At 69.9% G+C, this 56605-nt stretch carries 52 protein-coding genes (1 of these 52 only partly in view); 21 read left to right on the top strand and 31 right to left on the bottom strand.

What is annotated here, in order from left to right:
* Positions 1–16: 16 nt before the first annotated feature.
* The gene (locus Strain318_RS13100; RefSeq protein WP_367886146.1) at positions 17–871 is read left to right on the top strand and encodes a hydroxymethylglutaryl-CoA lyase; all 855 of its coding nucleotides are present in this window, start codon (positions 17–19) and stop codon (positions 869–871) included.
* Positions 872–978: 107 nt separating this feature from the next.
* Entirely contained in the window at positions 979–1719 is a 741-nt protein-coding gene (locus Strain318_RS13095; protein WP_367886145.1) for an SDR family NAD(P)-dependent oxidoreductase, read from the top strand.
* A 73-nt stretch (positions 1720–1792) separates the two neighbouring features.
* Here the strand turns inward: Strain318_RS13095 and Strain318_RS13090 are convergent, their stop codons facing one another.
* Both Strain318_RS13090 and Strain318_RS13085 read right to left on the bottom strand, forming a co-directional pair.
* Positions 1793–2416, bottom strand: coding sequence for an NAD(P)-dependent oxidoreductase (locus Strain318_RS13090; RefSeq protein ID WP_367886144.1), 624 nt, complete (start codon positions 2414–2416; stop codon positions 1793–1795).
* A 6-nt stretch (positions 2417–2422) separates the two neighbouring features.
* The gene (locus Strain318_RS13085; protein WP_367886143.1) at positions 2423–5371 is read right to left on the bottom strand and encodes a serine/threonine-protein kinase; all 2949 of its coding nucleotides are present in this window, start codon (positions 5369–5371) and stop codon (positions 2423–2425) included.
* A 124-nt stretch (positions 5372–5495) separates the two neighbouring features.
* Here Strain318_RS13085 and Strain318_RS13080 point away from each other — a divergent pair, with 124 nt between their 5' ends.
* A complete protein-coding gene (locus Strain318_RS13080; protein ID WP_367886142.1) occupies positions 5496–5987 on the top strand; it encodes a DUF456 family protein in 492 nt (163 codons plus the stop codon).
* Between the two features lie 46 nt (positions 5988–6033).
* Here Strain318_RS13080 and Strain318_RS13075 read toward each other — a convergent pair whose 3' ends face one another.
* The 15 genes from Strain318_RS13075 to Strain318_RS13005 all read right to left on the bottom strand — a co-directional run bounded on the left by Strain318_RS13075 (position 6034) and on the right by Strain318_RS13005 (position 27155).
* Positions 6034–9735: a DNA polymerase III subunit alpha gene (locus Strain318_RS13075; protein WP_367886141.1), complete on the bottom strand. Its 3702-nt coding sequence runs from the start codon at positions 9733–9735 to the stop codon at positions 6034–6036.
* Positions 9732–10688 (bottom strand): DinB/UmuC family translesion DNA polymerase, encoded by a 957-nt coding sequence (locus tag Strain318_RS13070; RefSeq protein WP_367887922.1) that lies wholly within the window; start codon positions 10686–10688, stop codon positions 9732–9734. Before Strain318_RS13070 ends, Strain318_RS13075 begins: the two co-directional genes overlap by 4 nt.
* A 502-nt stretch (positions 10689–11190) precedes the next feature.
* Entirely contained in the window at positions 11191–11985 is a 795-nt protein-coding gene (locus tag Strain318_RS13065; RefSeq protein WP_367886140.1) for a P-loop NTPase family protein, read from the bottom strand.
* Between the two features lie 183 nt (positions 11986–12168).
* Positions 12169–12771 carry a GNAT family N-acetyltransferase gene (locus Strain318_RS13060; RefSeq protein WP_367886139.1) on the bottom strand — a complete coding sequence of 201 codons (603 nt, stop codon included), beginning with the start codon at positions 12769–12771 and terminating at the stop codon, positions 12169–12171.
* A gap of 1 nt (position 12772) precedes the next feature.
* On the bottom strand, positions 12773–14734 hold the full coding sequence (locus Strain318_RS13055; protein ID WP_367886138.1) for a protein kinase domain-containing protein: 1962 nt from the start codon (positions 14732–14734) through the stop codon (positions 12773–12775).
* Entirely contained in the window at positions 14731–15102 is a 372-nt protein-coding gene (locus Strain318_RS13050) for a response regulator (protein WP_367886137.1), read from the bottom strand. Before Strain318_RS13050 ends, Strain318_RS13055 begins: the two co-directional genes overlap by 4 nt.
* A gap of 11 nt (positions 15103–15113) precedes the next feature.
* A complete protein-coding gene (locus Strain318_RS13045; protein ID WP_367886136.1) occupies positions 15114–18152 on the bottom strand; it encodes a response regulator in 3039 nt (1012 codons plus the stop codon).
* Between the two features lie 75 nt (positions 18153–18227).
* Positions 18228–19355: a ketoacyl-ACP synthase III gene (locus Strain318_RS13040; RefSeq protein ID WP_367886135.1), complete on the bottom strand. Its 1128-nt coding sequence runs from the start codon at positions 19353–19355 to the stop codon at positions 18228–18230.
* 21 nt (positions 19356–19376) lie between these two features.
* The gene (locus tag Strain318_RS13035; protein ID WP_367886134.1) at positions 19377–19775 is read right to left on the bottom strand and encodes a RidA family protein; all 399 of its coding nucleotides are present in this window, start codon (positions 19773–19775) and stop codon (positions 19377–19379) included.
* Between the two features lie 28 nt (positions 19776–19803).
* Entirely contained in the window at positions 19804–21465 is a 1662-nt protein-coding gene (locus Strain318_RS13030; RefSeq protein ID WP_367886133.1) for an AMP-binding protein, read from the bottom strand.
* A gap of 23 nt (positions 21466–21488) precedes the next feature.
* Positions 21489–22679, bottom strand: a complete 1191-nt coding sequence (locus Strain318_RS13025; protein WP_367886132.1) for an acyl-CoA dehydrogenase family protein — start codon at positions 22677–22679, stop codon at positions 21489–21491.
* Between the two features lies 1 nt (position 22680).
* A complete protein-coding gene (locus tag Strain318_RS13020; RefSeq protein WP_367886131.1) occupies positions 22681–23529 on the bottom strand; it encodes an enoyl-CoA hydratase family protein in 849 nt (282 codons plus the stop codon).
* Positions 23516–24025, bottom strand: coding sequence for a MarR family winged helix-turn-helix transcriptional regulator (locus Strain318_RS13015; RefSeq protein ID WP_367886130.1), 510 nt, complete (start codon positions 24023–24025; stop codon positions 23516–23518). The genes Strain318_RS13020 and Strain318_RS13015 overlap by 14 nt, the downstream gene beginning before the upstream one ends.
* Positions 24022–24786 carry an SDR family NAD(P)-dependent oxidoreductase gene (locus tag Strain318_RS13010; RefSeq protein ID WP_367886129.1) on the bottom strand — a complete coding sequence of 255 codons (765 nt, stop codon included), beginning with the start codon at positions 24784–24786 and terminating at the stop codon, positions 24022–24024. Before Strain318_RS13010 ends, Strain318_RS13015 begins: the two co-directional genes overlap by 4 nt.
* Positions 24783–27155: a bifunctional salicylyl-CoA 5-hydroxylase/oxidoreductase gene (locus tag Strain318_RS13005; protein WP_367886128.1), complete on the bottom strand. Its 2373-nt coding sequence runs from the start codon at positions 27153–27155 to the stop codon at positions 24783–24785. Before Strain318_RS13005 ends, Strain318_RS13010 begins: the two co-directional genes overlap by 4 nt.
* A gap of 100 nt (positions 27156–27255) precedes the next feature.
* Here Strain318_RS13005 and Strain318_RS13000 point away from each other — a divergent pair, with 100 nt between their 5' ends.
* On the top strand, positions 27256–27843 hold the full coding sequence (locus Strain318_RS13000) for an HNH endonuclease (protein ID WP_367886127.1): 588 nt from the start codon (positions 27256–27258) through the stop codon (positions 27841–27843).
* A 3-nt stretch (positions 27844–27846) separates the two neighbouring features.
* Positions 27847–28233: a RidA family protein gene (locus tag Strain318_RS12995; RefSeq protein WP_367886126.1), complete on the top strand. Its 387-nt coding sequence runs from the start codon at positions 27847–27849 to the stop codon at positions 28231–28233.
* Between the two features lie 23 nt (positions 28234–28256).
* Here the strand turns inward: Strain318_RS12995 and Strain318_RS12990 are convergent, their stop codons facing one another.
* Positions 28257–30134, bottom strand: a complete 1878-nt coding sequence (locus Strain318_RS12990; protein WP_367886125.1) for an amidohydrolase family protein — start codon at positions 30132–30134, stop codon at positions 28257–28259.
* Between the two features lie 77 nt (positions 30135–30211).
* On the opposite strand from Strain318_RS12990, the gene Strain318_RS12985 reads away from it, so the two are divergent.
* Positions 30212–31360 (top strand): PQQ-dependent sugar dehydrogenase, encoded by a 1149-nt coding sequence (locus Strain318_RS12985; RefSeq protein ID WP_367886124.1) that lies wholly within the window; start codon positions 30212–30214, stop codon positions 31358–31360.
* A gap of 16 nt (positions 31361–31376) precedes the next feature.
* Here the strand turns inward: Strain318_RS12985 and Strain318_RS12980 are convergent, their stop codons facing one another.
* Positions 31377–32606 carry a magnesium transporter gene (locus tag Strain318_RS12980; RefSeq protein WP_367886123.1) on the bottom strand — a complete coding sequence of 410 codons (1230 nt, stop codon included), beginning with the start codon at positions 32604–32606 and terminating at the stop codon, positions 31377–31379.
* Between the two features lie 173 nt (positions 32607–32779).
* On the opposite strand from Strain318_RS12980, the gene Strain318_RS12975 reads away from it, so the two are divergent.
* Complete coding sequence (locus tag Strain318_RS12975; RefSeq protein ID WP_367886122.1) at positions 32780–34639, top strand: M14 family metallopeptidase; 1860 nt, start codon at positions 32780–32782, stop codon at positions 34637–34639.
* Between the two features lie 3 nt (positions 34640–34642).
* Here the strand turns inward: Strain318_RS12975 and Strain318_RS12970 are convergent, their stop codons facing one another.
* Entirely contained in the window at positions 34643–35470 is an 828-nt protein-coding gene (locus Strain318_RS12970; protein WP_367886121.1) for an alpha/beta hydrolase, read from the bottom strand.
* A 54-nt stretch (positions 35471–35524) separates the two neighbouring features.
* On the opposite strand from Strain318_RS12970, the gene Strain318_RS12965 reads away from it, so the two are divergent.
* Together Strain318_RS12965 and Strain318_RS12960 are read left to right on the top strand one after the other, a co-directional pair.
* Positions 35525–36235, top strand: coding sequence for an esterase/lipase family protein (locus tag Strain318_RS12965; protein ID WP_367886120.1), 711 nt, complete (start codon positions 35525–35527; stop codon positions 36233–36235).
* Entirely contained in the window at positions 36232–36690 is a 459-nt protein-coding gene (locus tag Strain318_RS12960; protein ID WP_367886119.1) for a thiol-disulfide oxidoreductase DCC family protein, read from the top strand. The genes Strain318_RS12965 and Strain318_RS12960 overlap by 4 nt, the downstream gene beginning before the upstream one ends.
* Positions 36691–36716: 26 nt before the next feature.
* Here Strain318_RS12960 and Strain318_RS12955 read toward each other — a convergent pair whose 3' ends face one another.
* From Strain318_RS12955 to Strain318_RS12940, 4 genes are read right to left on the bottom strand one after another with little or no spacing between them, the layout of a single operon-like run.
* Positions 36717–37313 carry a nucleotidyltransferase family protein gene (locus tag Strain318_RS12955; protein ID WP_367886118.1) on the bottom strand — a complete coding sequence of 199 codons (597 nt, stop codon included), beginning with the start codon at positions 37311–37313 and terminating at the stop codon, positions 36717–36719.
* Complete coding sequence (locus Strain318_RS12950) at positions 37310–38356, bottom strand: XdhC family protein (protein ID WP_367886117.1); 1047 nt, start codon at positions 38354–38356, stop codon at positions 37310–37312. Before Strain318_RS12950 ends, Strain318_RS12955 begins: the two co-directional genes overlap by 4 nt.
* Position 38357: 1 nt before the next feature.
* Positions 38358–40562 (bottom strand): xanthine dehydrogenase family protein molybdopterin-binding subunit, encoded by a 2205-nt coding sequence (locus Strain318_RS12945; protein ID WP_367886116.1) that lies wholly within the window; start codon positions 40560–40562, stop codon positions 38358–38360.
* A complete protein-coding gene (locus tag Strain318_RS12940) occupies positions 40559–41068 on the bottom strand; it encodes a (2Fe-2S)-binding protein (protein WP_367886115.1) in 510 nt (169 codons plus the stop codon). The genes Strain318_RS12945 and Strain318_RS12940 overlap by 4 nt, the downstream gene beginning before the upstream one ends.
* A 111-nt stretch (positions 41069–41179) precedes the next feature.
* Between Strain318_RS12940 and Strain318_RS12935 the strand changes: the two genes are divergently transcribed.
* From Strain318_RS12935 to Strain318_RS12910, 6 genes are all read left to right on the top strand, one after another.
* Positions 41180–42637, top strand: coding sequence for a phospholipase D-like domain-containing protein (locus Strain318_RS12935; RefSeq protein WP_367886114.1), 1458 nt, complete (start codon positions 41180–41182; stop codon positions 42635–42637).
* A gap of 105 nt (positions 42638–42742) precedes the next feature.
* Positions 42743–44371, top strand: a complete 1629-nt coding sequence (locus tag Strain318_RS12930; RefSeq protein ID WP_367886113.1) for a sodium:solute symporter family protein — start codon at positions 42743–42745, stop codon at positions 44369–44371.
* A 26-nt stretch (positions 44372–44397) separates the two neighbouring features.
* Positions 44398–44781 (top strand): hypothetical protein, encoded by a 384-nt coding sequence (locus tag Strain318_RS12925; RefSeq protein WP_367886112.1) that lies wholly within the window; start codon positions 44398–44400, stop codon positions 44779–44781.
* Positions 44782–44787: 6 nt separating this feature from the next.
* A complete protein-coding gene (locus Strain318_RS12920) occupies positions 44788–46035 on the top strand; it encodes a mechanosensitive ion channel family protein (RefSeq protein ID WP_367886111.1) in 1248 nt (415 codons plus the stop codon).
* A 107-nt stretch (positions 46036–46142) separates the two neighbouring features.
* A complete protein-coding gene (gene rocF / locus Strain318_RS12915; protein WP_367886110.1) occupies positions 46143–47054 on the top strand; it encodes an arginase in 912 nt (303 codons plus the stop codon).
* A 7-nt stretch (positions 47055–47061) separates the two neighbouring features.
* The gene (locus tag Strain318_RS12910) at positions 47062–48153 is read left to right on the top strand and encodes a putative NPN-dependent ornithine cyclodeaminase (protein ID WP_367887959.1); all 1092 of its coding nucleotides are present in this window, start codon (positions 47062–47064) and stop codon (positions 48151–48153) included.
* Here Strain318_RS12910 and Strain318_RS12905 read toward each other — a convergent pair.
* Entirely contained in the window at positions 48143–48661 is a 519-nt protein-coding gene (locus Strain318_RS12905) for a QcrA and Rieske domain-containing protein (RefSeq protein WP_367886108.1), read from the bottom strand. The two genes, Strain318_RS12910 and Strain318_RS12905, sit on opposite strands and share 11 nt — an antisense overlap.
* Before the next feature lie 115 nt (positions 48662–48776).
* Here Strain318_RS12905 and Strain318_RS12900 point away from each other — a divergent pair, with 115 nt between their 5' ends.
* From Strain318_RS12900 to Strain318_RS12885, 4 genes are all read left to right on the top strand, one after another.
* Positions 48777–49994, top strand: a complete 1218-nt coding sequence (locus tag Strain318_RS12900; protein ID WP_367886107.1) for a TCR/Tet family MFS transporter — start codon at positions 48777–48779, stop codon at positions 49992–49994.
* Positions 49995–50031: 37 nt separating this feature from the next.
* The gene (locus tag Strain318_RS12895; RefSeq protein WP_367886106.1) at positions 50032–50820 is read left to right on the top strand and encodes a hypothetical protein; all 789 of its coding nucleotides are present in this window, start codon (positions 50032–50034) and stop codon (positions 50818–50820) included.
* A gap of 93 nt (positions 50821–50913) precedes the next feature.
* Complete coding sequence (locus Strain318_RS12890) at positions 50914–51123, top strand: hypothetical protein (RefSeq protein ID WP_367886105.1); 210 nt, start codon at positions 50914–50916, stop codon at positions 51121–51123.
* Between the two features lie 4 nt (positions 51124–51127).
* On the top strand, positions 51128–51532 hold the full coding sequence (locus Strain318_RS12885; protein ID WP_367886104.1) for a surface-adhesin E family protein: 405 nt from the start codon (positions 51128–51130) through the stop codon (positions 51530–51532).
* A gap of 10 nt (positions 51533–51542) precedes the next feature.
* Here Strain318_RS12885 and Strain318_RS12880 read toward each other — a convergent pair whose 3' ends face one another.
* Entirely contained in the window at positions 51543–51995 is a 453-nt protein-coding gene (locus Strain318_RS12880; protein ID WP_367886103.1) for a hypothetical protein, read from the bottom strand.
* A gap of 101 nt (positions 51996–52096) precedes the next feature.
* Between Strain318_RS12880 and Strain318_RS12875 the strand changes: the two genes are divergently transcribed.
* On the top strand, positions 52097–52393 hold the full coding sequence (locus Strain318_RS12875; protein ID WP_367886102.1) for a 4a-hydroxytetrahydrobiopterin dehydratase: 297 nt from the start codon (positions 52097–52099) through the stop codon (positions 52391–52393).
* A gap of 34 nt (positions 52394–52427) precedes the next feature.
* Here the strand turns inward: Strain318_RS12875 and Strain318_RS12870 are convergent, their stop codons facing one another.
* From Strain318_RS12870 to Strain318_RS12850, 5 genes are all read right to left on the bottom strand, one after another.
* A complete protein-coding gene (locus Strain318_RS12870) occupies positions 52428–53300 on the bottom strand; it encodes a DUF4097 family beta strand repeat-containing protein (RefSeq protein ID WP_367886101.1) in 873 nt (290 codons plus the stop codon).
* Positions 53301–53374: 74 nt separating this feature from the next.
* Positions 53375–54148, bottom strand: a complete 774-nt coding sequence (locus Strain318_RS12865; RefSeq protein WP_367887958.1) for a DUF4097 family beta strand repeat-containing protein — start codon at positions 54146–54148, stop codon at positions 53375–53377.
* A gap of 14 nt (positions 54149–54162) precedes the next feature.
* Positions 54163–55065, bottom strand: coding sequence for a DUF4097 family beta strand repeat-containing protein (locus Strain318_RS12860; RefSeq protein ID WP_367886099.1), 903 nt, complete (start codon positions 55063–55065; stop codon positions 54163–54165).
* A gap of 2 nt (positions 55066–55067) precedes the next feature.
* A complete protein-coding gene (locus Strain318_RS12855) occupies positions 55068–55709 on the bottom strand; it encodes a hypothetical protein (protein WP_367886098.1) in 642 nt (213 codons plus the stop codon).
* Positions 55706–56278, bottom strand: a complete 573-nt coding sequence (locus Strain318_RS12850) for an RNA polymerase sigma factor (protein WP_367886097.1) — start codon at positions 56276–56278, stop codon at positions 55706–55708. The genes Strain318_RS12855 and Strain318_RS12850 overlap by 4 nt, the downstream gene beginning before the upstream one ends.
* A 134-nt stretch (positions 56279–56412) precedes the next feature.
* Between Strain318_RS12850 and Strain318_RS12845 the strand changes: the two genes are divergently transcribed.
* On the top strand, positions 56413–56605 hold the beginning of the coding sequence (locus Strain318_RS12845) for a hypothetical protein (RefSeq protein ID WP_367886096.1). It continues 335 nt past the right edge of the window; only the first 193 of its 528 coding nucleotides appear in the window; it begins with the start codon at positions 56413–56415; its stop codon lies off the right edge, out of view.

The following is a 56605-nucleotide window of genomic DNA, read 5'->3' as shown; positions in this document are numbered from 1 at the left end:
TTCATTATGCTTCGGGATGCCCTCCCGTGTCACCATCGTCGAGGTTTCGCCCCGCGACGGGCTGCAGAACGAGAAGGCCGTGCTGCCCGTCGCGGCCAAGGTCGCGCTGGTAGATGCGCTCAGCGCCGCCGGCGTGCCGGTCATCGAAGTGACGAGCTTCGTGAGCCCCAAGGCGATTCCGCAGCTGGCGGACGCCGAGCAGGTGATGGCGGCGATCACGCGCCGTCCGGGCGCGCGGTACACGGTGTTGGTGCCGAACGAGCGCGGATACGACCGCGCGCTAACCACACGCCCCGATGGCATCGTGGTGTTCGGCGCGGCCAGCGAAACGTTCTCGCAGAAGAACATCAACTGCTCGGTCGCCGAATCGATCGAGCGGTTCCGGCCGGTGGTCGCGCGGGCGAAGGCCAACGGCCTGCAGGTGCGGGGCACCGTGTCCTGCGCCCTCGGCTGTCCGTACGAAGGCGACATTGCCCCGGCCGCGGTGCGCGACGTGGCGGCGCGGCTACTCGATCTCGGCGTGGATGAGCTGTCCATCGCCGACACCATCGGCGTGGGCACGCCCGAGCGTACGCGTGCGGTGTTCGAGGCGGTGCTGGCGCTGACGGACGCCACGCGCGTGAATGCGCACTTCCACGACACCTACGGCCGGGCGCTCGTGAACCTCGAGGCCTGCCTCGCGCTTGGCGTGCGCAGCATCGATGCGAGTGCCGCAGGCCTGGGGGGATGTCCGTTCGCGCCAGGCGCGACGGGGAACGTCGCGACCGAGGCGGTGCTCGCGATGCTTGCCGCCAGCGGCTACGAGACGGGCGTGGATCTCGCGGCGGTGCAGGCCGCGGGCGCGGCCGTTCGCCGTTTGCTTGCACCCTGACGGGTGTGGGCTGATAGGGAGAGTCCTCACACTGCTTGGTGAACACGCCCGACTTTCCCGGGGCGTGCCGTGCGCGATCTTGCCGATGCCTTCCAAACGGAGCGCAGATGGCACGGTTCACGGGAAAGGTCGCGGCAGTGACGGGAGCGGGCAGCGGCATCGGCGCGGCGGCGGCCCTGCGGTTCGCGGCGGAGGGCGCGGCGGTGCTGGTGTCCGACATCAACCTGGCGAGCGCGACACAGGTCGCGGCGGAAATCTCCAAATCCGGGGGCCGCGCGGTCGCGCTGCGCACCGACGTCGCGAGTGAGTCCGACGTTGCGGCGCTCGTGGATCGCGCGGTCGCCGAGTTCGGGCGGCTCGACGTCATGGTGAACAACGCCGGTATCGGCGGGCTCGAGACCTCCGTCGATACCATCGAGGATGCGGCGTGGCGCAAGCTGATGTCGATCAATCTCGACGGGGTGTTCTACGGCGTGAAGCATGCCGCCCGCGTGATGAAGGTCGCGAAGGTCCGCGGCTCGATCGTGAACGTGAGTTCGATCCTCGGACTCGTCGCCTTCGAGCACGCGGTGGCCTACACCGCGGCCAAGCATGGCGTGGTCGGCCTGACCAAGGCCGCGGCGCTCGAACTCGCGCCGCTTGGCATCCGCGTGAACACGGTGAATCCCGCGTTCATCAAGACACCGTTGATCGCCGGGTTGGAGGAGGCGGTGCTGCCCCTGCATCCCGCCGCACGGTTGGGCACTCCGGAGGAAGTCGCAGCACTGATCTGCTTCTTGGGAGCGGACGAGGCGTCGTTTGTGACCGGCGCGAGCTACCTGGTGGACGGCGGGTACGTCGCCAAGTAGTCCTGGTGGGGTGCGGGCCGGGGGACTCGGCCCCGCCGCTCGTCCGGCGTCGGCGTCGGCTGCTTAGGGCAACCTAGTAGCCGGCGCCGACGCGTTTCTGCAGGTGCTTGCGCTCGCGCAGCGCCATCAAGAGGAAGTCGGCCACGTCCTCGACGCTGATCTTGCGGCCGCCGTCCGGCAGGAACTCCTCGAGCGTGCGATAGACGCCCGTGCGTTCGCCGGGCACGATGTCACCGGTGGCGACCATGGTCCAGTCGAGACCCGAGTCGCGCATCGCAAGCCAGGCTTCCTTGTGCTTGGCGCTGACCTTCTTGAAGACGTCGGGGAAGCTCGGTTGGTCGTGGCGGAGGCCACCGTTGACCGAGTTGAGGATGCCGCCGCCGGCGACGCCGAGGACGCGGCGCACCCCGAGTTTTTGCATGGCCGCGACGATGTTGCGCATGCCCTGGGACTGTGCGTCACCGGGGTCGTTCACTCCCGCGCCACCAAGGCCGGAGACGACCGCGTCGGCTCCGGTGATGGTGCGCTCGACGTCGGCGGGGTTCAGGACATCACCGGCGATGACGTCGAGACCGGGACGTGGGGCGAGCTTGGCCGGGTCGCGCACAAGGGCGCGCACGGTGTGGCCCTCGGCGAGGGCGTATTCAATGAAGCGACCACCGACGCGGCCGGTGCCGCCGAAGACTGCGATGTGCATAGTCGACTAGCGCGCAGCCTGCGCGTTGAGTTCCGCGAGGCGGGCGCGGAAGCGTTCGACTTCGGGTTGGAGCGCTGGCTCAGCGACGCCGCGCATGTCGACGAACTCCTGAAGCGCGGCCCGCTCGACGTCGGCTTGACCGAGCGCGCGTGCGGAGCGCGCGACGATGCGCAGGCGTTCAGCGTGATACATGCTGTAGCCACTCTGGCCATCGCGGCGATTCGCGGCGCGGATCGCCAGCTGCGACTCGCCCAGTCGTTCCCATAGCGACGCAAGCACCATGTTGCCCGTTGTCCGGACGCCGCGACGTTCGAGGTTCGGGGTGTCGAGCAGCAGACTGTCGAGCGTCTCCACGGCCGCGCGCGCCGTCGGGCTGCGGCGCGCCACGGCCAGCTGGGCGCCGATGGCGGCATCGAGTGTGCGATGGGTGTTGGCGAGCCACGGTTGGGTCGCCGCGGCTCCCGCGCTGCGAATCGCCCGCTGACGGCGCTCGACGTCGGCGGTGTCGCCTGCGGCGAGCGCACGCTGCGCCAACGCGAACTGCGCCGCCGCGACGAGGGGATCGGGGTCGGTGGTCGCCCCGCGGCGCGTCCAGGCATCGAGCGCGCGCGCGCTGCTGCGCGCCATCGCCGTATCCGCTTGCCAGATCACGGCAGCCAACACCGTCTCGACGTGTCCCCACGTATCGCCGTCCGCGATCGGGTACGCACTGGCGCCGCTCGGACGTCCCGAGTTCCAGTAGATCTCGCGGACGGCGCGGGCGTTCAGCGAACTGAGCTGTCCCCTCACGGTGCGCTCCAACACGTGGAGCGCAGAGTCCGTGATGTCCATCCGCGCACCCCGGCCGGCGAACGCGACATGCGAGAACATCGCCGCGTACACCACATCCTCCGGCGTCCGGCTGCGTGCCAAGCGCTCGATCGCGCGCATCTGGTCGTCGAGGCTGCCGAGGTCCACCTGCAGCGTGAAGTCGTTGACCATGAAGAAATCACCCGTCGAATCCTGGCGCGCCTGCCTGGCGTGCGCGCGCCGGGCGTTGACGCTGTCGCCAAGCACGAGATAAATGTGCGCCTGGTGCTCAAGCGCAGGCGTGAAGCTTGAATCGATGCGTTCCGCCTCGGCGAAGCCACGCAAGGCCCGCTGGTAGACATTCGGTTCGTCCACGGACTCGCCGATGTGAATCAGGTAGTCCGCGTACGCATACCACACTTCGGCAGAGTTGCTGCGCTCCGCCAACGCCGCGAGGGAGCGGATGCGCTCGCGGATATGCATGGGCCGTGGATAGGTCTCGCCGACCTCGGCGAGCAGGAGCAGCGAGTCCGCACCGCTCAAGCGGGCGCGGTGAGTCCACGCACGCCGGCCCCAGGGTCCCGGAATTGGGTTGGCAAGGCTCCAGCCGTTGGTCAGTCCGATACGGAGTGCGGCGATTGCGAAGGTCGTATCTGCGTTGTAAGCCGCCAGGAACGATTCGCCGGCCTCACTGTATCGGCCGCGGCGATAGAACTGTTCACCGACGAGGTACGGCGCGATGGCGTCCGGGTTCGCGGAGAGTACCGACTGGAGGCGGTCCCGCGTTGCGCCGTCGCTGATCGACAGCAGTGTCGTGACGAGCCGCGTGGCGAGTGCGAATGCACTGTCGGCGCTGCCATCGACGCGTGCGCGCGCCAGCTCGCGCCCGTCGCGCGTGCGGATGAGCCGTGCGTTCACGGTCAGGCGTTCGCGCGTGCCCACCACGTCACCGAGGATCAGGCGACCGGCGCCCGCCGCGATCGCGGCACGCGACGCCTCGGCGTCCTCGAGATCCGCTTCCGCGTCACCGCCGATGCGCTGCCACCGGTCAAGCATCACGCGCATGCCCGCCGCGGAGATCTCGGGCAGCGTCTGCAGCTGCGGTACGATGATGTCGCCGAGGCCTTCGCGGAGGTAGCGCGCCTCTGGTGCCAAGCCTCCGACGCGGAACGGGGCGACGGCGATGGTCGACTCACTCGCGGCGGCATTGCCGCGCGTGACGAACCACCAACTCCCGGCGACTACGATCGCTGCGGCCACCGCGCCAGCGAGGAGTCGCACCGGTGCCGACCGTCCGCGCGTGGCCTGGGTCTCGCCCGAGGGGAGGTCGAGGATGGCGAGCAGTTCCGCCGCCGACTGCGGGCGCTGGGTCGGCTCCTTGGCGAGACAGCGCATGACAAGCGCCGCGAGCGCCGCCGGTACCGTGGGAGCCTGCGTGCTGAGCGCGGGGGGCATCGTGCCCATCTGCGCCTTCATGAGGGCCGTGCCCGAGAGCTCGGCGAAGGGTCGCTGGCCGGCGAGCAGCTCGTACGCGACCACGCCCCACGCGTAGATGTCGGTGCGATGGTCGAGCGACGGATCCGCCGCGACCTGCTCGGGCGACATGTAGGCCGGCGTCCCGACGGATACACCGATCGCAGTCATCGTCGCGGAGGCGTCGGGCCCCTGCGTGGCGACGGAGAGCGCCTTGGCGACACCGAAATCCGACACAAGCGCGGCGCCGGCCGACAGCAGGATGTTCTCCGGCTTGATGTCGCGGTGCACGACGTTGCGCGCGTGCGCGGCGTGCAGCGCGCGCGCCACGTCGCGCAGGATGCCGATGGCCTCGCTCAGCGGGACGCGGCCACGTGCGATGCGCTCGCGCAGCGTGGCGCCATCGATGAGCGGCATCGTGAAGTACGGCATGCCCTCGGCGTCGCCGGCCGTGAGCACGGGGACGATGTTGGCGTGCTGTAGCTGCGCCGCGGTCAGGATCTCCCGGTGGAAGCGCTGGGCGGCGCTGGCGCTCCAGCCTTCGTCCGGCAGGGTCTTGATGACGACCTGACGCCCGAGGGCGCGCTCGGTCGCGACGAAGACGCGGGCCATGCCACCGCCGCCGAGCTCACGTTCGATGCTATGGGTCGCGCGGAGCGCGCGGTCGAGCCGTGCTCGGATCGAGTCAGTCACGTGGGGACAGTGCGAGAAGACGGGCGACGACCGGGAGAAGATGCGCCCGAGGCGCAGTTCCGTCCAGCTGGGGCGCTCGCCGGGACGCGGGAAACCCGAGGGGCGACCTCGCAGTAGTGGGAACATGCTGCTCCTGACTCTTGCGCTGGTCGCGCTCGCCGGGTTCTTCCTCACCGCCATCGGGCTGCCGGGCACGTGGATCTTCCTCGCCGTCGCCGGCGCGTCTGCGCTGCTCGACCCGTCGAGTTCTGTTGCCTGGTGGTCCATCGTCGCCGGCGCCGTGCTCGGGCTGATCGCCGAGGGCATCGAGTGGGTGACGGCGTCGCGCTATGCGCGCAAGTACGGCGGAAGCCAGCGTGCGGCATGGGGTGCGCTGCTCGGCGGCATCGCCGGGGCCATCGTCGGGTTTCCGGTGCCGTTGTTCGGTCCGCTGTTGGGGGCGCTTCTCGGCACGTTCTTCGGTGCGCTCGTCGCGGAACTCAGCGTGACCGGCATCGGCGGCGGTGCGGAACGCGTGGCATGGGGGGCGACCATTGGCCGCATCGTGGCGACCGTCGCAAAGCTGGGGATCGGCATCGTGATTGCCGTGCTGGTGCTCGCGGCGGCGTGGTCCTGAGTCGCGTGAGATGCCGCCGGACGCCGATCGCGCGGCGGTGTGACGCTCAGCGATAGTTGTGCCCCTTCACCGCCTTCTCGCCCACGTTGGCGTTGAGTGCGATGAACTCCCTGGCGCGGATGTTGTAGACGCCCGATTCCACCTGCAGCGTGCCCCGCACGAGCAGCAGCGGTGTGCGTGAGATGAGCATGGCCTGCTCCTCGAAGCGCTGCGGCGTGATGACCACGTTGATGGTGCCGGTTTCGTCCTCGAGGGTGAGGAACACGAAACCCTTGGCGGTGCCGGGGCGCTGGCGGCAGATGACCAGCCCCGCGTGCGCGACAGGCTCGCCGTCCTGCATCTGCAGGATCTCGCGCGCGGACTTCACGCCGTTGGGTGCGACCAATGGCCGCACGTGGCGCATGGGATGGCCGTTGAGCGAGAGCCCGGTGAGGCGATAGTCGGCTTCGGTGAGTTCGGGCGCGGAGAAACCCGGGAGCACTGCGGGGACGGTGGACTCGGGGAAGAGCGCGAGCGGGCCCGGGCCCTCGCGTTGCGCTTCGAGGACGCGCCATAAGGCTACGCGGCGACGGCGGGCGGGGGGTTCGTCTTGCACGTAGGCATCGAAGGCGCCGGACTCGGCGAGGGCGCGCAGCGACCGCTTGTCGAGGTTCGTGCGCGTGACGAAGTCCGTGATAGAACTGAAGTGGTGAGTTGGAAGTTGGGAGTTGGGAGAGTGCGTTGCCGAGGCATCTGCGGTCGCGGAGCCCTTCGCGCCTTCGTGGTGAAGCAGTGCGGCCTCGATCTTCTGCTTGGCAATCGAGCCGAGTCCGAGCACGGAACGGATGCCGAGGCGTACGGCGGGGGCGGCCTTGGGCCCGGCGCCCGGTTCCAGCGTGTGGTTCCATTGGGAGCGCGTGATATCCACGGGCCGCACTTGCACTCCGTGGCGCTTGGCGTCTTCGATGAGCGTGCCGGGGGCGTAGAAGCCCATCGGCTGCGCGTTGAGCATGGCGCAGAGGAACTCGGGCGCGTAGTAGTGGCGCAGGTACGCGCTGGCGTAGACGATGAGCGCGAAGCTTGCGGCGTGGCTCTCGGGGAATCCGTAGTCGGCGAAGGCGTTGATCTGGTTGTAGATCCGCGTCGCGATGTCCTCGGGGATGCCGTTCGCGCGCATGCCGTCGATCATCTTCTGGCAGATGTCGGCCATGCGCTCGCGACTGCGCTTGTGGCCCATCGCCTTGCGCAGGAGGTCGGCCTCGCCGGGCGTGAAGCCGGCGGCGGCGATCGCCACCTGCATGCCCTGCTCTTGGAACAGCGGCACGCCGAGCGTGCGCTTGAGGATGGGTTCGAGCGAGGGATGCGGGTAGGTGACCTCTTCGAGGCCCGCCTTACGCCGCAGGTAGGGATGCACCATCGCGCCTTGGATGGGGCCGGGGCGGATGAGCGCGACTTCCACGACGAGATCGTAGAAGCAGCGCGGCTTGAGCCGCGGCAGCGTGTTCATCTGTGCGCGGCTCTCGACCTGGAACACGCCGACCGTATCCGCCTTGCAGAGGTCGTCGTAGACGGCTTGGTCGGCGCAGTCGAGTTGGCCCAAGTCCAACGTGACGCCGCGCGTGCGGCGGATGTAGGCGAGGCAATCTTGTACCACGGTCAACATGCCCAGCCCCAGCAAGTCGATCTTCACGAGGCCGACGGGGTCGAGGTCGTCCTTCTCCCACTGGATGACGGTGCGGTCTTCCATGGACGCGGGCTCGATGGGGACGACGGTGCGCAGCGGCTCCTCGGTGAGGACGAAGCCGCCGACGTGGATGCCTCGGTGCCTCGGGGCGGCGTCGAGCTGCTCGACGATGTCGGCGAGCTTTTGCACCCTTGGGTCGGTTGGGTCGAGCTTCGCTCTTTGTAGCAACGACATCTCGGGGTCGGGTCGGCCGCGAGGTCCGTCCTCGCGAGGCTCTCGGACCGCTGCGCGGTCCTGCGGCCGCCTCGCTGTGGCGGACCTCGCGGCCTCCCCTTCTTCTGCCCCCGCTACTCGCACGCTCTCCGGCGCGCCGGTGCGCACGGCGCGCAGCTTGCGATGCTCCTCGCGCGAGGCCTTGATCAGGTTGCTCGCGTGGGTGCCGACCACGAGGTCGCTCGAGACGGCGTCCACGAGCGTCGCGGGGCGTGTCGCCAAGGCGCGCTTGCTGTAGTTCGCCGGTCCCATCGCGTCGGCACGCTCGGGCGCGAACGGATTGGACTCCTGTGCGGCCTTGGCGGTCTCCTCGTCGAGCGCGTGGCCGGGCGTGCCAAGCCGCAGCGCGGCAGCGGTGTTCTTGGCGCTGAAGCGATCGCTGAAGCTCGCGAGCACGCCGGCCTGCTCGGGCGAGAACCCCAACACGCGCGCCGCGTCGCGCACGGCGCTGCGGCCCCGCCACGTGATATGCTCGCAGACCATCGCCGCGTGTTCGCGGCCGTAGCGCTGGTACACATACTGCAGCACGCGCTCGCGCTCGCGGTGCGCGAAATCGATATCGATATCCGGCGCCTCGGCCCGCTCCTCGCTCAAAAAACGCTCGAACAACAACTCAAGCTTGATGGGATCCACCGCCGTGATGCCGAGGCAATAACACACGGCGCTGTTCGCCGCCGAGCCGCGGCCCTGGCAGAGGATGCCTTCGCGGCGCGCGAAACGCACGATGTCCCACACGATGAGGAAGTAGCCGCTCAAGCCGAGCTTGGCGATGAGCGTGAGCTCATGCGCGAGCTGCTTGTCGTGCCGCGCGGTGCGCCGCCAGCCCCAGCGTTCCTGCGCGCCGTCTTCCACGAGGCGTGCGAGGTACTCGTCTTCGCTGACGCCGGGCGGCAGCGGGAAGTGCGGCAGCTTTGGCTTGAGCGCATCCAGGCGGAACTCGCAGCGCTCGGCGATCGCGAGTGTCTGCGCGAGGCCTTCCTCACGCCCGCTCCAGCGCTTGGCGAGCTGGGCGTAGCCCTTGAGGTGCCACTCGCCGTTGGGGCGGAGGCGCGTGCCCATTTCATCGAGCGTGGCGCCGTGGCGCAGCGCGCTCAAGACGTCGTGGCCCAAGCGGCCCTGCGGCAGCGCGTAGTGCACGTCGTTGGTGACGACCCACGGCAGCCCCAGCGCGCGCGCGAGCGGAATGAGTTCGGCGACGAGGGCGCGCTCCTCGGGCAGCGCGTGGTCCCAGCATTCGATGGCGAAGCGGCCAGGAAACAGTTCGGCCAGCTGCCCGGCGGCCTGCACGGCGCTGCGCGGCGGCGCTCCCGCGCTCGCACCACGCTCGAGCGCCAGCAGTTGCGGCAGCCAGCCGCGCGGGCACCCGCTCAGCGCGTACAGCCCCGCCGTGTGCCCCGCGAGTTGGTCGAGCGTCACGCGCGGTTCGCCGCGCGGATGGTCCAGCCGCGCGCGCGTGATCAGCGTGCAGAGGTTGCCCCAGCCCTCGCGCGTTTCGCAGAGCAGCACGAGATGCGTGCGCAGCCGCGGCACGCCGTCCTCGCCGACGACACGATGCGGGATCGCCGCGCTGCCGCGCTCGTATCCCGGCGGCAGCGGCACGTCCACCGTGAGCTCGGCGCCGTGCAGGCCGGCGAGCTGCGCTTCCTTGGCCGCCGTCGCGAAGCGCACCGCGCCGCCCACGTCATCGTGATCGGTGAGCGCGAGTGCGCCAAGCCCGAGCGCCAGCGCCCGTTCGACCAAGCGCTCGGGATCCGAGGCGCCGTCGAGCAGCGAGAACGTCGAGTGGCAATGCAGCTCGGCGTAGCCGCTCAATCGTACCAGCCTTGCAGGTGCCAGCCGCCGCTGTCGCGGTAGATGAGCAGGTCCTGCCCGAGTTCGTCGCACTCGCAGCGCCAGTAGTCGCGCGCGAACGGTTTTGCGTGCCACCACTCGCCGCTCAGGCGCTCGGGGCCCACGGCGCGGGAGAGTGCGAGACGACGGCCCTTCCAGAACACTTGCAAGGGCACGCCGTGCTTGTCGGTGACGACCGCGATGTGTTCGGGTGATTCGAGCAACCGCGCCGCCGGCGACGGCTTCACGGACGTGGCCTGCAGCGCGTCGAGCGGAACGGCGCGCGCCGCTTGCTCCACTTCGGCCCATCCTCCCGCGCGCTCCGGGGCATACGAGTCGCGCGCGACGGGACGCACGACTGCGCCGGCGCCGAGCGTCGTGCGCAGTCGGGCGAGCGCGGCTTCGGCCGCCGAGGGATCGCGCCACGCGGCGGCAAGCAGGTCGCCCTGCTCGGCGCTCGACGGCGCGGTTTCACTGACGCGCAGCTCGAGCGCGGCAACGGGCGCCTCGAGCGTCCAGGTGTCGAGTGCGGCACGGCAGCGCTCGAAGAGCGGCACGACGCGGGCGATGGGCCGTGCCGGCCGCACCTCGCGCGTGACGCGCCGGCCGTCGTCGAGGGTGAGCGTGATGCTGAGTGATGCGGCGGCGAGTCCGTCGGCGGCTAGCGTGCGCACCAAGCGGTCGAGCGAGGCGCGCACGAGGAAGAGCACCGGCTCGACCGTGGGCGCGCTGCTCGCGAGTTCGTGGACGATCACCCGCGGATCGTCCGTGCGCGCGAGCGTGGCGCGGCGCGCGTCGTCGGCGCAGGCGAGTCGCCAGGCGCTCAGGCCGTCGCTGCCCCAGCGGCGTTCCACTTCCAATGGGTCGAGCGCCGCGAACGATCCGGCCGTGCGCAGGCCCAAGGCCGTGAGCGCCTCGCGGAGCTCGCCCTCCATGGGAATGAGCGCGATCGGCACGCGCGCGAGGTAGTCGCGGTCGCCGCCTGGCGCGACGTGCAGCGGCTCGCTCGCGGCACGCGTGCTCCATGTGGCGGCGTAGGCGGTGACGCAACTGTCGGCGATGGCGACGCGCGCGCGCGGATGCCAGACGCGCGCCAAGGCGAGCAGTTGCGTGGCCAGCGCGCGTTCGCCGCCGATGGCCTCGAAGCCTTCGGCGCCGATCCACCAGGTGCCGGGTTCGTCGCGCAGCGGGCTGACCTGCGGCGAGGCCGCGAGGAACGCGGCACTCGCGCGGGCGACTTCACGCGCGATCGCCGCCTGGTCCCACGCCAGCACCTCGAGCGCGGCGCACTTGGACTTGCCCTGGGCGACGGTCATGCCCGTGCGCACGCCGCTGCGCGCGGCGGCGACGGTCACGGTGCGCAGCCGCGCGCGGTCGGAGAGGGCGATCGGCAGGGCATCCCAGTGCGCAGCGGCTGCCGTGGCGTCGCGCGCAGGCTCAGCGTTCGGGATAGCTGGGCTGCGCGGCACGGCGTCCGCGGACGCTGCCGATGCGCGTGGCGCCGTTCCGCGCGCGAGCCACGCCGCGCCGATCGGGAACCTCGGGATGCGCACACAGGCGATGCGCGATGTCCCGCGCGAGATCTCGGGCGATGGCGCGGGCATGGCCCACCTCCAGATGCAAAGGGACGAGTTGATGCGGGCCACCCTTCTCGATGAGCGCGGCGACCTGCGGGCCGCCGCGCGTGTCGCGCGCAGGGCGGCGCTTGAGGACGAGGCGCAGCGCGCCGCCGATCTCCGAGGCCTTGGGGCCATCGCCGAGCAGGAGCAGCGCGGCATCGGCGTCGCGGGTGAGTTGCGAGAGGCGCACGGCGATGCTGCGCGAGAGCACGGGCGCGCCGTCGAGCACGACGAGCGCGAAGGCCCCGGTGCGCAGCAGGAGATCGGCGCACCAGGCGGCGCGCGCGGGATCGCCGGGCCGCACGACCCACAGGGCATCGCGGCCGGCGGCGTCCACATCTATGAAGTCGCGCGGATCCAGCGTGCGGGTGGCGTCGATCCAGGCGACGGCGTGACCGCCGAGCAGCGTGCTGGCGGCGATGCTGCGGGCGAGCGTGGTCTTGCCGAGTCCGGCGGGGGCGAGCAGTTCGGTGATGCGGCCGCGGGGGAGACCGCCGCCGGGGAGTGCGAGGTCCAGCCCTTTCACGCCCGTGGGGAGCCCAGGGGTGCTGCTGGGCGTGCCTGCGACGACGGCGGCGAGCTGTTCACGGAGGAGCTTGAGGGCGGCGGACATACCGAATAAACACCGAAGTCAGTGGGTAGGTAATTACCGAATAAACACCGAAATCCGCAAGAGAGTGGGAGAGGGGAGAGGGGGTATGGGCGGGGGGTGGGAGAGGGGAATGGGGGAGACGGGGGGCAGACGTCTCACGTCTGGGAGACGGGAGACGAAGCTGCGCCGTTGCTCCCCGCCCCTTCAGCGCTCTTCCAACCGCCTGTCCAACCGCCCCGCTAACCGTTCCCGAAGCGCGGGCCACTCCGCGCGCAGCACGCTGTACATCACCGTGTCGCGCGGGCTGCCGTCCTTCCGCGCCTGGAAGTGCCGGAGCACGCCATCGCGACGCGCGCCAAGCCGTTCGATGGCCGCCTGCGAGCGCGTGTTCTCGGCGTCGGTGCGCAGTGCGACCACGCCGCAGTCGAGTGTGTCGAAGGCGTGCGTCATCAGCAACAGCTTGCACGCCGTATTCACGTGCGTGCGCTGGAATCGCGCGGCATACCAAGTGTAGCCGATCTCGACGCGGCTGATCGCGGCGACGATGTCGTGGTAGCGCGTGCTGCCGATGATCGAATCGCTGGCGAGGTCACGCACGACCCACGGGAGCATATTGCCGTCGGCCTGGCCGCGCAGGGCATGGGCGATGTAGGCGTCACAGCCGTCGGGGGTGGGGACGGTCGTGAAATGCAGCGTCCACAGCGCGCCGTCCTGCACGGCCGCCGCGAGCGCGGCCGCGTGCGTGGGCTGCATGGGTTCGAGGCGGACGCCGTGTCCCTCGAGCGTCACCGGCTGGAGGACGCGCACCTCAGCCGAGCTCGCTCAACAGTTCCACCAGTTCCGTTGCGCTCGACGGCCGGTCGTTGGGTGACTTCGCGAGAAGCCGCATCACGAGCGCGGCCAATGCAGGCGGCACGTCCGGCACCTGCGCGGCGATCGGGGCGGGCGCGGTCGTGAGCACCTTGGCGATCAGCGACACGACGTTCTGCCCGACGAACGGCGGCGTACCGGCGAGGCACTCGTAGAGGACGACGCCGAGGGCGTAGAGGTCGGCGCGTGCGTCGACGGCCTCCTCCACGAGCTGCTCGGGTGCCATGTACATCGGCGTGCCCACGATGAGGCCGGCGTTCGTGCGCGTGGAGGCCGCGGCGATGCGCGCGATGCCGAAGTCCATCACCTTGAGCATGCCGTCGGCGTCGAGGAGCGCATTCTCCGGCTTCACGTCCCGGTGGATCACACCCGCCTCGTGCGCCACCGCCAGCGCCTCGGCGAACTGCCGCGCGATCGCCAGCGTGCTCGCGGCGGCGAGCTGCCCACGGGTCTCGAGCAACTCGCGCAGCGTGAGTCCGGTGACGCACTCCATGGTGACGAACGAAATCCCGTCGGCCTCGCCAAGGTCGTGCGTGCGCACCACGTGCCGGTGCGAGATGCGCCGCGCGAGCCGGATCTCGCTCTTGAGCTGCTCCGCAAGCACGGGATCCGTGGCCAGCAAGTCGCGGCGGATCGTCTTGATCGCCACGTCCTCGCTGAGCTCGCGGTCGTGGGCGCGATAGACGACGCCCATGCCGCCGCGGCCGATGACGCTGCGGATCTCGTAGCGATTCGCGAGCAGCGCCCCGGGCCGGAGCGCATCGGTGTCGCCGTCGCTCAACGCCGTGACCGCGCGGTGTTCGCTGGTGGCGATGCTGACGTCGGCGCGGAGCTGCGAGAGTTGCGCGTGCAGCTTGGCCTCGCGCGCCTTCACGCCGGCCGCCATCGTGTCGAAGACGCGCGCGAGCCGCCCCAGCTCGTCGTCGCGCTCGGTGATCCCGTCGAGCGCGCCGGGTTGATACGTCCCGCGCTCGACGTCCCCTGCGGCGTCGGTCACGCGCAGCACCTGGCGCAGGTAGTCCGCCTCGCGGTCGTGATACCGCTTCTTCTCCAGTGAGGCGCCGATGCGCGCGCGCAGCAACACTTGGTCGAACGGCTTCGCCAGGTAGTCCTCGGCGCCGTGCTCGATGCAGCGCACCACGGCGGCGATGTCGTCGAGCGCGGAGATCATGATCACCGGCAGGTTGCGCGTCGCCTCGGCGGACTTGAGGCGCTCGAGCACGGTGAAGCCGTCGAGGTCCGGCATGCGCACGTCGAGCAGCACGAGGTCGAACTCCTGCGCCGCGACCATCGCGAGCGCCTCGAGGCCACCCGCCGCCTGCGAGACGGTATAGCCCTCGCGGGTGAGGCGCCGCGCGAGTACGGCGCGATTCTCGTCGACATCGTCCACGACGAGGATGCGGCCGCGGGAAGCGGCGATCGTCGCCGTGCCGCCGAGCGGCGTCGGATGCGCGACGCTCGGGGCCTCCCCGATCGGAGCGTTCGCCACATTGCCGGTGGCGGAGGCCGCCTGCCCGCTGGCCGGCCGCGCGCTCGGCGGGTCGCACAAATGCCGCGCCGCCTCGGCGATCTTCGCGATGTCGGCGCGGAACTGCGCGTCGGCATTCGCCTCGTCGAGCGCGGCCGTCTGCGAGAGGATGCGCGATTGCGGCGCGCGCAGCGTGGTGAGCAGGGCCTGGAGGGCGGACTCGTCCGAGGCGCCGGACGGTGGCAGCGCGTGATTGATGGCCGCGAGGACTTCGCGCGCGGCCTCCCGGATCGCATCGAGCGCCGCACCGGTCGGCGTATCGCGCGGCGCGTCTTCGGCGAGCAGCTCCGCATAGCCCAGGATGTGGTTGACCGGGGTGCGCAGCTCGTGACGCAGCTCGGCGGTCGTCGCGGGGTCGAGCGGTGTGCTCACGCGGGACGGTCGAGCAGGGCGGTCATCTTGCCGAGCAGGCGCTCGAGATCGACGGGCTTGGTATCGTAGTCGTCGCAGCCCGCCTCGAGGGCCTTCTCGCGATCGCCCGACATCGCGTGCGCAGTGAGGGCGATGATGGGCACGCGCGGGCCGCTGCTGCCGGCGCGAATGCGGCGCGTGGCTTCCCAGCCATCGACTTCGGGTAAGGACATATCCATGAGGATCAGGTCCCAACCGCCCTCGAGCGCCTTCGCGACGCCTTCGAGGCCGTCGACTGCGATGGCGACCTCGTGCCCTCGGCGCGCCAGCCGCCGCGAGAGCATGTCGCGGTTCATTTCGTTGTCTTCGACGAGCAGGATGCGGGGCATAGGAGACCGGGTCAGGCGTCGGGCGCGCGACGCATCAGGAGGCGGATGTCGCGAACGAGGTCGAGGGGCGAGTACTCGCCCTTGGTGAGGACCTCGCTCACGTGGCCATTGAGGCGCTGCCGCTCCTCGAGCGTCAGGTCCTTGGCGGTGACGACGACGACGGGAATCTGGCGCCACTGCGGCTCGCGCCGCAGCGCGGTGATGAACTCGATGCCATCCATCTCCGGCATCATGAGGTCGAGGAGAATCAGCGCGGGCGTCACCGTCGCGAGGGTGTCGAGCGCACGGCGGCCGTTCTCGGCTTCGACCACCGTCCAGCCTTCGCGTTCGAGGCCGCTGCGGAACGACGCCCGCACGGCCACATCGTCCTCGACGACGAGCACGGTGCCGCCGGGTTCATGGCGGTGCCGCCGCACGATGCGGCGCAGCTGCGCGCGGTCGATGGGTTTCGTGAGGTACTCGGTGGCGCCGAGGGCGAGTGCCATCTGCTGCTCGTGCAGCACGGAGAGCATGATGACCGGGATCTCTGCGAGCTCCGCATCGGCGCGGATACGCTGCAACACCTCCCAACCGTCCATGCCCGGCATGAGGATGTCGAGCGCGATCGCGTCGGGTCGTTCACGCCGCGCGAGCTCGAGACCCGACGGGCCGTCGGTGGCCTCGAGCACGCGCACGCCTTCGCCGGCAAGGGCCGTGCGCACGAGGCGTCGCGCGTCGGCGTCATCGTCGATGATGAGCACGGTACCCGCGCTGCCGTCGCCTTGGACGGACTCGCTGTCGTCGATCGCCGTCAGCATCTGCGACGCTCGGCGGGCCGGTTCGACGCGCAGGGGAATCCGCATGGTGAAGGTCGAGCCGCGGCCCGGTTCACTCGAGACCGAGACGCTGCCGCCCATCATCTCGGCGAAGCGACGCGTGAGCGCCAAGCCGAGGCCGGTGCCGCCGTAGCGCCGCGACGTGGACGACTCCGCCTGCGTGAACGCCTCGAAGAGCCGCGAGACCTGGTCGGGCGTCATGCCGATGCCGGAGTCCGACACGGCGAAGGTCATCGCCTCCGCACCCGCGCGGCCCTCGCGTCCCACGCGCACCGTGATCGACCCCTGTTCCGTGAACTTGCAGGCGTTGGAGAGCAGGTTGAGCAGCATCTGCCGCACCTTCACGAGGTCCGCGTGCATGCGGCCCAGCGACTCGTCGCGGATGACCTCCAGCGTATTCGCGTTCTTCGCGACCAGCGGCTGGATCGTCGTCACCACCTCGGCGAGCATCTCGTCCACGTCGAAGGTCTCGAGCACGAGGTCCATCTTGCCCGCCTCGATCTTCGACAGGTCGAGCACGTCGTTGATGAGCGAGAGCAGGTGCTTGCCTGCGGTATGGATCTTGGTGAGGTCGGCGACGAAGGACTCGAGTCCGGCGTCCTGCGCCTCCTCCTGCAGCATCTCGCTGTAGCCGATGATCGCGTTGAGCGGCGTGCGCAGCTCGTGGCTCATGTTCGCGAGGAACTGGCTCTTGGCGCGGTTCGCGCCCTCCGCGTCACGCCGCGCCTCCGAGAGCTCGCTGATGTCGTGGTACATGCCCATCAGCGCCACGCGCGACTCGTCCGCGATCACGGGCACGCCGAGGATCTCGACCTCGACGAAGGTGCCGTCCTTGCGACGCCGGCGTCCGATGCCCTTCACGGGGCGGTCCACGGCGTCGCGGCTGTACTGCGCGGCCTCGCCGAGCGTCACTTGGTCGGTGATGAGCTCGTCGAGGTTGCGGCCGCGCGCCTCGGCCTCCGTGTAGCCGAAGAGCTCCTCAAAGGCCGGGTTGCACGACGCCACGTTGTAGTCGGTGTCGAGCTGCACGATGGCGACGGGACTGTTGTTGAGCAGCGACCGGAAGAACTCGCGCTGGCGTGCCGCTTCCTCATAGAGGCGCGCGCCTTCGATGGCGATGGCCGCCTGTGGCGTGAAGAGGTTGAGCAGCCGCAGGTCGTCGGTGCCGAAGGTGCGCGTCGGGTTCGCGTCCACGATGGCGATCGCGCCCACCAGGCGGTTGCCGATCAGGAGCGGCGCCGCCATCACGCTGCGCACGGGCACATCGGAGTACTTCGAGGACTTGCCGAGCCAGGCGTGGTAGTCGGGAATGATCAGCGGCTTCTGCGACTGCGCGACGAGGCCCATCGCGCCCTCGCCGAAGCGGAGGCGGATGCCCGTGGTGTCCTTGCCGACCTGGTGGCTTGCCGCGACCTCGAGTTCTTGGCGTGCATCGTCGAAGATGGCGAGCTCGCCGCCGGAGACCTTGAGCAGCGCGACGGCGCGCTCGAGCGTGGCCTGCAGCGTGCGCGGCAGCTCGCGCTGCGTGAGCAGGTCGGCCATGGAGCCCAGCACGGCCTCGTGCTCGTCGGCGCGCTGGCGCTGCGCCACGAGCAACCGTGCGCGGGCGATCGCGATGCTGGCCTGCGTGGCCGCCGCCTGCAGGATCTCGAAGTCGCTGGCGCCGAAGGCCCGCGGCTCCGTGCTCTCGACCGCGAGCACGCCGATCACCGTACCGTCGATCATCAGCGGCACGTCGACTTCCGATCCGCTGTTCAGCGTCGGCTCATAGTGCGACTCGCGCCGCACCTCAGGTGTGTAATGCAGGCGCTTCTCGAGCACCGCCCGCTCGGTGATGCCGTGGCCCTTCGCGAGCCGGAAGCCCGGCGGCGCGGCGGTCCATCCGACGCTGGCAACCATCACGCGGTCGCCGGTGGCGTCATCGATGAGGAAGATGCCGAGGAACGAGTAGCCGAGGGCCTCGTCGCGGAGGCCGTTGACGACGGCTTCGCAGATGTCCTGTTCGGACGTTGCGGCGGCGATCGCGGAGCTGAGCCGGAGCAACGCCGATTGGCGCAGGGCCATGGCCGTGCCGAGCCCCATGTCGCGCGCGCTGCGAACCGGACGCGCGGCGGAACGGCCCTGCTTGGAAGGGGCCTTCTTCTTCGATGCGGCTTTCTGCTTCGGCCGCTTCGGAGCGTTCTTGACCGTCTGCTTCCTGACCGTCTTCTTCTTGATCGGCGCCTTTCGGGCCATGAGCCTCTCGGCTGGGGACGACGGCGGAGAACATACCGCGCCGCCGTCCTGTCCGCACGGGGCCTCGGCGGCCGACTAGGCTTTCGGCGGCAGCGCGAAGGCCGGTGCCATCAAACCCGCCTTGCTCCGCCCGTGGGGATCCTGGCTGGCCCGCACGGCATTCACGAGCTCCAGCGCCGTCCCGGTCAGCGGCGGCAGCTCCATCGGGCTCGTGCCGAGCGGCGTCACGCGCTTGCCCCACTTCACCAACAGTGCGCAGTACGTGAGTCCGCCGCCGAATGCCGGCATGAGCAGCCAGCTGCCGGGCCGCACGCGCCCCTCTTCCAGCGCCTCGACCAACGCGACCGGCACCGTCGCCGCGCTCATGTTGCCGTACTTCTGCACCGTGAGCATCACCTTCTCCATCGGCACGCCGGCGTACTTGGCCACCGACTCGATGATGCGCAGGTTCGCCTGGTGCGGTACGACGAGGCCGATGTCATCCGCCGAGAGCTTCCGCGCCTCCATCACGCGCTTGCACGCCTCGCTCATGCCATGCACGGCGCGCTTGAAGATTACCTGGCCATCGAAGTCCCACAGCGTGTCGCCGTAGGTGATGCCGAGCCCGGAGTACCCGCAGCCGAAGCCACGCACCCGCAGCGAATCGCGCGCCTCGGCGTCGCAGCCGAGGACGGCCTCGAGCATGCCGGTCTCCTGGTCGCTGGCCTGCAGGACGACGGCGGCGGCGCCGTCGCCGAAGAGCACGGCCACGTTGCGGTTGCTCCAATCCATGTAGCGCGAGATGAGCTCGACGCCGATGACGACGGCGTTCCTGACGATGCCGGTGCGGATCATGCTCGTCGCGGTCGCGAGTCCGTAGCAGAAGCTCGTGCACGCGGTGTTGAGGTCGATGCTCGCGGCCTCGGTCGCACCGAGGGCGAGTTGCACGCCGGAGGCGGAGTTGGGGCAGAGCTCTTCGTTGCTCACGCCGCCGTAGATGATCAGCTCCACGTCCGCGGCGTCGAGGCCGGCGCAGGCCAGGGCGCGCGACGCGGCAATGGTGCTCATCTCAACCGCGCTGACGTGCGAGATGCGGCGCTCCTTCATGCCGGTGCGCGACGTGATCCACTCGTCGTTGGTGTCGAGGAAAGTCGAGAGGTCGTCGTTGGTGAGCGTGGCCGGCGGCATGCACTTGCCCCAGCCCGTGATCTCGGCGTATCGCATGGGAGGTTCCGTGGGGGGAGACTACTCGGGCACGACGGCGGTGGCTTCGATCTCCACCACGGCGTCGGCTTCCATCAGGGATGATACCTCGACCGCGGTCATCGCCGGGAAATGCTTGCCCATCACGTCGCGGTAGGCCGCGCCCAGCGCGGCGCCGGCGGCGAGATACGCCGCCCGGTCGGTGACGTACCAGGTGAGGCGGACGATGTGCTCCGGCTTCGCGCCGTCCTCGGCGAGGATCGCGACGATGTTCTGCAATGCCTGCTTGGCCTGCGTGACGAGATCGCGCCCGACAAAACGCTGCTCTGCGTCCCAGCCGATCTGGCCGGCGAGAAAGATCGTCCGGCCGCGCGCGACGATGCCGTTGGCATAGCCTCTCGGCCGGGCCCAGCCGTCGGGCTGCAAGGTCCTGTGGCTCACGCGGCCTCCCGCGGCGAGATGTCGTTGGTCACTTGGGCTCCTTGAGGCGGAAGCGCTGTAGCTTCCCGGTATCGGTCTTGGGCAGCGCCGCGACGAACTCGACGAGGCGCGGATACTTGTACGGCGCGATGGTCGCCTTCACGAAGTCCTGGATTTGCTTGGCGAGCGCGCTCGAGGCCTCATGGTCGGGCTTGAGGACCACGAAGGCCTTCACGGCTTGACCGCGTTCTTCATCGGGCACGCCGACGACGGCGCACTCCGCGACGCTCTCATGCTGCAGCACGGCGGCCTCCACCTCCGGTGCGCCGATGTTGTAACCGGCGGAGAGGATGAGGTCGTCCGTGCGCGCCTTGAAGAACACGTAGCCGTCGGCGTCCATCAGGGCAGCATCGCCGGTGAGGTTCCATCCACCCTTCACGTAGTCGCGCTGGCGCGGGTCGTTCAGGTAACGGCAGCCGGTGGGCCCGCGCACCGCGAGCCGCCCGACTTCACCGGTCGGCAGCGGATGCAGCGCGTCGTCGAGGATCGCGACCTCGTAGCCCGGCACGGCCTTGCCGATGGCTCCCGTCCGCACGTCCTTCCCCGCCGCAGCGATGAAGATGTGGATCATCTCCGTGGCACCGATGCCGTCGAGCATCTCGATGCCAGTGGTCTCGCGCCAGAGCATGCGCGTCGCGTCCGGCAGCGCCTCGCCCGCCGACACCGAGGCCCGTAGCGACGGGAGGCGCCAACGCTGCGGCTCCTTCTTGAGTGCGAGCGACATCGCGCGGTAGAACGTCGGTGCGGTGAAGCTCACGGTCGCCTTGGTCTGTGCGATGGCATCGAGCAGCGACTCCGGCGTGGCCTTCTCGACCAGCACGGCCGCACCGCGCGCCGCCAACGGGAAGCACAGCAGGCCGCCGAGCCCGAAGGTGAAGGCCAAAGGCGGCGTGCCGATGCAGCGGTCCGTATGCGTGGCCTTGAGCACCTGCTTGGAGAATCCGTCGCACATGGCCATCACGTCGCGATGGAAGTGCATGCAGCCCTTCGGCACGCCGGTGGTACCCGACGTGAAGGCGATGAGGCACACATCGTCGCGGCTGGTGCGCACGGCATCGAAGGCCCCACGCGGCACGGCCATCAGCGCCTCAAGCCCTTCGGCATCGTTCGTACCCCAGACGCGGATGTCGCGCAGCGTCGTCGGTGACTCCGCTGCGAGGCGCAGTTCGTCCGCCAGTCGCACGTCGCAGAGCGCGGCCTGGCATTGCGCCCGCTCGGCGATGACCCGCAACTCCTTGGTGCGCAGCAACGGCATCGTCGTCACGGCCACGAGGCCGGCCTTCACCGTGGCCAGCCAAGCGACGGCCATCCAGCGGCCGTTGAAGCCGCGCAGCAGCACGCGGTTGCCGGGTTCGAGCCCCATGTCGCGCACGAGCACATGCGCCAGCGCATCGACCTGCGCCGCGAGCTCCGCGTAGGTGGTGTGCTGCCAGCCGCCATTGCCATCGGGCGTGATGAGCGCCGGGCGATCCGCGTGTCCGTCGGTGAGCGCGCGATCGAGGAGCTCGACCGCGGCGTTCAGCGTCGCCGGATAGTCGTATGGTGGGTCCAACCGGATGACCGGCCACTCCTCCGCCGGCGGCAACTGCCGACGGGGCCAGTGATCCACGTGGGCACTCGGTCCGAGGTCCTTCGGCGCAGCCGTGGGCATCGCAGAGGTCCTTGTGTCGCGGGTTAGGCGTTGCGGGGGTCGCGCGTGGCAGACTCGGCCGCCTTGAGCAGCTCGCGTCCGATGATCAGGCGCTGCACTTCGGTCGCGCCTTCATAGATGCGGAGCGCGCGGATGTCGCGGTACAGGCGCTCGACGATGTGTCCGCTCCGCACGCCGAGCCCGCCATGCAGCTGGACGGCACGATCGATGATTGTCTGGGCGTGTTCCGTCGCCGTGAGCTTCGCCATCGCCGCCACCGCCGTCGTGCGCGCGGGGGTGCGATCGCGCTGCCACGCGGCGCGGTAGGTGAGCAGGCAGGCCGCGTCGAGGTCCGCGGCCATGTCGCCGACGATGGCCTGCGCCAAGGGCTGCGCGGCCAGCGTGCTGCCGAACATCGCGCGTGCATTCGCCCGGGCGATCGTCTCGCGCAGCGCACGGCGCGCGAAGCCGACCGCCGCCGCCGCGACCGACACGCGGAAGATGTCCAGCGTCCGCATCGCGAGCTTGAAGCCATCGCCCACCGCCCCGATGCGATGCGTGTCCGGCACTTCGCATGCGGTGAACTGCAGCGTGGCCAGCGGATGCGGCGACACGGTCTCGATGCGCTCAGCGATCGTCAGGCCCTTCGTCTCCGCCGGCACGAGGAACGCCGTGATGCCCTTCGCGCCCGAGCTCGCGGCATCGCTGCGGGCGAACACGCAGTAGAAATCGGCGATGCCGCCGTTGGAGATCCAGGTCTTGCGGCCATCAAGTCGCCATCCGCCCTTCGTCGGCGTGGCCGTGGTCGCGATGGCGGCCACGTCGGAGCCGGCGTCCGGCTCGCTCAGCGCGAACGCGGCGATCGCGGTCCCGCGCGCCACCTTGGGCAGCCAGGTCTGCTTCATCGCCTCGCTGCCAGCGAGCGTGATCGCGCCCGAGCCCAGTCCCTGCATCGCGAAGGCGAAATCAGCCAGCGCGTCGTGCTCGGCCAGATGTTCGCGCAGCACGCACAGCGCGCGCGAGTCCAACTCGGCGAGCGCGCCGCCCTGCGCGGCCGGCACGCAATAGCGCAGGAAACCGGCGGCGCCGAGCGCCTTCACCCAGCTGCGGCAGGCGGCGTCGGCGTCGGCGTGGTCGATGGACTGGGTCGATACCCACTGCGCGACCTCGCGCGCGAGCGAGCGATGTGCGTCATCGAAGAACGGCCAATCGAGATGCGAGGTCGAAGTGCTCACGTCAGTTGCCCTCGAAGACGGGCGTGCGTTTGGCGGCGAAGGCCTCGAAGGCGCGGCGGAAGTCCTGCGTACCCATGCAGATGGCCTGCGCCTGCGCTTCCATCTCGAGCGCCTGCTCCAGCGAGACGCTCCACTCCTGCAGCAGCATCTTCTTGGTCATCGCATGCGCGAACGCCGGACCGTTGGCCAGCGCCGCGGCGCGCGCCTGCGCATCCGCCAGCAACGCGTCCGGTTCGACGATGGCATTGTAGAACCCCCAGCGCTCGGCTTCGGCGGCGTCCATCGAGCGACCGGTGTAGAGCAGCTCCGCCGCGCGACCCTGCCCGATGATGCGCGGGAGCATCGCGCAGGCGCCCATGTCGCAGCCCGCAAGCCCGACACGCGTGAACAGAAACGCCGTCCTCGCGCGTGGCGTCGCGAGCCGCAGGTCGCTCGCCATCGCGAGGATGGCACCGGCCCCGGCGGCCACGCCGTCCACGGCGGCGATGATCGGTTGCGGCGCGCGAAGCATCGCGAGCACGAGATCGCCAGTCATGCGCGTGAAGGCCAGGAGTTCCGGCTCCGCCATGCGCGTCAGCGGCTCGATGATCTCGAACACGTCGCCGCCGGAGCAGAAGTTGCCGCCGGCGCCGGTCAGCACCACGGCACGCACATCGCTCGCGAAGGGCAGCTCGCGGAAGAGATCGCGCAGTTCGGCGTAGGAATCGAACGTGAGCGGGTTCTTCCGCTCCGGCCGATTCAGCGTGATGGTGGCCACGCGTCCATCGGCGCTCACGGACCAGCCGAAGTGCGTGAAGCGCCGCGCGGCGAAGGGACGGCGCATCGCCGTCATCGGGTCAGGAGCGGTCATCGGACGTCCTTGGGGAAGTGCGGAAGCGGGCCTTGAGGCTGCCCAGCGCGCCGTGCAGCGCGCGGCGCTCGGTCGGGGAGAGCTCGGTGAACAGGTCGGCGATCAACGCTTCGTGTGCCCGCGCCATCGTCTCGAAGTGCCGGCGACCGGTTGCCGTGAGGCGCACGACCGTCGCGCGCCGGTCGGCCGCATCCGGACGGCGCTTCACGAAGCCCTCGCGTTCCAGAGCGGCGACCAGCCAGGTGACATTGCCGTTCGTGACGAGGATGCGCTCGGAGAGCTCGCCCATGCGCAGGCCGTCGGGCGCGCGGTGCAGCTGCGCGAGCAGGTCGAAGCGTGGCAGCGACGACCCGAACTCGCGCTTGAGGGCGCTGTCGACCACGCGCTCGACGAGCGTCGTTGTGGTGAACAGGCGCAGCCACAGGCGCAACGCCTCGTGCTCGTCGGGCCCGAGCGCCGACTCGGCGTCCGCGTGGCGCAGCGCTGCGCCCGTCACCGGTCGAGCCCCATGAGCACGAAGGTCTCGCCGCTTGCGGCTGCGCCGGCGCCCACACAGAAGTGCAAGACCGCGTCCGCCACTTCCTGTGCTTCGACGATGCGCGGCTGCCCGGCGTCCTTGAGGATCGCGGCCAGCGCCTCGGCCTCGCTGAGGCCCGTCTTAGCCGAGATCTTCGCGAGCGAGCCGCTCACGAGGTCGGTCGCCACATAACCGGGGCAGACGGCGTTCACCGTGATGCCCTTGCCGCGGTACTCGGCAGCCAGAGCGCGCGTGAGTCCGACCAGCGCATGCTTGGCGGCCACATAGTGCGCCACGTAGGGCGCGCCGTGCAGGCCGGCAATCGACGCGACGTTCACGATCGTCCCGTGTCCGCGCTCGAGCATCGCCGGGAGCACCGCCTGCGCCGTGTGCACCGCGCCCATCACGTGCACGGCGTACATCTGCGTGAACACCTCAGGCGGCGTCTTGAGGAACGGGATCGTCTCGACCGTGCCGGCGTTGTTGACGAGGATGTCGACAGGGCCGAGTGCCGCGGCGGCGCTTTCGCAGCCGGCGCGCACGGCGGCGCGATCGCTGACGTCTGCGGTGACGATGTGCGTTTGCGTGGCGACCTCCGCCGCGACGCGCTCGGCGGCGGCGCGGTCGCGCACCATGAGCGTGACCTGCGCGCCCTGCGCGGCGAGCGTGCGCACGATGGCCGCGCCGATGCCGCGGTTGGCGCCCGTGACGAGCGCGTGCTTGCCGGCAAGACTGCTCACGTGAGTTCTCCCTTGGGTGGGGCGGCGGCAGCGGCCCCGGCGGCCGCGCGCTCGCGTTCCATCAGGCGATCGAGTTGCTGCTTGGCGGCGCGGTACTGCGGCGGCCAGAACGGTCCGGCGCCCGGGTAGCCGAACTTCGCCGACTCCGTCAGCGTCCACCCCGGATTCACGAGGTGGGGCCGGCCGACGGCCACGAGATCCGCCCGGCCCGACGCGATGATGCCGTTCGCCTGGTCCGCATCGGTGATGGCGCCGACGGCGATGGTCGCGATGCCGGCTTCCTGGCGCACGCGGTCGGCGAAGGGCGTCTGCCACATGCGGCCGAAGACGGGTCGCTCCTCCTTCACCACTTGGCCTGCGCTGACGTCGATCACGTCGGCGCCCGCGTCCTTGAACAGCGCGGCAATCGTCACGGCATCGTCGCCGGTGTTGCCGCCGGGCATCCAGTCGTGGGCCGAGATGCGCACCGACATCGGACGGTCCGCCGGCCACGTGGCACGCATCGCGCGGAATACCTCGAGCGGAAAGCGCGCGCGGTTCTCCAGTGACCCGCCATACGCGTCGCTGCGGCGGTTGGTCAGCGGCGAGAGGAACGCCGAGAGTAGGTAGCCGTGCGCGCAGTGCAGTTCGAGCCAGTCGAAGCCGGCGTCCGCCGCGAAGCGCGTCGACTGCACGAACTCGTCGCGCACGCGGTCCATGTCGGCGCGGGTCATCTCGCGCGCCCGCTGCGAGATGCCCTTCAGGTACTCGGTCTCGCTGGGCGCGATGAGCGGCCAGTTGCCATCGGGCAACGGCTGGTCGATGCCCTCCCACATCTTCTTCGTGGAGCCCTTCGCGCCCGCGTGGCCGAGCTGCAGGCCGATCTTCGCGCCCGAGTTTTCGTGGACGAAGCGCACGATGCGCGCCCAGCCGTCGCGCTGCGCGGCGTTCCAGAGCCCCGGGCACCACGGCGTGATTCGCGCGTCCGGCGCGACGCAGGTCATCTCGGCCATCACGAGTCCCGCGCCGCCCGTGGCGCGGGCGCCGAGGTGCACGAGGTGCCAGTCGCCGACGCTGCCGTCCGTGTTGGCGCTGTACTGCGCCATCGGCGAGACCACGACGCGGTTCCGCAGCGTGACGCCGCGCACCGTGTACGGCGTGAGCAGCGGTGGCGGAGCGGGGCTGTCGGCCTTCAATGCCATGCCGACGCGCTCGGCGAACCAGCGCTCGAAGCTCGCCACGTACGCGGCGTCGCGCACGCGGAGGTTCTCGTGCGAGATGCGCTGCGACCGCGTCAGCAGCGAGTACGCGAACTGTTCGGGCGCGAGCCGCGCGTAGCGCTCCACGGACTCGAACCACTCGGTGGAGTTTCGCGCGGCGTTCTGCAGCTTGAGCACCTCGACCGAGCGCTCGGCCTGGTAGCGCGCGAAAGCCTGCTCGCGGTCCGGCTCGGCGGCGAGGATCGCGTCGAGGGCGATGGCATCCTCGAGCGCCAGCTTGCTGCCCGAGCCGATCGAGAAGTGTGCGGTGTGCGCGGCATCGCCGAGCAGCACGACGGGCACGCGGCGTGCGCCGTCGGCGATCCAATGCAGCCAGGAGCCGCAGGTGATGCGCGGGAAGCGGATCCACTGCGCGGAGCCGCGGAGATGGGCGGCGTTGCTGAGCAGCGGTGCGCCCTGGAGCTGGTCGGCGAAGAGGCGTTCGCAGAAGGCGATGGACTCCTCGCCGGACATCGCGCCCAGTCCGGCACGGTCCCAGTTCTCCTGCGGCGTCTCGACGATGAACGTGCTCATGCCCTCGTCGAACTGGTACGCGTGTGCCTGGAACCAGCCCTGCGGTGTCTCGACGAAGGCGAAGGTGAAGGCGTCGAACTGGCGCGGCGTGCCGAGCCAGACGTAGCGGCAGTGGCGCAGGTCGGTGTCGGGCTGGAAGCTCGCGGCGTAGCGCTCGCGGATGCGGCTGTTGATGCCGTCGGCGGCGATGATGAGATCGGGATGCTCGGCGGCGACGAGCGCGTCGAGGTCGGCGGGCAGCTCGTGCTCGAACGCGAGCGTCACGCCGAGTTCGCGGCAGCGCGTGTGGAGGATCGCGAGCAGTTCCTTGCGGCCGATGCCGGAGAAGCCGTGTCCGCCGGACCGGATCGTGCGCCCGCCGAAATGGATGGCGATGTCGTCCCAGCGGTGCAGGGCGTCGGCGATGCGGCGGCCGCTCTCGGGGTCGGCGGCGCGGAGGTTGTCGACCGTCTGGTCGGAGAGCACGACGCCCCAGCCGAAGGTGTCGCCCGGGCGGTTGCGCTCATGGACCGTGACGGACGCCTCCGGGTGCCGGCGCTTGAGCAGCAGCGCCGCATAGAGCCCACCGGGACCGCCACCGACGACCACCACGCGCACGCGCCTGCTCCGGATTGGGGACGGGGAGAGTGTGCGGCCAATTGTTTTAAATGTCAAGTAAATCCCGGCGTCCGGACGCTAGGCGCGGCCACTACCTTATATGGATGCATCACACGATGACTCCGTCGACCCGATGACCGGCTCGACCAAGAAGAAGGCCGCCGGGACGCGGCGCGGGGGCCGCCGCCGGGGCGGCAAGGGCGGCCCGAAGGCCAGCGCCCCGAAGCAACCGACCCTGACATCCGTGCCGACGGGGCGCGCCGCGTACGTCGACACCCGCAAATGGCTGCTCAAGCAGCACGGCCCCGTCTGCGCCTACTGCGAGCGCATCGTGCCCGAGCGCACGATCACGCTCGATCACGTGACGCCCCGCAAGGGACTCACGGCCTACGACCGGCGCGACAACCTCGTGCTCAGCTGCAAGACCTGCAACAGCGCGAAGGCCGACAAGCCGATCCTCTCGTTCCTCCTCGGCAACCGCGCCCGTGTCGTCGCGCTGTACAAGTACGGGCAGCACCTCAGCCATCAGCTCGTCGAGATGGTGAAAGACCTGCTGCCGCCCGACCAGCGCCCGCCGCTGCCGACGGGGCCTGCCCACGCGCGCAAGGCCAAGCCGCAGGGACGGCGTCGCAGCTGGAGGGAGCTGTACCCGCAGGATCGCGACGACGCCGATCCGTATCTCGACTGAACCATGCCGATCACCCGCATCTCCACACCGCACGCGCCCACGCCGGCGGGCCACTACGCCCAAGCCACCGTCCACGGCGGCACGGTCTACGTCGCCGGCCAATTGAGCATCGACCCGGCGACGGGCGAGAAGCTGCACGGCAGTATCGAGGAGCAGACCGAGCGCACGCTGCGCAACGTCGAGGCCATCCTGCACGCCGCGGGCAGCGATTTCGCCCACCTGCTCAAGGTGAACGTCTACGTCACCGACATCGCGTTCTGGCCGCGCGTCAACGCGGTGTACGCGCGTGTGGTCGGCGCCGACGTGCCGGCACGGGCGGTGGTGCCCGTCCCGGCTCTGAACCACGGCCTCTTGATCGAGATCGACGCGATCGCGGCCGTGAAGGGCTGAGTCCGCGCGGACTCAGCGCGGAGTCAGGGAATCACCACCGCCGCCATCTGCTCCGTGAGCTTCGCCGGCTCGTAGCCGCGGCCGGCGCGGAACACGAGCTGCACGTTTCGCAGGTCGGCGATCCGCTCGTGCGGCTTGCCGTTCACGATCACCAAGTCGGCCACCTTGCCGACCGCGATGCTGCCCATGGTCGAGTCGAGGCCCATCACGCGGGCGGACGTCAGCGTCGCCATCTGCAACACGGCCGGCGCCGGCACGCCCGCGCGCTCGTACTGCTCGAGCTCGGCGATGTAGTTCGAGCCGTCCGTACCGGCGACCATCGTGATGCCGTGTTCGTGGAGCCGCTTGATCAGCCGGCGGTAGGCGGCGTTGTTCGCCTTGGCCTCGAGCGAATCGGCGCCGTTCTCGGCGCGCATCCAGAGGTTGAACGTGCCGTCGACCACCGTGTTGTGCGCCTTGAGGTCGGCGAGCAGCGCGGTCATGGCGGCGCCATCAACGTCCGTGCGCGGCGCGACGATCGACGCGACCAGTGAGTACGCGCGCATCTCCGGCACGTAGAGCGAATCCTGGTGATGCGTGGAGAACAGGAAGGCCGCGTGGTTGATCTCCTCGAAGCCCAGCCGGATCGCCGCGTTCACCGTGAGCCCGCGCGGGACGTGCCCGCTCACGCGCAGGCCGTGCTTGCGGGCCTCGGCGACAATCGTCGGGACGAGGTCCGGATGCACGAGGTTGTAGAGCTTGACCTGGCGGTAGCCGAGCTCGGCGTAGCGCGCGACGGCCGCGCGGGCTTCGTCTTCGGTGCTGACGATGACGTCCGTGGGGCCATACCAGCGCTGCGGGCCTTCCATGATGCCGCCGAGTACGAGGTGCGGTGCGACGATCTCCAGGGCGTTGGAGCGGTCGCGGAGTGACGTCGCGGCGTCGGTGTCGGAAGCGAGGTCGCGCACGCCGGTGACGCCCATGGCCAGGTCGCGCAGCGACTGGCCGGCCGGCGACGAGGCGAACACGTGCGAATGCATGTCCCACATGCCGGGGATCACGGTCTTGCCGCGCGCGTCGATGCGCCGTGCGCCACGCGGCGCGCGGAAGCCGCGGGTCGGCGCCACGGCCGTGATGCGGCCGCCCGAGATCGCGATGCTGTACTGCGGCAGGATGGCGCCGGAGGCGGCATCGAACACATCGGCGTTCTCGATCACGACATCGCCGCTGTGCGTCGGCGTGAGGCGCGCGGCGATGCGCGCCGCGATGCGCGCGCGGTAGTCGAGCTCGATGGCTCGCAGCGTCGGCATCGCGCCGATAAAGTCGGGGTGTACGGGGATGAACCAGTCCGCCGTGCCGGCCACGAAGGCGCCGCTGCCGTCGATCCACACGCCGCGCGGGCTCGCGTTGGGGCCGTGGAACATGGCGAACCGCACGCGCGCGCCGCCGCGTGCGGTGGTGACCACTGTGTCCGCCGCGATCACGAGCTGCGTGCGCGCGGTGCCCGGCAGCAGCCGGCCGGCACCATCCGGCAGGCGCAGCAGCTGCTGCGCGAGGAAGGCAAGGTCGAGCGGTGTCGCATTGCCCAGCGTGAGCACGCCACCCGCGCGCGGCAGCGTCTGCGTGGTGCTGCCGCGCGAGATGCGCACCGAGTCGCCGATCACGCGGTACGTCTCGCTGGCGGCGCTCACGGTGCCATCGCGCGTCATCGGCCGCGACTCGGCGGCCACCACGCTGCCGTCGGCGCCGAGCATGTAGCGGTTCTGCACCCAGCGGCCGCGGTTGCGGTCGATGTGCGAGTACGAGACCACGAGCGAGTCGGCGTCCCGCACGACCCGCATCTCGCCGGCCGGTCGGCCGTGGTTCATGACGGGATACGTGAGCGTATCGGCGGCGATTGCGAGCGCGAGCAGGAGCGACATGGCGGCGGGGCCAGAGGGAACCGGGCGGGACGACCGCGTAGTGGCGCGGCCGCGTCGGGAGCGATACGCTAGGGAATATGCGCAGACTTCTCCTCGCTGGAACCGCCGTCCTCGTCGCGACGGGCTGCCGTCGTCCCCTCGACGCCGCATCGCTGGCCATCAAGTCGCCGACGCCGGATCCGATTGCCGGCGTCGTCACCGTGGAACCGGTCGCCACCGGCCTCGTGCAACCCTGGGCCATCGAGTTCATGCCTGACGGTCGCATCCTGGTCACGGAGCGGCCCGGTCGCCTGCGCATCGTGAGCGCCGACGGCAGCCTGTCGGCGCCGTTGAGCGGTGTGCCGACGGTCCACGCGCAGGGGCAGGGCGGACTGCTCGACGTCGCGCTCGATCCGGACTTCGCGACCACGCGGCTCGTCTACCTCAGCTATTCCGAGCCAGGCGAGGGCGGTGTCGGCACCGCCGCGGCGCGTGGGCGCCTGACCGAGACCGGGCTCGTCGATGTACAGGTGATCTACCGGCAGCGGCCCAAGCTCGAAGGCAACGGACACTTCGGGTCTCGCTTGGTCTTCACGCGAGACGGCACGCTCTTCATTACACAGGGCGATCGGCAGTCGTATCGTGAGCGAGCGCAGGACCTCACGCAGGGCATGGGCAAGATTGTGCGCCTCAACGCGGACGGCTCGATTCCCGCGGACAATCCGTTTGTCGGGCAGTCGAATGCCCAGCCGGAGATCTGGTCCTACGGGCATCGCAACCTGCAGGGCGCGACGCTGCACCCGGAGTCGGGCGCATTGTGGACAGTCGAGCATGGCGCCCGTGGCGGCGACGAGCTGAACCATCCGGAACCGGGTCGCAACTACGGCTGGCCGGTCATCACGTACGGGCGCGACTACTCGGGCCTCCCGATCGGTGAGGGCACGGCGCGCGAGGGCATGGAGCAGCCGGTGTACTTCTGGGATCCCGTCATCGCGCCCAGCGGCATGACGTTCTACACGGGCACGCGCTATGCAGGCTGGCAGGGCAGTCTCCTGATCGGCTCGCTGAATCCCGGTGGCCTCGTGCGCCTGACGCTACGCGACGGCCGCGTGACGTCCGAGGAGCGCTACCTGCGCGAGATCGGCGAGCGCATCCGCGACGTCACGCAGGGCCCCGACGGCTACCTCTACGTCGTGACGGACAATCCGAACGGTCGCGTCCTGCGCGTGGTGCCGGCGGCGCCGTAAGCGCCGCCGGCGGGGACTACATCAGGAGCATCGTCGCGAGCCCGAGCAGCATGCCCATCGACGCGACGTCGGTGGCGGTCGTCAGGAAGATGCTCGAGGCCGTCGCCGGATCGGCGCCGACGCGCTGCAGCGTGAGCGGAATGAGCGCACCGCTGATGCCGCTGATGACGCAGGAGCCCATCATCGCGAGCACGACGATGCCGCTCAAGGCCAAGGCGTTCGGATTCCCCTGCGCCCGCGCGACGAAGAACATGCCCGCGCCGGCGACGAGGCCGACGAGGAATCCGTTCAGGATGCCGAGCAGCGCTTCCTTCGCGACCAGCGCCTTGCCGGCGCCCTTGTCGAGCTCCCCGAGCGTCATGCCACGCAAGGTCACCGCGAGCGCCTGACAGCCCGTGTTGCCGCTCTGGCCCGCGAGCACCGGCAGGAACAGCGCGAGGATGACCATCTGGTCCAAGGTTTCCTGGAAGAAGCCGACCACGCCGGCCGCGAGGAATGCGGTGAGCAGGTTCAGCTGCAGCCATGGGTGCCGGAACTTGAGCGAGCGCGGCCACGGCGTAAGCAGGCGCTCCTCGTCGTTGACGCCGACCATCTGGCCGGGCTGCGCCGAGATCTCCACGGCCTGCTCCTGGAACATCGCGCTGCCGCGCACCTGCCCGAGGAAGCGGCCGACGTCGTCGACGACGGGATACACCGGATAGTGCCGGTGCACGACGATGCGCATCGCGTCATCGAGCTGCTGCTCGGGCCGCAGCGCAAAGACGTCCCGGAGCATCACGTCCTCGAGCCGCGCCGCGTCGTCCGCGGCGAGCAGGTCGCGCATCGTGCAGACGCCGACCAAGCGTCGCTCGGCGTCGAGGATGAACGCATACGTGAAGAACGTCGCGCGCGGCACGCCGCGCACGCGGTCTGAAGCCTCGCCCACCGTCTCGTTCGGGTGGAACGTGAGCGGCGGCACTTCCATCAAGCGGCCGACGCTGCCCTCGGGGAACGAGAGATTCAGCGACCATTGCCGCGTCACGCCCTCAGGCGCGGCGGCGAACAGGGAATCGCGCTTGTCGTTCTCGAGCTCGGGGATGATGTCGCCCGCCACCGACGGATTGATCTGCTGGAGCACCTCGGCGGCGACGTTCGGATCGAGGGCTTCGAGGGCGTCGGCGGCCTCGGCGGGGCCGAGGGACTCGATCGAGCGCTTGAGCTGTTCGGACGTCAGCGGCTTCTTGCGGGACTTGCGACCTTCGGCCACGGTGGGACTCCTGCGCGGGCGGTAGGGTGGTGGATGCGCAAGAAGATGTGCCGGGCACCCGCGATGCACCAGTTGGCGCGCACGCCGATCGGGGCCAAGTTCAGGGGGATTGAACGCTGCGGCTGCGGGAGGCGTAGCCATAGGTTCGCTCTTCACCTCTACTGGGATTCTCGATGCGTGCTCCGATCCTCGCCCTGCTGCTGACTGCCGCGCCGTTGGCCGCCCAGATGGGCGGCGGTGGCGGCGGCCGCGGTGCCGCCCAGGCGCCGCGCGATACCGCGCGCCGCGTGCTCACCATCCCCGGCCTGCGCGACGGCCAGTCGATGTTCCCGCTCGCGAACTACCGCGAGATGCAGCCGCGGCAATGGGGCGTGATGGACTTCGCGCACTACCACACCACGGCCGAACTCAACTACTGGATGCAGCGCTGGGCCCGCGAGCGGCCCGAGATCGTCGAGCTCGTGCAGGTGGGCACCTCCTTCGGTGGCCAGCCCATCTGGCAGCTGATCGTCACGAACAAGTCCACCGGGAAGCACACCGACAAGCCGGCGGCCTTCTTCGAGGGCGGTCGCCACTCGGGCGAGATCACCTCGAGTGAGAGCGTCCTCTGGCTGGCCTGGCACGTGATCGAGAACTACGGCAAGGACCCGGCGATCACGCGGCTGCTCGACCAGTCGGTGCTCTATCTGCGCCTGAACAACAATCCCGACGGCGCGGACATGTACAAGCTCACGCCGATGGCGAACCGCAGCTCGGTGCGCCCGGTGGACAACGACGGCGACGGACTTCTCGACGAAGACTCCGGCGAGGACCTCGACGGCGACGGCCACATCCGGCAGATGCGCAAGTTCGTCGGCGCGGGCAACGGCACGCACGTCATCGACACAATGGACGCGAAGGGTCGCCTGATGCGGCAGGTCGGACAGGGCCGCGGCGACTACATGGTGTATCCGGAAGGCATCGATAACGACAAGGACGGCCGCTACAACGAAGACGGCGTCGGCGGCCTCGACCTGCACCGCAACTACCCGTACAACTGGCGTCCGATGGAAGAGGCGACCGGCCGCGGCCAGACGCAGTTCGGCGCGGGCGAGTATCCGCTCTCCGAACCCGAGACGCGTGCCGTGTTCCTCTGGCAGGTGCGCCACCCGAACATCAGCGTCACCAACTCGATGGACACGTCGGTGCCGATGCACCTGCGCGGGCCCAGCACCTGCCTCGAGCGTGAGTGCGTGTTCCCGTCCGACCTCAAGCTGCTGCAGCACTACGATTCCGTCGGCAACTCGCTGACCAACTACGGGCTCGCCGGCGACGTGTACTGGACCTACGGCACGCGCGGGCAGCCCGCCGGCCAGGAGCGTCCGACTCCGCTGTTCGGCCACGGGCCGGATTTCGGCTACTTCCAGATGGGCCAGGTCTGGTACGGCGACGAGCTCTGGAACGGCGGTCGCGAGATCGACTACAACAAGGACGGCCGGATCGACCAGTACGAAGTGCTGCGCTACAACGACGAGCGCTTCGGGGGCCGCGGGTACCAGATGTGGACGAAGGTCATGCATCCCGATCTCGGCGAGGTCGAGGTCGGTGGCGCGGATCCCAAGTTCTGGTCGCAGAACCCGCCAGCCGAGGATCTCGAGCGCTGGGCCAAGAACCAGGCGATGTTCAACCTGAACATGGCGATGGATCTGCCGAAGCTCGACATCCCGAACGTCGAGGTGCGGCGTCTCCGCGGCGCCCAGCGCGACTCGGCCACGCACGAGGTCCTCGTGCGCGTCCGCAACAGCGGGCGCATCCCGACGGCACTCGAGCAGGCCAAGCGCGTGCACATCGTGCGGCCGGACGCGCTCACCATCGAGGGCGGCGGACTGCGCACCGTGGGCCCGCGCATCCAGGAGTTCTGGGTGGGCGGCTTCGAGACCAAGACGGTGACGGTGCGCGTGATCGCACCGGCCGGGCAGACGGTTGAGGCGAACGCCCGGGTGACGAGCACGCGCGGCGGCATCGCCGACGCGCCGGTGGTGATCAGGCCGTAAGCGTCAGCGGGGCAGGCGCGCATCGAGCCACCGCTCGATGCGCGCGAACACGGGAGCGGCCAGCTCCCCTTCGTTGAGGATTTCGTGGAAGAGCGCATCGAAGCGCTGCGACTCCACGACCTCGCGGGGGGCGCTGGCCGCAAACGCATCGCTGCCCCGCGGGTCCACGAGGCGGTCCGCACCGGCGTAGAGCAGCAGCGTCGCCGTGTCCCATTTAGGCGCCGCCGCCAATGCGGCCTCACCGGAGTCGAGGATGGCCTGCGCCAGTCGCGCCGAGATGCGGTCGTGCACGAGCGGATCATCGAGATACGCCTGCACCGTGGCTGGATCGTGCGCGATGCCCGTGGCGTCGAGCCCGTTGCCCTGCGCGAGGTCCGGCGCGAAGCGACGCCCGATGGCCAGCTGGAGCCGTTGGAACACCGACAGCGGCGCCTTGAGCGCCGGACTCGTGAGGATCACCAGGTCCGCCGCGCGCACGCGGCGTGCGACGAAGTCGGCGACGACCGCGCCGCCCATCGAATGGCCGAGCAGGAGAAAGGTCCCGCTCGACGGCCGGAGGGCGTCCACCACGGTGCCGAGGTCATCGCGCAGCGCCCCGGCTGTCGGGATGATGCCGCGCGCGCCCTCGGAGCGTCCGTGCCCGCGATGGTCGTAACCCACGCAGCGCAGCCCGCGTGCCGCGAACCACGCGGCGACATGCGCGTAGCGGCCGCCGTGCTCGCCAAGGCCGTGGACGACCAGGACGGTGCCACGCGGCCCGTCGCCGGGCCAGCGGTGCAGTGCGAGGCGCGTGCCGTCGCCGGCCTGCAGGGAATCAGGGATCGTGGTCACGGGTAGATAGATGGACTGGAACATTAGACCCCCGTCCCGCACTTTGCGAGCACGATGCGACTGCGCCTCCTCCTGCTGCCGATGCTGCTGGCTTGCCTGCCGACGACCGGGCGTGCCCAGGGCCCGGCCGCGTCGGACTCCGCGGCGGCGCGAGAACTCGTCGTGGTCCTGCACGGCATGGGTCGCACGGCGCGCTCGATGCGGCCGGTCGAGCTAGCGCTGCGCGAGGCGGGATTCGACGTGCTCAACATCGGCTACTCGAGCTACTGCTGCAGCATCCCTGAACTCGGCGCTACGATCAGGCAGGAGATCGAGGCCAAGCGCCTGCCGACGCACACGCGCATCCATTTCGTCGGCCATTCGCTTGGCAACATCATCGCCCGTTGGGTGATTGCCCAGGAGGATGCACCGCCGGGCGTGGGGCGCCTCGTCATGCTCGCGCCGCCGAACCAAGGCGCGATGATGGCGAATCGCTTCGCGCCCATCGCCGGCTGGCTGCTCGAGCCCATTGACGAACTTCGCAACGACAGCACGGCCACCGTCCGCCAGATCCCGACGCCACCGGGCGTCGAGATCGGCGTCATCGCCGGCCGCGACGACAGCACGGTGCGGCTCGAGGAGACGCACGTCGCCGGCGAGACGGCGCACATCGTCGTGAAGGGCAACCACACGTTCATCATGCGCGAGCCGGAAGTGCATCGGCTCACCGTGGAGTTCCTGCGCAGCGGGCGCTTCACTCCCGCTGCGGCGGCTGCGGCGCGATGAGCGACGCCACGACACGCGCCGCGCACGGCGCGGTCACGGCAGCCGACGGACCGATCCTCGTCTACGACGGTGACTGCGGCTTCTGTGCGCGGTCGGTGCAGTTCATCCTGCAGCATGACCGTCGCGGCATCGTGCGCTTCGCGGCTCGCGAGGGCGAGGCCGGCCGTGCGGTGCGCGAGCGGCACTCGGACCTGAAGACAGTGGAGTCGCTGCTGTGGGTGGACCGCGACCGAGATGGCCGCGAAGTCGTGTACGTGTACTCCGATGCCGTACTGCAGACCGCGCGGTACCTCGGCGGCGGCTATAGCCTCCTCGCTACGCTCGGGTCCGCCGTGCCGCGGTTCCTGCGCGATCCGGTCTACAACGCCATCGCGCGTGTGCGGAAGCGCCTCATGGGCGGTGCGGCAGCCTGCCATCTCCCCGCGCCGCACGAACTCGCGCGCATGCTGCCCTGACGCTTGCCGGTCAGGCGCCGTCCGCGTCAGCGCACGGCGTCGTAGTCGCTCGGCGTGTCGACGTCCTGCAACGCCTCCGCCGGCCAGTCATGCATGCGCGCCTCGGCCGCGTGCGCGCGGACCACCGCCTTGCCGCAACCCTCGCCGTGCCACGCCAGCAGCTCCGGCCACAGCGCGCGCCGGAACACCAACGGTGGCGCTAGCACATCGTCGTAGCGCGAGACGCCCAGTGGCTCCGCACCGGCTGCCACGCCGTCGACGAGCGCGCGCAGCATCGGCGTCGTCACGTGGACCATGTCGGCGAGCATCACGAGCGCCGCATCGACATCCTCGGGCAGTGCGCGCAGTCCGGCGTGCAGCGAGGCGCTGGTCGGACCGGTAGGATCCGGCGAGGCGGCGAACCGCACGTCGAACGCGACGAGCGCCTCGCGCACGCGTTCGGCTTCGTGCCCCGTCACGACGACCAGCGGATCGCAGCCGGCATCGCGCACGCGGCGCACCGTCCGGTGCACCATGGGTTCGCCCTCGACGGGCAACAGCAGCTTGTTGCGCCCCATGCGCGTCGACGCCCCGGCGGCGAGCACCACGGCGCCGACACGCAGCGGCCGCGCGGCGTCGCTCACGAGCGCGGTGCGGACGATGACGCGGACGGCGTCGGCTCCGCGGCGTGGATCGGCGCCTGACGCTCGCGCAGCGATTGCGGCCGACGCCCGCTGCGCACCGCGAGCATCTCGGCGACCACGCTCAGCGCCACCTGCTCCGCGCCATCGGTGCCGATGTCGAGCCCGACCGGCCCGAACACACGCTCATGCTCCACCGGTCCTTCGTTGCGCAGGATGCCGAGGATCCGCGCCGTGCGCTGTCGCGGACCGAGCACGCCGAGGTAGCGTGCCGGCGTCCGCAGCAGCGCCCGCAGGTAGTCCGTGTCGTCGGCGAAGTTGTGGGTCATCACCACGGCGAAGGCATCGGCATCGAGCACGATGCGCTCCGCCAGCTGCGCAGCATCGGCTTCGACCAGGTGAATCGGCAGTGGAAAGCGCTCGCGCGTGAGCAATCCCGGCCGGCGATCCGCCACGACCACGCGGAAACCCACCGACGATGCCAGCCGCGCGAGATGCACGGCATCATCGCCGGCACTCACAACCAACAGGCGCGGCGGCGGCTCGAGCACATCGAAGAACCGATCGCCCCGCAGCGTCGAGGCGTCGCTACCGGACGATTGTTCGCCACGGGCGTCGAGCGGATAGACTCGGCGCACGCCGCTCAGCAGGTCCGTCTCCACCACATGGGCACGCTCGGCGGCCAGCATCGCACGTTCCGCCTCACGAGCATCGTGCACGGGCTCGATGAACAGCTCGACGACGCCTTCGCAGCCCACGCCGAGGTCCCAAGCCTGGATCTCGTCTATGCTGCCGCAGTACTCGCGACGCTCGGCGATGCCGCTGCGGATCACCCGCAGCGCGACCTCGCGCACGTCGGCCTCGAGACAACCGCCGCTCACGTTGCCGACGTGCTCGCCGCTGGCCGCGACGACGAGCTTGGCACCTTCATGCCGGTACGCCGAGCCCTGCACGCGGATCACGGTGGCCAACGCACAGGGCACGCCCGCCGCCTGCCACTCAGCGAGGCGGGCGAGCACCTGACGCGTCTCCAGCCACTGCTTCATCTCAGCTCCAGCGCAGGTTGTGCTTGTTCAACGGCAGCGAGCGGATGCGCTTGCCCGTCGCGGCGAAGATCGCGTTGGTCAGGGCCGGGATCACCGGCGGCAGCGCCGGCTCGCCCATGCCGGTCGGCGGCACGTCGGAGGTCTTGAACTGCACCTCCACCGGGGGCACGCCGCGCATGCGGAGGAGCGGGAAATCGTGGAAGTTCGACTGCTTGGCGGCGCCGCCCTCGATGGTGATCTCCTGCGCCATCGCTTCGCTCAGGCCATCGAGCACCGAGCCGCGCACCTGGTTGAGCGCGCCGCTTGGGTTGATGATCACGCTGCCGACGTCGCCGGCCACCCACACCTTGTCCACCGTGACGGTGCCGTTGCGGGCGACCGTCGCCTGCACGACCTCGGCGAAGTAGCCGCGGTGGCTGAAGTGGAAGGCGACGCCCATACCCGTGCCGCGCGGCAGCTGCTTAGTGCCCCAGCCCGACATCTCGGCCACGAGGTCGAGCACGCCGCGCATGCGCGCCGCATCCATGAACTGCGGCCGCGGACCGCTGGCCGGTGGCGGCGGCGGCGCGAACTGCGCGAGCATCTCGCGGCGGAACGCCACGGGGTCCTTCTTGGCCGCGTGCGCCAGCTCATCGATGAAGCTCTGGTACACGAAGGCGATCGCGTTGCTCGTCGGCGCGCGGAGGAAGCCCGTCGGCACGCCGAGTGGCATGGTGGACGTCGCGAGCCGGAAGTTCGGCACGAATGCCGCCGGAAACTCCGAGCCGCCAATGCCCGCGGCGGGCGCGAAGCCGTTGCCCTCGCCAAATGAAACGAAGTGATTGTCCCAGGCGACGAGCTTGCCCTGCGCGTCCACGGCGCCACGCAGCTTGTGGTAGCCGGCGGGACGGTAGAAGTCGTGCTGGATGTCGTCCTCGCGGGTCCAGACGAGCTTGATCGGCGCGCCGACCTGCTTGGAAATCGCCGCGGCCTCGACCATATAGTCGTTGTTCAGCCGGCGGCCGAAGCCGCCGCCCGACCGCACGATGTGGATCACGATGTTCGCCTGCTCGATGCCCAGCGTGTTGGCGCAGAGTGCGCGACCCGACTGCGGATTCTGCGTCGGCGCCCAGACCTCGAGCTTGCCGTCCTTGAAGTGCGCCGTGCAGTTCATCGGCTCGAGCGAGGCGTGCGCGAGGAACGGGTACTCGTACTCCGCCTCGACTACGCTCGCGCCCTGGAGCGTCGCCGGCGCATCGCCTTGCGCGAACAGCGTGCGCTGCGGTTCGGCGGCGAGGAACTCCGTGGCCTTGGCGCGGAACGCCGCGCTCGACTGCTGCGCCGTGGGATGCTCGGCCCAAGTGACCTTGAGCGCGTTGCGCGCCACGCGCGAGTTCCAGTAGCTGTCGGCGACGATCGCCACGCCGGGCAGCAGGCCAGCCAGCTGCGTGCCGCCTTCGATGACGAACGCATCGCGCACGCCGCGCATGCGCTTGATCTCGTCGAGGTTCGCGTTCGCCACGCGCGCGCCGAACACCGGCGCCTTCACGTACTGCGCATGCAGCATGCCGGGCACCGTCACGTCGATGCCGAACAGCGGCGCACCGCGCACGATCTTCGGGTTGTCCACGCCCGGCAGCGGCTTGCCGATGATGCGGTACTCGCTGGGTGCCTTCATGCGCACCGTCGCGGGGTCGGGCGCCGGCAGCGTCGCGGCCTTCGCGGCGAGTTCGCCGTAGCCCAGCGTGCGGCGCGTCGCGTGGTGGTGCACGCGTCCGTCCCCGTTGGTCTGGCACTCGCTCTCCGGCACGTTCCAGGTCTGCGCCGCGGCGGCGATCATCAACGCGCGTCCGACCGCGCCGGCCCGGCGCAGTGGCTCCCAGTTCGTCGGCGTCGCCGTGCTGCCGCCCGCCACCTGCGGGCCGTACTTGGCCGGATCCGAGTCCGCCTGTTCGATGGCAATCGCGTCCCAGGCGACGTCGAGCTCTTCGGCGATCAGCTGCGGCATCGAGGTCTTCACGCCTTGGCCGATCTCGGGGTTCTTCGCGATGATCGTCACCTTGCCGTCGGCACCGATCTTGATGAACGCGTTGGGCATGTAGTCCGCGGCCAACTCCGTGGCCTGCGCATCGCGGGCGCGGAACTGCAGCGTCGTGCCGATGAGCAGTCCGCCGCCGGCGATGCCGGTGACGCGCAGGAAGTCGCGACGATCGAGTGTCGAGGTCACAGGGCCTCCTGCGTGGCGGCGTCGGTGTCGCGCGCGGAGGCGTCGTTGTTGGCGGCGATCGCCGAGGCGCGGTGGATGCCCTCGCGGATGCGATGGTACGTGGCGCAGCGGCAGAGGTTGCCGGTCATCGCTTGGTCGATGTCGGCGTCCGAGGGCCGCGGCGTGCGCCGCAGCAGCGCGGCGGCCGTCATGATCTGGCCCGCCTGGCAGTAGCCGCATTGCGCGACGTCCAGCTCCTGCCAGGCCTGCTGCAGCGGATGCGTGCCGTCCGCGGAAAGCCCCTCGATGGTGACGACGTTGGCGTTCGCCACGCCGGCCACCGGGAGGTTGCAGGACCGGATCGCGTTGCCGTTCACGTGCACGGTGCAGGCGCCGCACTGGCCGATGCCGCAGCCGAACTTCGGGCCCTTGAGGTCGAGGACTTCGCGCAGGGCCCACAGGAGGGGCATGTCGTCCGGGACGTCCAGCGTACGGCGGGTCCCGTTGACGGTGAGGGTGACCGGCATCGGCGCTCCAGAGAGGGAGAAGGGTGCAAGTTCGCTCGGCGGGCGCGCTCCCGCAACGCATCGTCGGGCGTCTCGCACTAGAGTACGTTTGGGTATGGCCAAGGGTTGCCGATGAGCTGGAGCGTACTCCGGGACCTCCCCGGCTGGTGGGCCTACGCGGCCGCCGCCGTGGTGCTCGCGTTCAATCTCGCGGCCACGGGCCACGTGCTCGTGAACAAGCGCGACGTGCGGGCCGCGATTTCGTGGACCGGCGTGATCTGGCTGGTGCCCGTGATCGGCTCCGTGCTCTACGCGATGCTCGGCCTCAACCGCATCCGCCGTCGCGCCGCCGAGCTGCAGCGCGCCCGCCGCCGCATGAGTTTGGCGACGCCGCACGGCACGGCGATCGCCCGCGTCGGGACGGCGACCAGCGTGCCGACGGCCTTCGAACCGATGGCGCGACTCGGCGAGACCATGAGCGGCCGCCCGCTCCTCACGGGCAACCGCATCACGCCACTGCATAATGGCGACGAAGCGTACCCGGCCATGCTCGCCGCCATCGACGCCGCGCGGTCGTCCGTCGCGCTGTCGAGCTACATCTTCGGCGACGATGCGGCCGGGCGCCCGTTCATCGAAGCCCTCGGGCGCGCCGCCGCCCGCGGCGTCGAGGTGCGGGTGCTCATCGACGGCGTCGGCGCGCGCTACACGTGGCCGCCGGTGGTCCAAGCCCTCCGCAAGGCTGGCGTCCGCGCCGCGCTGTTCCTGCCGCGCGTGCGCGACGCGGGACTCGGCTTCTTCAACCTCCGCACGCACCGCAAGGTGCTCACGGTGGACGGCCGCGTGGCCTTCTGCGGGGGCATCAACATCCAGGCCCGCAACATCCATCGCGACAATCCGCCGCGCATGGTCCGCGACATGCACTTCCAGCTCGAGGGCCCGATTGTCGGCCAGCTGCAGGAAGTTTTCGCCGAGGACTGGGCGTTCATGACGCGGGAGTTGCTGGATGGTCCGCAGTGGTATCCGACGTTGCCGCCCACCGGCGAGACCACGGCCCGCGCCTTCACCGACGGACCCGACGGCGATCTCGAGATCCTGCGCACCGTCCTCCTCGGCGCCCTCGCGAGCGCCCGCGAGTCCGTGCGCATCGTCACGCCGTACTTCCTCCCGGACCAAGGGCTGATCTCGGCGCTCACCGTCGCGGCGCTGCGCGGCGTGCGCGTCGATATCGTGCTGCCGGCGAAGGTGAACATCCCCCTCGTGCAGTGGGCCGCGACGGCGCAGCTTTGGCAGGTACTGCGGCCCGGATGTCGCGTGCATCTCACGCCGCTGCCCTTCGATCACACCAAGCTCATGGTGGTCGACCGCACCTGGGTGCTCTTCGGCTCGTCCAACTGGGACCCGCGGTCGCTGCGCCTGAACTTCGAGTTGGACGTCGAGTGCTTCGACCGCAAGTTGGCCGAGCGCTTGGACGAGGAAGTACGTATGAAGATCGCCGGCGCGACGGAACTCACGCTGCAGCACGTGGACTCGCGCCCCGGCTGGAAGAAGCTCGGTCACGGGCTCGCCCGACTGCTCTCGCCCTATCTCTGACATGACTGCACCGCGCGTCCGGACCACTGTGATGAAGGTTCTCGCCATCCAAGCCTTGGCACTGGCGCTGTTGTGGCTGCTCCAACAGCGCTACGGGGGCTGAGCATGCACTGGATCAACTGGCTCGTCGTCGTGGCGTACCTCGCGTGGGTCGTGGGCGATGGCATCCGGCGCTCGCGCGGCGCCACGAACCTCGAGGGGTACTTCCTCGCGGGGCGGTCGCTACCGTGGTGGGCGGTGGGACTTTCCGTGATGGCCACGCAGCTCTCGGCCATCACGCTCATCGGCACGACGGGCCAAGGCGCCACGGACGGGCTGCGTTTCGTGCAGTTCTACTTCGGCCTGCCGATCGCGATGGTCATCCTCGGCGTGACCATCGTCCCGTTCCTGATGAACGCCAGGGTCTATACCGCGTACGAGTATCTGGAGCGGCGCTTCAACCCCGCCACGCGGTCGCTGACCAGTTTCCTCTTCCTGCTCTCGCGCGGGATGTCCTGCGGCACGATCATCGCCGCACCGGCGGTGGTCTTCACCGCCGTGCTCGGCATCCCGCTGTGGATGTCCATCGGGCTCATCGGCATTCCGACGGTGCTCTACACGGTGATCGGCGGCGTGGGCGCAGTCACCTGGGCGGATGTCAAGCAGATGTTCGTCATCGTCGCGGCCGTCGCCGCCATGCTCGTCGTGATCGTCGTGCAGTTGCCGCTGCCCCTCGACGACGCCCTGCGGCTGGCCGGCGCGACGGGTCGCCTGACGACCTTCGATTTCTCGTTCAACCTGACGAACACCTACACGTTCTGGTCGGGCATCATCGGCGGCACCTTCCTCATGCTCTCGTACTTCGGGGCGGATCAATCCCAGGTGCAGCGGTACCTCGCCGCCAAGTCGGTGGATGAGGCGCGCAGTTCGCTGTTGATGAGTGCGTACTGGAAGATCCAGCTGCAGGCGATGATTCTCCTGCTGGGCGTCGGCATTTTCCTCTTCTACGTATTCAAGCCGATGCCGTTGCTGTTCAATCCGGTGCAGGACCGCGCGGCTCGCGCGGCGGCGCCGGGTGCGTTCGCGGCGCTCGATGCGCGCTATGCCGCCGTGACCGACGAGCGACGGCAGGCGGCGGATTCCCGCGATGCCGCTGCCTTCGCCGCGGCCGACCGTGCCGTCAATGCCGTGCGCACCGAGGCCCTCGCGACCGCGCAGGACGCACTCGGACAGCCCACCCGAGACGTCAACTACATCATCCCGCGCTTCGTCATCGATTACCTGCCGGTCGGCCTCGCCGGACTGTTCCTCGCCGCCATCCTGGCGGCGGCGATGTCGAGCATCGCCGCGGAGCTCAATTCGCTCGCCACGGCCACGACCGTCGATTTCTACCAACGCTGGGTCAATCCTGCCGCCACCGATCCGCAGTCGCTCAGGGTCGGCAAGCTCTCGACGATGTTCTGGGGACTGTTCGCCTGCATCGTCGCGACGCAGGCCGCGACCCTTGGCTCGCTCATCGAGGTCGTGAACCGCTTCGGATCCTTCTTCTACGGATCGATCCTCGGCGTGTTCCTGCTCGCCATGATCCCGCGGGCGCGGGGCGTCGGGGCCTTCGTCGGCCTGCTGGCGGGCATGTCGGTGGTCGCGGCCGTTGCGTTCGGCGCGCCGCAAGTCAGTTTCCTCTGGCATAATGTGATCGGGGCCGGCACCGTGGTGGTGGTCGGTCTCGTGCTCAGCTTGCGTCCGGCGCGCTGACGCCCGCCCATCCCCTCGGAGGCCCGATGCGACGCTTGCTCCACGCGCTCGCCATGTCCGTCGCTCTCGCGATCGGCGCGGACGCGCAACAGCCGCTCGCGGCGATCCCTGGCCGGCCGCTCGGCGACAGCACGGCCGCCGCCGCGCCGCTCGTCGTGCGCGGCGATACCGCCCTGTTCGTGCCGACGCGCTTCGGGGCCTTCACCGCGGCGCAGCGCGCCGAGGCCATCCAGGCGCGCCTGCGCGGCCTGACGCGCGTACGCCTCGACTCCCTTGGCATCGTCGTCGGCGACGACAACACGGACATCACCGCCGGCGACATCATCCTCATGACCGTCACGGAGGCCGACGCCAGCGCCGCCGGTGTGCCGCGCGACGTGCTCTCGGCGCAATTCCGCGATGCGCTGTGAGCGCAGGTGAGCAAGGTGTCGCTGGTCGAAACGATGCGCGTCATCGCCATCGGTGCGGCGCTCACGCTGGTCGCCACGCTGGTGCTGCTCCTGCTCCTGCGGCTCGTGCGGCGCGGTATCGCGCGCGGCGAGGCGGCGTTGGACGCGCGCAAGGATGGCGGGCTGCCGTCGCTGCGCATCAAGACCTTGGAGCTGCTCACCGCGGAACAGGTGGCCCAGGGCCTCGCCGCCGTCCTGCGCTTCCTGCGCGTCGCCGTCATCCTCGTCCTGCTGTACTTCTACCTCCCGCTGGTCCTCGGCTTCTTCCCCTGGACCGAGCCGTACGCGGACCGGCTGCTCGGCTACGTCCTCGATCCGCTCGGCCGCGTGGGCTGGGGCATCCTCGAGTACTTGCCGAACATCGCGTTCATCGCGGTCATCATCGTCGTCACGCGCTACGCGCTGGTGGTCGTGCGTGCGGTCTTCTCGGCCGTCGAGCGCGGGACGTTGACCTTCGGCGGCTTCGAGCCGGAGTGGGCCGAACCGACGTACAAGATCGCGCGCTTCCTCGTCATTGCGTTCGTGCTGGTCGTCATCTTCCCGTACCTGCCGGGCGCGCAGTCCGAGGCGTTCAAGGGCATCTCGCTCTTCCTCGGTTTGCTGGTGTCGCTGGGCTCGTCGTCGGCCATCTCCAACATCATCGCCGGCGTCGTGCTGACGTACACCCGGGCGTTCAGCGTCGGCGATCGCGTGCGGATCGGCGAATCGACCGGCGACGTGATCGCCAAGACGCTGCTCGTCACGCGCGTGCGGACGATCAAGAACGTTGACGTGACCATTCCCAATGCCATGGTCCTCAGCGCGCACGTGCTGAACTACACGGCGATGGCCCGCAGCGACGGTTTGGTCGTGCACACCAGCGTGACGATCGGCTACGACGTGCCATGGCGGCAGGTCCACGAGCTGCTGCTGAGTGCCGTCGCCAAGGTCCCCGCGCTGCTGCGCGACCCCAAGCCCTTCGTCCTGCAGACCGCGCTCGGCGATTTCTCCGTCGCCTACGAGGTGAACGCGCTCACGCGGGACTCCCACGCCTTGGCTGGCATCTATTCCGACCTCCACGCGGCGATCCAAGACGTCTTCAATGCGGCGGGCGTCGAGATCATGTCGCCCCAGTATCATGCCCTGCGCGACGGCAACACGGCGACGATCCCTGACGAGCATAAGCCCACGGGGTACGTCCCGCCGGCCTTCCGGGTCCAGCGCGGCGACGGCTGACCCGGCGGCTGGATGCCAATGCATCGGCCCCCGCATACGGCACGCATAGGCTGCATACCCTTGCGAATCCCTTCCGGCGTGCCGTCCCTCGCGTAGCATCAGGGCATATGACACAGGTGCGCATCATCGGCGTCCCGATGGACCTCGGCGCCTCACGCCGCGGCGTGGACATGGGTCCCTCCGCCGTTCGCTATACCGATCTTCGCGAGCGGCTCGTCAAGCTTGGCCATGACGTCGACGACGCGGGCAACGTGCCCGTTCCGCTGCGCGAGGACGCAGCCCGCGGCGCGCAACGCGGCGCGCGCTACCTCGGCGCAATCACCGATGTCTGCACGGCGGTCGCCGCGCAGACACGTGAGGCGCTGGCGTCGGGCCGGATGCCCGTCGTGCTTGGCGGTGACCATGCGCTGGCGGCTGGTTCCATCGCGGGCGCCGCGTCGCACCTCCGCGCCAAGGGCCAGCGCATCGGTGCCCTGTGGGTCGATGCGCACGGTGACCTCAACACGCCCGCGACGTCGAAGAGCGGGAACGTGCACGGCATGCCGCTCGCCGCGCTGCTCGGCTTCGGCGACAAGGCCATGGTCGAGCTGGCGGGCGCAGCGCCGGCGCTGCGCACGTCGGACCTCGCGCTGGTCGGCCTGCGCGACCTCGATGCGGCCGAGCGCACGCACATCAAGAAGTGGAAACTCTCGGCGTTCACCATGCGCGCCCTCGATGAGCGCGGTGTGCGGAGCGTGCTGGAGGAGGCCATCGCCGTCGCGACCAAGGACACCAGCGGCCTGTGGGTGTCCTTCGATATGGACGTCATCGACCCCGAGGAGGCGCCGGGCGTCGGCACCGCGGTGCCTGGCGGGATGACCTACCGCGAGGCGCACCTCGCCATGGAGATGATCGCCGACACGGGCAAGCTCGTCGGCCTCGACATGGTCGAGGTGAACCCCGTGCTCGACGAACGCAATCGCACCGCCGAGATCGCCTGCGAGCTCATCTGCTCGGCGCTCGGCAAGCGCATTCTCTGAGACGCCGATGCCCATCCGCTACACGCCGCCTGACTTCACGGCGCCCGCCCTCGCGAAGGCGCCGCCGGCACAGACCGCACGCGTCGAGCGCGACGGCGTGCTTCCCGACGGGTTCTTCGCGACCACCAACCTGCCGACCTATGTGAAGAACGCCGATGGCAGCTGGGTGCTGCCGCGCGAGCCGCGCATGGACGGCGTACTCGTGCGCGGAGAGGGCAACAGCTGGTGGGTGCGCGAGGGCCGTCGCGTGAAGGCCGGCGATGCGGTGGTGGTCGGCAGCGCCGAGGACGGGCGCGAGGGTGTGCTCGTGCATGCGCGCGGATTCGCCGGTGAGGCGGGGGCGGACGGCGACTTCCATTTCATGAGCAGTGCGGTGAGCCGCGAGAAGCCCATCGATTACACGCAGATCGCCCGCATGCTAGTCGAGGAGAAGCGGCGCGGCGGCTACGTGCTCTGGGTGACGGGGCCCGCGCTGGTGCACTCGCGGGCGCGCGACAACCTCGTGTGGTTCATCCGCAACGGGTATGTGCAGGCCCTGCTCGCCGGCAACGCGGTGGCGGTGCACGATATCGAAGCCGCGACCGTGGGCACGACGCTCGGCATGACGAGCGAAGGCGAACCCACCGCCGGCGGACACTCGGCCCACATGCGCGCCATCAACGCAGTGCGCCGGGCGGGCAGCATCGAGGCGGCGGTCGAGCACGGCACCATCACGGAAGGCATCATGCACGCCTGCGTGGTGGAAGGGGTGCCGTTCGTGCTGGGCGGCTCCATCCGCGACGATGGCCCGCTGCCAGGCGTCTACACGGATGCGGTGCAGGCGCAGGACGCGACGCGCCAGCACACCATCAAGGCGACGATGGCGGTGATGATCGCCACGGCGCTGCACTCGATCGCCGTCGGCAACATGCTGCCGGCGTACTATGAGGATGCGCAGGGCGGCCTGCAGGAACTGCCGACGATCTGCGTCGACGCCAGCGAGTTCCTGGTGAGCAAACTCAAGGACCGCGGCACGCACCAGGCGATCGGCGTGGTCACGAACGCGCAGGACTTCATGAGCATCCTGAGGGCGGCAGTGGAGAAGGCGGTTACAGACTGACTTTGGCCGCCGCCCACGCCTCGGCGTTGGTGCTGCGGACCTTCTCCGTGGTGGTCACCACGAGTTCGTCGCCTTCACGCCGGATCGCGTAGCGGTCCATGCCGCGCTCGGCCTTGCCCTGGATGCGCGCGCCGTTGGGCTCAAAGGTGCTCTCGTGCTTGGGGCAGAAGAAGCGGTTGTTGTTCGCTTGCCAGCGCACGTTCTCGCCGCGGTGCGGGCATTCGAGCACGAAGGCGATGGCCTCGCCGTTGAATCGCGCGATGATGAGGTTGTTGGCGCGGTCGATCGTCGCGCCGTCCGCGGTCGGCACGGGGTAGCGGAGCTCATTCCCGACGCGGCGGCCCGTCGCGAGCGTGCGTTCAAGCGCGGCCAGGCGTTCCGGCACGGCGCCCATCGCAATCAGCGCGCCGACCGCCATCAACCCGTGGCGCATGAAGTCACGGCGATCCTGCAGGGCGCAGGCGTCCAGCGTGGGTTCACAAGGCTCGTGCTCGTTTCCGTGCGACATCAGATGCCCCTCGGCGCGTGGTGATGGGGATGCTTCCGCATAATACCAACGACCCGGCGATCGGTTTCGTTTGTGCGGGTTCGCCGGACATGGTGCGAGCGGATAGACTTCGGACGTGTCCAAGCCCGCCGGTCGCGCCGCCCTCACGTTCATCTTCGTTTCGATCGTTCTCGACATCGTTGCATTCGGCATCGTCATTCCGGTTCTGCCGAAGCTCGTCGAGTCCTTCGTCAACAACGATTCCGCCACCGCGGCGCGCTGGGTCGGGCTGTTCGGGACCACGTGGGCGCTCATGCAGTTCCTCTGCGCGCCCATCCTGGGCGCACTCTCCGACCGCTACGGCCGGCGGCCGGTGCTGCTGATCTCCATCGCCGGACTCGGGCTCGACTACATCTTCATGGCCCTCGCGCCGACGCTGGGCTGGCTGTTCGTCGGGCGCATCATCTCCGGCATGACGGCGTCGGGCTTCGCAACGGCATCGGCGTACATCGCCGACGTGACCGAGCCGGAGAACCGCGCCGCGGCGTTCGGCATCGTGGGCGCGGCGTGGGGATTCGGCTTCATCGTCGGCCCGGCGCTCGGCGGCGTGCTCGGCGCGAGCGATCCTCGCCTGCCGTTCTGGGTGGCGGGCGGCCTCGCGCTCCTGAATGCGCTGTACGGTCTGTTCATCCTGCCGGAGTCGCTGCCGCCGGAGCGCCGCGCGGGATTCACCTGGGCGCGGGCGAATCCGATCGGCGCGCTGCAGTTCCTCCGCGCACATCGAGAACTGCTGCCGCTCGCCGGCACGAGTTTCCTCTACAACCTCGGCCACACCGTGTATCCCAGCGTCTTCGTGCTCTGGGCCGGTTACGTGCTGCAGTGGGGCGCCAAGGAAGTGGGCTTCGCGCTGGCCATCGTCGGCGTCGCGAACGTGGTGGTGCAGGGCGGCGTCGTGCGGCCGCTGGTGCGGAGGCTGGGCGCGCGGAAGGCGCTGGCCATCGGGGCGACGGCGGGAACGATCGGCTTCGCGCTCTATGGGCTCACGGATGTCGCATGGCTGTTCTGGGTGGCCGTGGTGGTCTACGCGCCGGCCGGCGTGTTCAACCCGTCCTTGATGGGCGTGATGTCGGCACGCGTCGGACCGAGTGGGCAGGGCCGACTGCAGGGCGCCACGAGTTCGCTCATGGGCATCGCCGGCATGATCGGGCCCGCGCTGTTCACGCTGGTCTTCGCGTGGTCCATTTCCGATGGAGCGGCACTGCATCTGCCCGGACTCGCCTTCTTGATTGCCGCGGCCCTGTTTGCCTTGGCCGGGATGCTGGGGCTGCGGGCCACGCGCGAAACGTCCTATTGACCCGCTGCGGCGCCGGACGGAAGCTAGGGGCGCCCGCATGACGCCACGCTTCGTGTTCCTCCCCGCAGTGCTGCTCGCGCCGCTGCTCTCGCTCTCCGCGCAGCCGCTCGACGTGCGCACACGCATGGCCCCGAACGCGCCGTGGATCGAGGCCACGTTGCACGAGGCCGCCGGCGACTCCTTCGATCTTCGCTTGAAGACGGGCGCGTTGACACTGCGCTCGACGAACGGGGGACTCACCGTACAGCGCAACAGTGGATTCACGCGGAAGCAGGGGGCGAAGGTCGGGGCCCTGATCGGCGGTGGCTTGTCCGCCTCCATGGTCCTCCTCGGCGGCAGCGATGCGCTGGTGGAGCCGGTGTCGTGGGCGCTCATCGGGGGCTATACCGCGTTCGGTGCGCTGCTCGGCGCCGCCTTGACGCAGCCCCGTTGGCAGACGCTCAGTCTGTCGACCTCCTGTCCCGCGTATCGCATCGCCGGAGGCTCACCGCTGACGGTCCGAACGGGGAGCGGACGCGAGCTGAGCGGCCGCGTCGTCGAGCATCGCCGGGACAGCCTCGCCCTCGCCACTGACGCCTCGGCCGAGGTGACGTGGATCCGCAGCGCAGGCATGAGCGTGCGCCTGCCGGTGCGAGACCGAAAGCTGGGCGCATTTCTCTGGGGTGCGGTCGGGGCTGCCGCCTTCGGCGCGCTGTACCTGGCCAGTCCGCCCGATCAGCGCGCGGGTGGTCTGGAGGGCACCTTCGCCGTCGGGCAATACGCGGCCATCATCGGTTTCGTCGTCGGCAAGAAGACCACGGTCTACGCCCCGCTGCCGCGCTGCTGACGGCGGCACGCGCCATCCGGGCACTGGCGCGCCGCACGGGAATGCCCCAAGCTCCACGGAAGCAGGTGCCGCTTCCCCTCGCCGGAGCTCCCCGTGGCATTCACCCCCGAAGCGCAGGCCATCTGGGACAAGGTTCCGGAAGAGACTCGTGCCAAGCTGCTCGACAGCGGCTTCTGCACGCGTTGCCTGGCGACGCGGCACTTCGACCTCACCGAAGCCGAGCTCCGCAACAAGGAACTCGCCCTCATCGGCAAGTGCGGAACCTGCGGGGCGCGCGTCGTGCGCCTCGTGCAACTCAACTGACCCGATGCGACTGCCCTCGCTCCTTCTCCTCTGCGCCCTGAGCACGGCCGCCCACGCGCAAGCGGCCAACACCCGCTGGCAGGACATCGGCAAGACCTCCAGCGGCAACACGGTCTACGTCGACGCACGCAGCGTGAAGGATTCCGTGGGCATGAAGGTCGCTCTCGTACGCACGGTGTACGCCGAGCCGGTGAGCACGCCGCAGGGCCCCATCACCGGGTCACGCGCGCGCGCGATGTTCGACTGCGCCAACCAGAAGGTGGCGGTGCTCGAGAACATCATCTACCACGACGAGCGCGCGAACCGCATCTACCGGCAGAGCGCGCCGCGGCAGCCGGGCTTCGGGCCGGCGCTGCAGAGCACGTTCGCGCACGTGGCCATGCAGCACCTCTGCGCGGCGCGGCGCTAACGTTGCCCGGTCACTCCTCCGGCCGCTTCAGGGCCGGATGCCGGTACGCGTAGAGCAGCGCGAGCAAGCCGAACTGGATCATCGTGCCCGGGGCAAGCGTCGGCGCATCGCCCTTGATGACGCTCATCCAGAACGCGGAGCCGCTGGTCGGCTCGTTGTATTCCTCGGCGTCCCGCTGCGCGTGCTCGAGGTTCTCCTCGCCGTGGAAGAACACGCCCATGCCGCCGGCAAGCACCATGAGCAGGCCCACGACCTGGAGCGCACGCACCGTCTTCGCGCCGCCACCGATCCAATGGGCGACCACCGCCACGATGGCCAGCGCACAGAGCACCAGCGGCGGCAGCTGCGTGAGTTCAGAGTAGTGCTCGAGCAGCACCAGCTCGCCGATGAGGCCCACGCAACCGAACACCAGCACCGCGAGCATGCCGCGGCGGATCAGGGGGAGCACGTCGGCGGTGGTCATGGCATCTCCGGGGGCTGGGGCAGGCGCGGGTACATCCTCTCCCATTGAACGTATATCGCCCGCGCCGCACTTTCACGGCATCCCCCTTCGCCGAGCCCGCCATGAGCCGCCCGCCTCGCCTCGATGACGCAACGATCGCCACCAAGCTGCGCGGACTGCCCGGCTGGTCCCGCCATGGCGAGACGATCACGCGCACCTTCGTGTTCGGCGGGTTTCCGCAGGCCGTGGAATTCGTCGACCGGCTCGTCGAACCAGCCGAGTCGCTGAGCCATCACCCGGACGTGGACCTGCGCTACAATCGCGTGATCGTCACGCTCTCCACGCACGACCAAGGCGGCCTCACCGACCTGGACTTCGCCTTGGCGGCGCTGATCGACGGCGCGGTGGGCGCGCGCTGAACCCTCGCGAAGCGCGCGACCCCGTCTGCCTGCGTTACGGCGTCAGCGGCCGTCCCTGGGCATCGAGTTGCCGCAGCGCCGCGCCGCCGTTGATCGATCGCACACGCACGGGCGTGGCGCCCGCACCAAGCACGCCGGTGATCGCCTTGTTGATGCCCTGCGAGCCGCCGGTCACGCCGGCGAAGTCGCTTTGCACCGTGCCGTTCGTCGCACGTACGTCCACCGTCGCGGAGGCATTCATCGGCAGGTAGGCCGCCACCTCGCCGTTCACCGTTTCCACCACGACTGAATCGGTGCCGGAGAGCGTCGTCATGCGCGCGTCGATGTTGCCGTTCACGGTCTTCGCGTTCACCGGCCCGACGCTCGTCACGATCGTCATCTGGCCGTTCACGCCCCGCGCCTTCACGGGGGCGGAAGACGCCGACACGATGGACCCGTCGATCATCACCAGTTCCAGCCGCACGCCGGTCGGTACCTGCACGCGGAAGTGCACCGTGGCTAGCGAACCGCCGCCCATGCCCAGGCGAACGCGGCCACGCCGGAACGACATGCCGGTGCCATCGCTGTTCACGTCGTAGTCGTCGGCGGTGCACTGTCCCTTGCCGACGATCGCGCAGACGTACACCCCGCCCGGCATGGTGTCGCTGCGGAACGACACATCGCGCGGCAGCGCGGAGTCACCGCGCCAGGCGAGGTCGGCCACCACCCGCAGCGTATCGTCGCTCGCCGGCTCGATGCTCAGCTGGCCCGACATGTTGCGCAGGGCCAGCGTCTGGCCCGCCCGCAGCGGGGCGCTGTACGAGAACACCTGCTCGCGCGACTGCCGCGGACCGGCATTGGCCTCGACATCGGCGTCGCAGCCAACGAGCGAGAGCGCGACAACCACGACCAGCGGGCGAAACGACATCGGCGGCTCCGGATGGGGAGAGACTCCCCAATCTACGGCGCCGCCGATGAACCGGTTTCCCGGAGGCCGCTAGCTCACTGCTTGATCAACCGGATGCCGCCGTTCACCGTGCGGGCGCGCAGCTCCGGTCCGCCGTTGCCCACCTTCGCCTCGATGCGCCGCGGGTTGATCTCGCCCGTGAACGTGATCGGGAAGTCGCTGGTCACCCGCCCGTTCGTCGTGCGCAGGCTCACGTCGGCGTTCGTGTTGGCCGGCAGTTCGATCTCGATGCTGCCGTTCACGGTGTTGTACTCCAGGTCGTCGGTGATCAGCCCACGCGCGCGGATCGACCCGTTCACCGTGCGCGCGCGCACGGGCCCGCCGCTCGATGCCGCCTCGACGTTGCCGTTCACCGTGTTCGCGTCCACGCGCCCGCGCAACTCCGCCACCTCGACGCTGCCGTTCACGGTGTTCGCGTCCACGTTGGCGTAGGCCGGCACTCGCACCACGAAGTGCACCGAGACGTCGTTATTGCGGTTCCACTCGCGATCGCCGCCGTTGATGCCGCCCTCGCTGCAGCTATCGTTGCGCCGCCACATCGCGCAGATCACCACGTTGCCGTTCGAGAGCTGCCGCGCCTCGATGCGCACATCGTCCGGATCGCCGCGGCGCCAGCGCTTCTCGGCCTCCACCTCGACGCGATCGCCGCTGCCGCTCTCGAAGCGCACGCTGCCGTTCACATTGTGCAGGTTCACCGTCCGGCCTTCGGCGAGCGTCCCGTCCCAGCGCCAGGTCGTGCTCTCCTGTGCCGCGGCCGGGGCCGCAAGCATCGCCAGCGGCACCACGGCCGTCGCCGTCCAACGCGTCATCGTGTGCATCTTGCTCACTCCCGGTCGCCCGCCGCGCCGCCGCGACGGATGGTGATGTTGCCGCTGAATGCCCCGGCCGTGACGCGCGCGCCACCGCTGCCGAGCGTGAACTCCATCCGCCGCCCGCGTCCGGTGGCCTGCCCCGGCTGCAGGGTGAGCGGGAAATCGCTGTTGATGCGCCCGCTGAACGTCTCCAGCTCCAGCGTTGCCCCCACGTTCGCCGGCAGGGTCATCGTGACGCTCCCGGAGTGCGTGTTCATCCTGTACGAGCCGTTCGCGTCCAGGTTTCCCTCGTAGCTGATCGTGCCGCTTACGGCCTCGGCCCGCAGGCCGCTCAGGCGGCTGCGGCGGATGCGGATCGACCCGCTCACGGTCTCGGCCGTCACGTCGCCCTGCGCCTCGTCGAGGTCGATGTCCGCGCTGACGCCCTCGATGCTCATGCGGCCCTGCACGTCGCGCAGGTCGAGCGTGCCGCTCACGGTCTCGGCGTCGAGCCGCTCCCGTGCGCCGCGCACGTCCACGCGGCCGCTCACCGACTTCGCGACCACCTCCGCCATCGTGGCGCGCACTTCCACGAGGCCGCTCACCGTGGTGGCGCTGACGCGGGTGCCGACCGGGACCTGGACTTCGATGTAGGCCGCGCTTTGCCGGTTGTTCACCGAGCGCGTACGCAGCGCGACGCGCATCGGCGAGGCGGAGAGCTCGAAGCGGCCGCGGTCGATCGTCGCCGTGATGCGGACGTCGCGCCGGTCGCTGCCCGTCACGCGGATCTCGCCGGAGACGTTCCCGAGCTCGACGTGGCCGCCGCGCGAGAGGGTAAGGGTCGTGTCCACGCGGGCGCCGTTGTCCTGTGCGGCGGCCGCGAGGGGAAGGGCGCCGGCGAGCAGCAGGGCGCGGAATTGCAGGGTGATGGTCATGGTCAGAGTCCGGCGGGCAGCTGGGCCGCCCCGCGCAGTAGGGTCAGCTTGCTGGTGTAGGCGCGCGTGAACTGCTGCGCCAGGAACTTGGAGGCCGGGTCCGCATCCAACGCGGACCGGGCTTCGGTGATGGCCGCATCGATCACGGCGAGATTGCGCTCGAGCACTTCGATGGTCTGGGGGTCCAGCTCGCCGCGGCGTTCGCTGACGATGGTCTGCAGCGTGGCGATCTCGCGGTCCATCTGCGTGACGCTGGCCGAGAACGCGGCACGGTGGATCTCCGTGGCGTCGGGGCCCACCGCCTCGGCGGCGCCCGCCGATTCCGCGAGCGTCGCCGCCGGCAGCGATTCCCCGGCGCCGCGGGTGGCGAGGCGCCAGGTGACGCCCGAGCTCACGGCCACGAGCAGCGAGGCCGCGATGGCGAGGCGGAAGCCCTGCCTCCGATGAAACGGCAGCGCCCGCGGCGCCGAGGCCGTCGTGATGCGTGCCTCGATCCCGCTCCAGAGATCGCGCGAGGGCGTGAGCAGCGGCAACTGCGCCGCTTCGGCGCCGATGGCCTCGAGTTCAGTCCAGAGCGTCTGGCACTCCGCGCACTCGGCGCGGTGCCGTTCGTTCTCGACGTCGTGTTCGCGAAAGTGCGTCATCGGGTCAACATCCTCCTGAGCAGCATGCGGGCGCGGTGCAGTTGGGCTTTGCATCCCCCGGCGGTGACGCCGAGCATCGTGCCGATCTCTTCGTGGGTATAGCCTTCGACATCGTGGAGCACGAAGACCTTCCGGGCGCCGGCCGGGAGCGCGGCGATGGCCGCCTCGAGGTCCAGCGAGAGGCCGGGGACGGGCAGCGGGCGGACGTCCGCCGTGCTGATCGCATCCATGTCCTCGATCCCGTCGTCGTGCTTGCTGCGGCGGCGCCCTTCGGCCTCTCGGTCGTTGAGCACCACGTTCACGGCCAGCCGGTGCAGCCAGGTGGAAAACGCGGATTGCCCGCGGAACGTCCCCAGCTTCTCCCAGCAGCGTACGAACACGTCCTGCGTGAGCTCCTCGGCCTTGGCGCGGTCGCCCACCATCCGGCAGCAGATCGAGAAGACTCGGTCCACATGCGTCCGGTAGATCCGTTCGAACGCGCGGCGGTCGCCGGAGGCGGCGAGCGCGACGTCGTCGGCGGGGCCGGACGGTTGGCTGGGGGCGGTGGGAAGCGTCAGGGGCAAGGTCATTCGGCGCCGTGTATCGTACGCCGGATTGGATGGGGCGGGGGTGCGAAAGGTTTGAAGCTGCTGGATATTGTCCGTGACACCGCCCCCCGCCGCCAGCCGTACGGGGGGCAGACCCCAAAGGAGTCCGAGCAGTGATGCCCACCGCGCAGCAAGCCGCGCCACAAGCCGCGCCGCAGGCCGGCCAGCCGGCCCCGCCTCCCATTCCGCCGCTTCCCGGCCAACCGGGCGCGACGCCGAGGGATGGTTCGAGCGCACTCCCCGACGCGAATGCCGATGCCGAGCGGGCCATTCGCAATGCCATCGAGGCGGCGCAGAACGCGGTGCAGA

The organism is Pseudogemmatithrix spongiicola (genome assembly GCF_030623445.1).
Taxonomy (GTDB): domain Bacteria; phylum Gemmatimonadota; class Gemmatimonadetes; order Gemmatimonadales; family Gemmatimonadaceae; genus Pseudogemmatithrix; species Pseudogemmatithrix spongiicola.
The sequence above is the reverse complement of the archived record's forward strand: the minus strand, read 5'-3'. Positions and strand labels throughout refer to the sequence as shown.

Coding starts and splice junctions, on each gene's coding strand:
- Strain318_RS13100 (WP_367886146.1), top strand. CDS start 17: ATGCCCTCCCGTGTCACCATCGTCGAGGTTTCGCCCCGCGACGGGCTG.
- Strain318_RS13095 (WP_367886145.1), top strand. CDS start 979: ATGGCACGGTTCACGGGAAAGGTCGCGGCAGTGACGGGAGCGGGCAGC.
- Strain318_RS13090 (WP_367886144.1), bottom strand. CDS start 2,416: ATGCACATCGCAGTCTTCGGCGGCACCGGCCGCGTCGGTGGTCGCTTC.
- Strain318_RS13080 (WP_367886142.1), top strand. CDS start 5,496: ATGCTGCTCCTGACTCTTGCGCTGGTCGCGCTCGCCGGGTTCTTCCTC.
- Strain318_RS13070 (WP_367887922.1), bottom strand. CDS start 10,688: ATGGAGGGCGAGCTCCGCGAGGCGCTCACGGCCTTGGGCCTGCGCACG.
- Strain318_RS13065 (WP_367886140.1), bottom strand. CDS start 11,985: ATGTCCGCCGCCCTCAAGCTCCTCCGTGAACAGCTCGCCGCCGTCGTC.
- Strain318_RS13050 (WP_367886137.1), bottom strand. CDS start 15,102: ATGCCCCGCATCCTGCTCGTCGAAGACAACGAAATGAACCGCGACATG.
- Strain318_RS13045 (WP_367886136.1), bottom strand. CDS start 18,152: ATGGCCCGAAAGGCGCCGATCAAGAAGAAGACGGTCAGGAAGCAGACG.
- Strain318_RS13040 (WP_367886135.1), bottom strand. CDS start 19,355: ATGCGATACGCCGAGATCACGGGCTGGGGCAAGTGCATGCCGCCGGCC.
- Strain318_RS13030 (WP_367886133.1), bottom strand. CDS start 21,465: ATGCCCACGGCTGCGCCGAAGGACCTCGGACCGAGTGCCCACGTGGAT.
- Strain318_RS13020 (WP_367886131.1), bottom strand. CDS start 23,529: ATGACCGCTCCTGACCCGATGACGGCGATGCGCCGTCCCTTCGCCGCG.
- Strain318_RS13000 (WP_367886127.1), top strand. CDS start 27,256: ATGGATGCATCACACGATGACTCCGTCGACCCGATGACCGGCTCGACC.
- Strain318_RS12995 (WP_367886126.1), top strand. CDS start 27,847: ATGCCGATCACCCGCATCTCCACACCGCACGCGCCCACGCCGGCGGGC.
- Strain318_RS12990 (WP_367886125.1), bottom strand. CDS start 30,134: ATGTCGCTCCTGCTCGCGCTCGCAATCGCCGCCGATACGCTCACGTAT.
- Strain318_RS12985 (WP_367886124.1), top strand. CDS start 30,212: ATGCGCAGACTTCTCCTCGCTGGAACCGCCGTCCTCGTCGCGACGGGC.
- Strain318_RS12975 (WP_367886122.1), top strand. CDS start 32,780: ATGCGTGCTCCGATCCTCGCCCTGCTGCTGACTGCCGCGCCGTTGGCC.
- Strain318_RS12965 (WP_367886120.1), top strand. CDS start 35,525: ATGCGACTGCGCCTCCTCCTGCTGCCGATGCTGCTGGCTTGCCTGCCG.
- Strain318_RS12960 (WP_367886119.1), top strand. CDS start 36,232: ATGAGCGACGCCACGACACGCGCCGCGCACGGCGCGGTCACGGCAGCC.
- Strain318_RS12950 (WP_367886117.1), bottom strand. CDS start 38,356: ATGAAGCAGTGGCTGGAGACGCGTCAGGTGCTCGCCCGCCTCGCTGAG.
- Strain318_RS12940 (WP_367886115.1), bottom strand. CDS start 41,068: ATGCCGGTCACCCTCACCGTCAACGGGACCCGCCGTACGCTGGACGTC.
- Strain318_RS12935 (WP_367886114.1), top strand. CDS start 41,180: ATGAGCTGGAGCGTACTCCGGGACCTCCCCGGCTGGTGGGCCTACGCG.
- Strain318_RS12930 (WP_367886113.1), top strand. CDS start 42,743: ATGCACTGGATCAACTGGCTCGTCGTCGTGGCGTACCTCGCGTGGGTC.
- Strain318_RS12925 (WP_367886112.1), top strand. CDS start 44,398: ATGCGACGCTTGCTCCACGCGCTCGCCATGTCCGTCGCTCTCGCGATC.
- rocF (WP_367886110.1), top strand. CDS start 46,143: ATGACACAGGTGCGCATCATCGGCGTCCCGATGGACCTCGGCGCCTCA.
- Strain318_RS12910 (WP_367887959.1), top strand. CDS start 47,062: ATGCCCATCCGCTACACGCCGCCTGACTTCACGGCGCCCGCCCTCGCG.
- Strain318_RS12905 (WP_367886108.1), bottom strand. CDS start 48,661: ATGTCGCACGGAAACGAGCACGAGCCTTGTGAACCCACGCTGGACGCC.
- Strain318_RS12895 (WP_367886106.1), top strand. CDS start 50,032: ATGACGCCACGCTTCGTGTTCCTCCCCGCAGTGCTGCTCGCGCCGCTG.
- Strain318_RS12885 (WP_367886104.1), top strand. CDS start 51,128: ATGCGACTGCCCTCGCTCCTTCTCCTCTGCGCCCTGAGCACGGCCGCC.
- Strain318_RS12880 (WP_367886103.1), bottom strand. CDS start 51,995: ATGACCACCGCCGACGTGCTCCCCCTGATCCGCCGCGGCATGCTCGCG.
- Strain318_RS12875 (WP_367886102.1), top strand. CDS start 52,097: ATGAGCCGCCCGCCTCGCCTCGATGACGCAACGATCGCCACCAAGCTG.
- Strain318_RS12870 (WP_367886101.1), bottom strand. CDS start 53,300: ATGTCGTTTCGCCCGCTGGTCGTGGTTGTCGCGCTCTCGCTCGTTGGC.
- Strain318_RS12865 (WP_367887958.1), bottom strand. CDS start 54,148: ATGACGCGTTGGACGGCGACGGCCGTGGTGCCGCTGGCGATGCTTGCG.
- Strain318_RS12860 (WP_367886099.1), bottom strand. CDS start 55,065: ATGACCATCACCCTGCAATTCCGCGCCCTGCTGCTCGCCGGCGCCCTT.
- Strain318_RS12855 (WP_367886098.1), bottom strand. CDS start 55,709: ATGACGCACTTTCGCGAACACGACGTCGAGAACGAACGGCACCGCGCC.
- Strain318_RS12850 (WP_367886097.1), bottom strand. CDS start 56,278: ATGACCTTGCCCCTGACGCTTCCCACCGCCCCCAGCCAACCGTCCGGC.